At 71.5% G+C, this 56,724-nt stretch carries 52 protein-coding genes (1 of these 52 only partly in view); 22 read left to right on the forward strand and 30 right to left on the reverse strand.

Going from position 1 to position 56,724, the window contains the following annotated elements; all coding sequences use genetic code 11:
• Positions 1-192: 192 nt before the first annotated feature.
• From CP983_RS45055 to CP983_RS04660, 8 genes are all read left to right on the forward strand, one after another.
• Entirely contained in the window at positions 193-681 is a 489-nt protein-coding gene (locus tag CP983_RS45055; RefSeq protein WP_308436541.1) for a right-handed parallel beta-helix repeat-containing protein, read from the forward strand.
• A complete protein-coding gene (locus tag CP983_RS45060) occupies positions 672-920 on the forward strand; it encodes a hypothetical protein (protein ID WP_308436538.1) in 249 nt (82 codons plus the stop codon). Before CP983_RS45055 ends, CP983_RS45060 begins: the two co-directional genes overlap by 10 nt.
• 264 nt (positions 921-1,184) lie before the next feature.
• Positions 1,185-1,631, forward strand: a complete 447-nt coding sequence (locus tag CP983_RS04635; protein ID WP_107908773.1) for a DUF485 domain-containing protein — start codon at positions 1,185-1,187, stop codon at positions 1,629-1,631.
• Positions 1,625-3,229 (forward strand): sodium/solute symporter, encoded by a 1,605-nt coding sequence (locus CP983_RS04640; protein ID WP_150498624.1) that lies wholly within the window; start codon positions 1,625-1,627, stop codon positions 3,227-3,229. Before CP983_RS04635 ends, CP983_RS04640 begins: the two co-directional genes overlap by 7 nt.
• Positions 3,230-3,298: 69 nt before the next feature.
• Positions 3,299-3,469 (forward strand): 50S ribosomal protein L32, encoded by a 171-nt coding sequence (gene rpmF / locus CP983_RS04645; RefSeq protein WP_107908778.1) that lies wholly within the window; start codon positions 3,299-3,301, stop codon positions 3,467-3,469.
• A 105-nt stretch (positions 3,470-3,574) separates the two neighbouring features.
• The gene (locus CP983_RS04650; protein ID WP_150498625.1) at positions 3,575-5,248 is read left to right on the forward strand and encodes a helix-turn-helix domain-containing protein; all 1,674 of its coding nucleotides are present in this window, start codon (positions 3,575-3,577) and stop codon (positions 5,246-5,248) included.
• 218 nt (positions 5,249-5,466) lie between these two features.
• Positions 5,467-6,852, forward strand: coding sequence for an FAD-binding oxidoreductase (locus tag CP983_RS04655; RefSeq protein ID WP_150498626.1), 1,386 nt, complete (start codon positions 5,467-5,469; stop codon positions 6,850-6,852).
• Between the two features lie 57 nt (positions 6,853-6,909).
• Positions 6,910-7,908 carry an LLM class flavin-dependent oxidoreductase gene (locus CP983_RS04660; RefSeq protein WP_150498627.1) on the forward strand — a complete coding sequence of 333 codons (999 nt, stop codon included), beginning with the start codon at positions 6,910-6,912 and terminating at the stop codon, positions 7,906-7,908.
• Between the two features lie 25 nt (positions 7,909-7,933).
• On the opposite strand, the gene CP983_RS04665 is transcribed toward CP983_RS04660, so the two are convergent.
• On the reverse strand, positions 7,934-9,247 hold the full coding sequence (locus tag CP983_RS04665) for a phytase (protein WP_167537645.1): 1,314 nt from the start codon (positions 9,245-9,247) through the stop codon (positions 7,934-7,936).
• Positions 9,248-9,416: 169 nt separating this feature from the next.
• On the opposite strand from CP983_RS04665, the gene CP983_RS04670 reads away from it, so the two are divergent.
• Positions 9,417-11,750, forward strand: a complete 2,334-nt coding sequence (locus CP983_RS04670) for an ATP-binding cassette domain-containing protein (protein WP_150498629.1) — start codon at positions 9,417-9,419, stop codon at positions 11,748-11,750.
• Here CP983_RS04670 and CP983_RS04675 read toward each other — a convergent pair.
• From CP983_RS04675 to CP983_RS04695, 5 genes are all read right to left on the reverse strand, one after another.
• Positions 11,740-12,573 carry a lysophospholipid acyltransferase family protein gene (locus tag CP983_RS04675; protein WP_150506391.1) on the reverse strand — a complete coding sequence of 278 codons (834 nt, stop codon included), beginning with the start codon at positions 12,571-12,573 and terminating at the stop codon, positions 11,740-11,742. The genes CP983_RS04670 and CP983_RS04675 overlap by 11 nt on opposite strands.
• Before the next feature lie 158 nt (positions 12,574-12,731).
• Positions 12,732-13,502: a GNAT family N-acetyltransferase gene (locus tag CP983_RS04680; RefSeq protein WP_125527745.1), complete on the reverse strand. Its 771-nt coding sequence runs from the start codon at positions 13,500-13,502 to the stop codon at positions 12,732-12,734.
• A 395-nt stretch (positions 13,503-13,897) separates the two neighbouring features.
• Positions 13,898-14,644, reverse strand: a complete 747-nt coding sequence (locus tag CP983_RS04685) for a succinate dehydrogenase/fumarate reductase iron-sulfur subunit (RefSeq protein WP_150498630.1) — start codon at positions 14,642-14,644, stop codon at positions 13,898-13,900.
• Positions 14,641-16,590 (reverse strand): fumarate reductase/succinate dehydrogenase flavoprotein subunit, encoded by a 1,950-nt coding sequence (locus CP983_RS04690; RefSeq protein WP_150498631.1) that lies wholly within the window; start codon positions 16,588-16,590, stop codon positions 14,641-14,643. Before CP983_RS04690 ends, CP983_RS04685 begins: the two co-directional genes overlap by 4 nt.
• Before the next feature lies 1 nt (position 16,591).
• Positions 16,592-17,263: a succinate dehydrogenase gene (locus CP983_RS04695; RefSeq protein ID WP_125527742.1), complete on the reverse strand. Its 672-nt coding sequence runs from the start codon at positions 17,261-17,263 to the stop codon at positions 16,592-16,594.
• A gap of 120 nt (positions 17,264-17,383) precedes the next feature.
• On the opposite strand from CP983_RS04695, the gene CP983_RS04700 reads away from it, so the two are divergent.
• Positions 17,384-18,268 (forward strand): LysR family transcriptional regulator, encoded by an 885-nt coding sequence (locus CP983_RS04700; RefSeq protein ID WP_107908505.1) that lies wholly within the window; start codon positions 17,384-17,386, stop codon positions 18,266-18,268.
• Positions 18,269-18,271: 3 nt separating this feature from the next.
• On the opposite strand, the gene CP983_RS04705 is transcribed toward CP983_RS04700, so the two are convergent.
• The 6 genes from CP983_RS04705 to CP983_RS04730 all read right to left on the reverse strand — a co-directional run bounded on the left by CP983_RS04705 (position 18,272) and on the right by CP983_RS04730 (position 25,689).
• Positions 18,272-19,162 carry an SDR family oxidoreductase gene (locus CP983_RS04705; protein ID WP_150498632.1) on the reverse strand — a complete coding sequence of 297 codons (891 nt, stop codon included), beginning with the start codon at positions 19,160-19,162 and terminating at the stop codon, positions 18,272-18,274.
• Between the two features lie 73 nt (positions 19,163-19,235).
• On the reverse strand, positions 19,236-20,246 hold the full coding sequence (locus CP983_RS04710; RefSeq protein WP_107908665.1) for an alcohol dehydrogenase catalytic domain-containing protein: 1,011 nt from the start codon (positions 20,244-20,246) through the stop codon (positions 19,236-19,238).
• A gap of 131 nt (positions 20,247-20,377) precedes the next feature.
• Positions 20,378-21,280, reverse strand: a complete 903-nt coding sequence (locus CP983_RS04715; RefSeq protein WP_125529390.1) for a LysR family transcriptional regulator — start codon at positions 21,278-21,280, stop codon at positions 20,378-20,380.
• A 126-nt stretch (positions 21,281-21,406) separates the two neighbouring features.
• A complete protein-coding gene (locus CP983_RS04720) occupies positions 21,407-23,542 on the reverse strand; it encodes a putative bifunctional diguanylate cyclase/phosphodiesterase (protein WP_150498633.1) in 2,136 nt (711 codons plus the stop codon).
• Positions 23,539-24,351 carry an SAM-dependent methyltransferase gene (locus CP983_RS04725; RefSeq protein WP_107908508.1) on the reverse strand — a complete coding sequence of 271 codons (813 nt, stop codon included), beginning with the start codon at positions 24,349-24,351 and terminating at the stop codon, positions 23,539-23,541. Before CP983_RS04725 ends, CP983_RS04720 begins: the two co-directional genes overlap by 4 nt.
• A 369-nt stretch (positions 24,352-24,720) precedes the next feature.
• Positions 24,721-25,689 carry an SCO0930 family lipoprotein gene (locus tag CP983_RS04730; protein WP_125529393.1) on the reverse strand — a complete coding sequence of 323 codons (969 nt, stop codon included), beginning with the start codon at positions 25,687-25,689 and terminating at the stop codon, positions 24,721-24,723.
• Between the two features lie 369 nt (positions 25,690-26,058).
• On the opposite strand from CP983_RS04730, the gene CP983_RS44405 reads away from it, so the two are divergent.
• From CP983_RS44405 to CP983_RS04745, 3 genes are all read left to right on the forward strand, one after another.
• Entirely contained in the window at positions 26,059-26,634 is a 576-nt protein-coding gene (locus CP983_RS44405; RefSeq protein ID WP_208852869.1) for a hypothetical protein, read from the forward strand.
• Positions 26,635-26,649: 15 nt separating this feature from the next.
• The gene (locus CP983_RS04740; RefSeq protein ID WP_150498634.1) at positions 26,650-27,414 is read left to right on the forward strand and encodes a bestrophin-like domain; all 765 of its coding nucleotides are present in this window, start codon (positions 26,650-26,652) and stop codon (positions 27,412-27,414) included.
• Positions 27,415-27,647: 233 nt separating this feature from the next.
• Entirely contained in the window at positions 27,648-28,196 is a 549-nt protein-coding gene (locus CP983_RS04745) for a hypothetical protein (protein ID WP_150498635.1), read from the forward strand.
• Positions 28,197-28,303: 107 nt separating this feature from the next.
• On the opposite strand, the gene CP983_RS04750 is transcribed toward CP983_RS04745, so the two are convergent.
• On the reverse strand, positions 28,304-28,804 hold the full coding sequence (locus tag CP983_RS04750; RefSeq protein WP_030958977.1) for a hypothetical protein: 501 nt from the start codon (positions 28,802-28,804) through the stop codon (positions 28,304-28,306).
• A 332-nt stretch (positions 28,805-29,136) separates the two neighbouring features.
• Here CP983_RS04750 and CP983_RS04755 point away from each other — a divergent pair, with 332 nt between their 5' ends.
• Complete coding sequence (locus CP983_RS04755; RefSeq protein WP_107908513.1) at positions 29,137-29,799, forward strand: class F sortase; 663 nt, start codon at positions 29,137-29,139, stop codon at positions 29,797-29,799.
• 28 nt (positions 29,800-29,827) lie between these two features.
• On the opposite strand, the gene CP983_RS04760 is transcribed toward CP983_RS04755, so the two are convergent.
• Positions 29,828-30,697 carry a polysaccharide deacetylase family protein gene (locus CP983_RS04760; protein WP_150498636.1) on the reverse strand — a complete coding sequence of 290 codons (870 nt, stop codon included), beginning with the start codon at positions 30,695-30,697 and terminating at the stop codon, positions 29,828-29,830.
• Between the two features lie 105 nt (positions 30,698-30,802).
• A complete protein-coding gene (gene lysX, locus CP983_RS04765; protein WP_107908515.1) occupies positions 30,803-34,081 on the reverse strand; it encodes a bifunctional lysylphosphatidylglycerol synthetase/lysine--tRNA ligase LysX in 3,279 nt (1,092 codons plus the stop codon).
• Positions 34,082-34,168: 87 nt separating this feature from the next.
• Here lysX and CP983_RS04770 point away from each other — a divergent pair, with 87 nt between their 5' ends.
• Positions 34,169-34,630 carry a universal stress protein gene (locus CP983_RS04770; protein ID WP_030952323.1) on the forward strand — a complete coding sequence of 154 codons (462 nt, stop codon included), beginning with the start codon at positions 34,169-34,171 and terminating at the stop codon, positions 34,628-34,630.
• A gap of 30 nt (positions 34,631-34,660) precedes the next feature.
• Here CP983_RS04770 and CP983_RS04775 read toward each other — a convergent pair whose 3' ends face one another.
• Positions 34,661-35,485: an alpha/beta fold hydrolase gene (locus tag CP983_RS04775; protein ID WP_229914641.1), complete on the reverse strand. Its 825-nt coding sequence runs from the start codon at positions 35,483-35,485 to the stop codon at positions 34,661-34,663.
• Between the two features lie 57 nt (positions 35,486-35,542).
• Here CP983_RS04775 and CP983_RS04780 point away from each other — a divergent pair, with 57 nt between their 5' ends.
• Positions 35,543-36,016, forward strand: coding sequence for a MarR family winged helix-turn-helix transcriptional regulator (locus CP983_RS04780; RefSeq protein ID WP_093748111.1), 474 nt, complete (start codon positions 35,543-35,545; stop codon positions 36,014-36,016).
• Position 36,017: 1 nt separating this feature from the next.
• Here CP983_RS04780 and CP983_RS04785 read toward each other — a convergent pair whose 3' ends face one another.
• Positions 36,018-37,163 carry a CapA family protein gene (locus CP983_RS04785; protein WP_150498638.1) on the reverse strand — a complete coding sequence of 382 codons (1,146 nt, stop codon included), beginning with the start codon at positions 37,161-37,163 and terminating at the stop codon, positions 36,018-36,020.
• A 213-nt stretch (positions 37,164-37,376) separates the two neighbouring features.
• Between CP983_RS04785 and CP983_RS04790 the strand changes: the two genes are divergently transcribed.
• From CP983_RS04790 to CP983_RS04800, 3 genes are all read left to right on the forward strand, one after another.
• Positions 37,377-37,922, forward strand: a complete 546-nt coding sequence (locus CP983_RS04790) for a sigma-70 family RNA polymerase sigma factor (protein WP_030952315.1) — start codon at positions 37,377-37,379, stop codon at positions 37,920-37,922.
• A 146-nt stretch (positions 37,923-38,068) separates the two neighbouring features.
• On the forward strand, positions 38,069-38,584 hold the full coding sequence (locus tag CP983_RS04795) for a hypothetical protein (RefSeq protein WP_107908519.1): 516 nt from the start codon (positions 38,069-38,071) through the stop codon (positions 38,582-38,584).
• A 151-nt stretch (positions 38,585-38,735) separates the two neighbouring features.
• The gene (locus tag CP983_RS04800) at positions 38,736-39,389 is read left to right on the forward strand and encodes a zf-HC2 domain-containing protein (protein ID WP_030952311.1); all 654 of its coding nucleotides are present in this window, start codon (positions 38,736-38,738) and stop codon (positions 39,387-39,389) included.
• Between the two features lie 22 nt (positions 39,390-39,411).
• Here CP983_RS04800 and CP983_RS04805 read toward each other — a convergent pair whose 3' ends face one another.
• The 3 genes from CP983_RS04805 to CP983_RS04815 form a co-directional block, all read right to left on the reverse strand.
• Positions 39,412-40,275 (reverse strand): Fpg/Nei family DNA glycosylase, encoded by an 864-nt coding sequence (locus CP983_RS04805; RefSeq protein ID WP_107908520.1) that lies wholly within the window; start codon positions 40,273-40,275, stop codon positions 39,412-39,414.
• A gap of 40 nt (positions 40,276-40,315) precedes the next feature.
• The gene (locus tag CP983_RS04810; protein WP_150498639.1) at positions 40,316-42,391 is read right to left on the reverse strand and encodes a SpoIIE family protein phosphatase; all 2,076 of its coding nucleotides are present in this window, start codon (positions 42,389-42,391) and stop codon (positions 40,316-40,318) included.
• Between the two features lie 88 nt (positions 42,392-42,479).
• Positions 42,480-43,766: a DUF6777 domain-containing protein gene (locus CP983_RS04815; RefSeq protein ID WP_229914642.1), complete on the reverse strand. Its 1,287-nt coding sequence runs from the start codon at positions 43,764-43,766 to the stop codon at positions 42,480-42,482.
• Positions 43,767-43,850: 84 nt separating this feature from the next.
• Here CP983_RS04815 and CP983_RS04820 point away from each other — a divergent pair, with 84 nt between their 5' ends.
• Both CP983_RS04820 and CP983_RS04825 read left to right on the forward strand, forming a co-directional pair.
• Positions 43,851-45,272 carry a lipase maturation factor family protein gene (locus CP983_RS04820; RefSeq protein WP_150498640.1) on the forward strand — a complete coding sequence of 474 codons (1,422 nt, stop codon included), beginning with the start codon at positions 43,851-43,853 and terminating at the stop codon, positions 45,270-45,272.
• Between the two features lie 33 nt (positions 45,273-45,305).
• Positions 45,306-45,695 carry a cupin domain-containing protein gene (locus CP983_RS04825; protein WP_150498641.1) on the forward strand — a complete coding sequence of 130 codons (390 nt, stop codon included), beginning with the start codon at positions 45,306-45,308 and terminating at the stop codon, positions 45,693-45,695.
• Between the two features lie 21 nt (positions 45,696-45,716).
• On the opposite strand, the gene CP983_RS04830 is transcribed toward CP983_RS04825, so the two are convergent.
• From CP983_RS04830 to CP983_RS04865, 8 genes are read right to left on the reverse strand one after another with little or no spacing between them, the layout of a single operon-like run.
• On the reverse strand, positions 45,717-46,559 hold the full coding sequence (locus CP983_RS04830; protein WP_150498642.1) for an amidohydrolase family protein: 843 nt from the start codon (positions 46,557-46,559) through the stop codon (positions 45,717-45,719).
• A complete protein-coding gene (locus CP983_RS04835; protein ID WP_107908524.1) occupies positions 46,556-46,870 on the reverse strand; it encodes an L-rhamnose mutarotase in 315 nt (104 codons plus the stop codon). The genes CP983_RS04830 and CP983_RS04835 overlap by 4 nt, the downstream gene beginning before the upstream one ends.
• A complete protein-coding gene (locus CP983_RS04840; protein ID WP_107908525.1) occupies positions 46,867-47,838 on the reverse strand; it encodes an aldo/keto reductase in 972 nt (323 codons plus the stop codon). Before CP983_RS04840 ends, CP983_RS04835 begins: the two co-directional genes overlap by 4 nt.
• Positions 47,835-48,590 (reverse strand): SDR family NAD(P)-dependent oxidoreductase, encoded by a 756-nt coding sequence (locus tag CP983_RS04845; protein ID WP_150498643.1) that lies wholly within the window; start codon positions 48,588-48,590, stop codon positions 47,835-47,837. Before CP983_RS04845 ends, CP983_RS04840 begins: the two co-directional genes overlap by 4 nt.
• Positions 48,587-49,936: an L-fuconate dehydratase gene (locus tag CP983_RS04850; protein ID WP_125524692.1), complete on the reverse strand. Its 1,350-nt coding sequence runs from the start codon at positions 49,934-49,936 to the stop codon at positions 48,587-48,589. The genes CP983_RS04845 and CP983_RS04850 overlap by 4 nt, the downstream gene beginning before the upstream one ends.
• A 38-nt stretch (positions 49,937-49,974) precedes the next feature.
• Positions 49,975-51,000, reverse strand: coding sequence for an ABC transporter permease (locus tag CP983_RS04855; RefSeq protein WP_030950571.1), 1,026 nt, complete (start codon positions 50,998-51,000; stop codon positions 49,975-49,977).
• On the reverse strand, positions 50,993-52,495 hold the full coding sequence (locus CP983_RS04860; protein ID WP_150498644.1) for a sugar ABC transporter ATP-binding protein: 1,503 nt from the start codon (positions 52,493-52,495) through the stop codon (positions 50,993-50,995). The genes CP983_RS04855 and CP983_RS04860 overlap by 8 nt, the downstream gene beginning before the upstream one ends.
• A complete protein-coding gene (locus CP983_RS04865) occupies positions 52,492-53,562 on the reverse strand; it encodes a sugar ABC transporter substrate-binding protein (RefSeq protein ID WP_107908529.1) in 1,071 nt (356 codons plus the stop codon). The genes CP983_RS04860 and CP983_RS04865 overlap by 4 nt, the downstream gene beginning before the upstream one ends.
• Before the next feature lie 181 nt (positions 53,563-53,743).
• Here CP983_RS04865 and CP983_RS04870 point away from each other — a divergent pair, with 181 nt between their 5' ends.
• Positions 53,744-54,442 carry a FadR/GntR family transcriptional regulator gene (locus tag CP983_RS04870; protein ID WP_107908672.1) on the forward strand — a complete coding sequence of 233 codons (699 nt, stop codon included), beginning with the start codon at positions 53,744-53,746 and terminating at the stop codon, positions 54,440-54,442.
• Positions 54,443-54,513: 71 nt separating this feature from the next.
• Here the strand turns inward: CP983_RS04870 and CP983_RS04875 are convergent, their stop codons facing one another.
• Both CP983_RS04875 and CP983_RS04880 read right to left on the reverse strand, forming a co-directional pair.
• Complete coding sequence (locus CP983_RS04875) at positions 54,514-55,329, reverse strand: N-acetylmuramoyl-L-alanine amidase (protein WP_150498645.1); 816 nt, start codon at positions 55,327-55,329, stop codon at positions 54,514-54,516.
• Positions 55,330-55,430: 101 nt separating this feature from the next.
• A protein-coding gene (locus CP983_RS04880) for an alpha-mannosidase (RefSeq protein ID WP_150498646.1) crosses the window boundary here: on the reverse strand, positions 55,431-56,724 show its final stretch. 1,721 nt of this gene lie beyond the right edge of the window; the window shows 1,294 of its 3,015 coding nt (coding positions 1,722-3,015); the start codon falls outside the window, past its right edge; the stop codon is at positions 55,431-55,433.

Consider the following 56,724-nt stretch of genomic DNA (forward strand, 5'->3'; position numbering starts at 1 on the left):
CGGAGGCGGGAGGGTCCGATGAGTGGAAGTACTCGGCGGCCGGCACGGTGGAGCGGCCCCTGCGGACCATTCAGCGGGCCGTCGATCTGACCGGGCCCCGCCAGTCATACGCCGGTCGGCGGGAGCATTCCGCGGGCCGAGCGCGGGGCGATCCACATCGAGGCGTCGTACTGGCGGATCTCCGGTCTGGAGATCGTCAACGGGCCCTATGGAATCCATTGCGACGGCTGCAACGGCAACGTCTTCTCCCGGATTTCCACACACGACAATTACGAGTCGGGCTTCCAGCTCCAGGGATCCTCCAGCGACAACCGGATCCTGAACCTGGACAGTCACGGCAATCGCGACCCGCGCCAGAACGGCGAGAGTGCCGACGGTCTGGCCGTCAAGGAAGGCAGCGGAACCGGCAACGTGGTGCGTGGCGCCCGGTTGTGGAACAACGTCGACGACGGGTTCGACGCCTGGAAGTTCGCGTCGTCGATTCTGATCGAGAACACGATCTCCTACGGAAACGGCTACAACCGCTGGAACTTTCCGGATTTCGCCGGTGACGGCAACGGTTTCAAGATGGGCGGCGGCAGCCCGGCCCCGCGGTGGGGCACGCCCGGCGCAACTCGATCGCGTTCCGGAACGCGGCGCACGGCGTCACGGACAACGACAATCCCGGCAAGTTGGCCCTGACCCGCGACACTACCTGGGCGAATGCCGGCACCGGCTTCGACGCCGACACCGCGGCCGTCGGCACGGGGACGGTCTCCTCGGGCAACTCCTGGCATCTCGGCGGGACTTGGGACGGCTCTTCGGTCCTCAGCACCGACCCCGCTCCCCTCATCGGCCCTCGTGCCGCCGACGGCACGCTGCCGCCGGCCCCGGCCTTCCTCGTGCCGCGGAACGGCGCGGCCGTCGGCGCCCGCTTCTGATCCGCGCACCGGGTCCTGGGCGCGTTTTCCGCTCAGGGCCCGTTTCGGACAGTCCGATCGAAAGACGCGATTCGCGAGGGGCCGGAATGCGCCACCCGGGGGCGACAATTCACCACGGCGGTTGATTGTTCAAAGAGGCCGCTGACATACTCCGGCTTCCGGCTTTCGCAGCCCCGCCCGTCCCCCACTCTCCCCGTCGAGCGTCCCCCAACAAGCCCGCACTCAGCAGTGCGTTCGGCATGACGCAGCGAAGAAGGTGCGCCTGTGCCCGAGTTTTCACCTTGGCACGACAATTCCCTCACATACGGTTCGCCGAAAAACGAACCGGCGCCGCTCACTCGCATATCCGAAGATCCCGAATTCCACTCCCTGCGCCGCACCCAGCGCAGGTTCGGTGTCCGCGCGACGCTCCTGTCGGTCGGCGGATTCCTGTTGTACGTCCTGCTGTCGCACTCCGTTCCCGGTCTGATGAACCAGCGCCTGACCGGTGACCTCACCCTCGGCCTGGCCATCGGACTCGGGCAGTTCGTCGTGATGGGCCTGACGGCCTGGTGGTACCGGCGCCACATGCGCACCCGGGTCGACCCGATCGCCCGCGGCCTCGGCTCACGCCTGCACCAGCACGAGACGGCGCAGCTCCGCGCACCCGCCGGGCGCGGCGAGCCCGAGCGGACCGTCCGTCCCGGCACCAGGGGGTACCGCACGTGGTGACCGTGTCCCAAGGCATCGTCGACCGATTCAGCCTGCAGCTGACGTTCGTGCTGTTCCTGTCGGTGGTCGTGGTCACGCTGTTCATGGCGCTGCTGACGGCCCCGCAGCGCGACGAGATCAGCGAGTTCTACCTCGGCAACCGCACCATGTCCCCGCTGCGCAACGGCCTCGCGATGTGCGGCGACTACGTGTCGGCCGCGACCCTGCTCGGCAGTACCGGCCTGGTCGCCCTCACCGGTTACGACGGCCTGCTGTACCTCGGCGGCACGGTGGTCGCCTGGATGACGGTGCTGCTGCTGATCGCAGAACCCCTGCGCCGCGCGGGCAAGTTCACGCTCGGCGACACGCTGGCGCTGCGCCTGACCCGGCTGCAGCGGCCGGCGCGGCTCGCCCTCGCCCTGTGCACGCTGGTCATCACGACCCTCTACCTGGTCGCCCAGCTCGTCGGCAGCATCGCCCTGCTGACCCAGTTCACCGGTGAGCCCAGCCCCGCCACCCGCACCCTGTGCGTCATCGTGATCGGCACCGTCGTGATCGTGTACGCGGCCATCGGCGGCATGCCCGGCGCGACGGTCATCCAGATCATCAAGGCCGTCATGCTGCTGGCGGGCGTGACGGTCACCGCCGTCATGGTCCTGCACCGCTACGACTGGAACCCGGGCACCCTGCTGTCCGCGGCCGCCGACCACAGCGGGACCGGCGCCCGTTTCCTCGAACCGGGGCTGCGCTACGGCGCCAGCACCACCAGCAAGCTCGACTTCTTCAGCCTGGAACTGGCGATCGTCCTCGGCCTCGCCGCGCTCCCCCACGTCCTGATGCGTCTGCTCGCCCCGCGCAAGGTCGACGTGCTGCGCTCCTCACTCGTATGGGCGGTGGGACTGGTGGGCCTGGTCTGCCTCGCGGCCGGGATCCTCGGCCTCGGCGCGACCGCCGTCGTCGGCCGGGAGACCATCGCCGAGACCGACCACAAGGGCGACGCGGCCGTCCTGCTGCTCGCCAACGCGCTGGGCGGCGGGATCCTCACGGCCCTGCTGTCCTGCCTGGCCTTCGTCACCCTGCTCGCGGTCGCGGCCGGCCTCACCCTGGCCGCCGCCTCCTCGCTCGCCCACGACGTGTACGGCGAGGTGATCCGCAGGGGACGCGCGAGCGAGACCGAGGAGCTGACGGTGGCCCGGCTGTCCGCGGTCGTCATCGGCGTCCTGGCGATGCTGCTCGCACTCGTCTCCTGGGGCGCCAACACCGCGACGCTCGCGTTCCTCGCGTTCGCCATCGCGGCGTCCGCGATCCTGCCGACGATCGTTTACACGCTCTTCTGGCGCCGCTTCACGGGCGAGGGAGCGCTGCTCAGCCTCTGCGGCGGCCTGGTCTGCTCGGTACTGCTGGTGCTGTTCTCGCCGGTGGTCTCCGCCTCGCCGGGCTCGTTCTACCCGGACTCCGACTTCGCCTGGTTCCCGCTCCAGAACCCGGGCATCGTCTCCATCCCGGCGGGCTTCCTGTTCGGCTGGCTCGGCACGGTCCTCGGCGAACGGCGGCGACCGCGGGACGACACCGCGTACAAGGAGTTCGAGGTGAGGATGCTGGTGGGCGCCAGAGACTAATTGTTAATGGGATCCATTTTCATGTAGCGTCCTCGGTGTTCCTTCACCGAGCTCACCGAGGATGTCCCCATGGCCGTTCCCAAGCGGAAGATGTCCCGCAGCAACACCCGCCACCGCCGCGCCCAGTGGAAGGCCGCCACGCCGTCGCTGGTGCCCGTGACGATCGACGGCGTACGCCATCTCGTGCCGCAGCACCTGGTGAAGGCGTACGAACGCGGACTGCTCCGCCCCGAGGACTGACCGGCGAGGCCGTACGACCGGCCGGATCCCTGACCCCGCCGCGCCCGTCCTGCCTATTCTGGTGGGGGCCGGTTCTGCTCGCCGAGCGCGAGGAGGGAGCCGCGGGTGACCGAACGGACGATCGACAGGGCGGCCGCGGACACCCTGCGGCAGGCCAGGAACGCCGTCGCGCGTGAGGCGTGGGCCGAGGCGTACCGGCTGCTGGACGGCCTGGACACCGCCTGTCTCACCGCTGACGACTGCGCCGCGTTCGCCGACGCCGCCTGGTGGACGAGCCGGATCGAGGAGTCGATCGTCCACCGGATGCGGGCCTACGCCGGTTATGTCGCGGCGGGTACGGCCCGGCGGGCCGGACACATGGCCTGGCTGCTGTTCTACGAGCACCAGATGGCGGGACGCGCCGCCCTGGCCGCCGGCTGGCTGCGCCGGGCGCGGCGGCAGCTGCACGACCAGCCGGAATGTGTCGAGCAGTGCTATCTCGCCTGGGTCGACACGGAGGACGCACAGCGGCGCGGCGCCTACGACGAGGCGATGACGGCGGCCCGCCACATGGCCGCGATCGCCCGGCGGGGCGGCAGCCCGGATCTGCTGGCCATGGGCGTGCAGGCGCAGTCGGGCGTGCTGGTGGCCCAGGGCCGCGTCGGTGAGGGGCTCGATCTGCTGGACGAGGCGATGTGCGCGGCCATGGCGGGCGAGCTCAGCTCCTTCTTCACCGGCTGGGTCTACTGCCTGGGCCTCCAGCAGTCCATGGCCTGCGTCGATCTGGAACGCGCCGCGGAGTGGACCGACGCGGCCATGCGGTGGTGCGCGGCGATGCCGGCCGAGAACAACTTCCGCGGACTGTGCCGGGTGCACCGCGTGCAGGTGCTGGAGCTGCGTGGCAGTTGGTCCGAGGCGCTGGCCGAGGCCGAGCGGACCTGCGCGGAACTGCTGCCGTACGAGCGGCGTACGGCCGCCGAGGCGGTCTATCTGGTCGGCCAGATCCAGCGGCGGCGCGGTGAGCTCACGGCGGCCGAGGAGTCGTACGACCGGGCCCATGAGCTCGGCCGTGACCCGCAGCCGGGACTCGCGCTGCTGCGGCTGGCCCAGGGGAAGGCCGACGCGTCGGCGGCGGCCCTGCGGCTCGCGCTCGCCGACGCGGCCGAGGCCGGCGGACTCGACCGGTGCTGTCTGCTCGCGGCCCAGGTGGAGGTCGGTCTCGCGCTCGGCCGCACGCCCGAGGCGCGCACGGCCGCCGAGCGGCTGCGGGTCCTGGCCGGGGACTGGCAGCGCCGGTGCGGCTCGCAGGCGACCCCTCTGCACGCGAGCGCCGCGGCGGCCGCAGGGGCGGTGGCGTTCGCCGCCCGTGACCTCGACCGTGCGCTGCCCCGGCTGCGCCGCGCACTGGCTCTGTGGCTGGAGCTCCGGGTGCCGTACGAGGCGGCCCAGGTGCGGATGACCCTGGCCGCCGCCGACCGGGCCGCCGGGGACACCGAAGGGGCGCGGATGGAACTGCGGGCCGCCGAGCAGGAGTTCCGCCGGCTCGGTGCCGCGCCGGACGCCCGACGGGCCGCGGCCCTGCTCGCCGACGTGCGCCGACGGCGGCCCGGCGGGCTGACCGAGCGGGAGATCCAGGTGCTGCGGCTGGTCGCGGCGGGCGGTACGAACCGGGCCGTCGCCGCTGAGCTGGTGATCAGCGAGCACACCGTGGCCCGGCATCTGAACAACATCTTCGCCAAGCTCGACGTGTCCTCGCGGGCGGCGGCGACGGCGTACGCCTTCCGGCACGGGCTCGCCTGACACCGTCAACCGGCCTGCCCGAGCCTGACACCGTCGACCGGCACGGCTTCGCCCGACACCGACCACACCGGCACGGCCTCACCCGACTCCCGCCGATGGGCCGTTCTGCCCATGTCTGTCCGTCGGCGATGGGCGATTCCGGCGATGAGGCCGGTGCCGCCGCGGCGTAGACCGGAGAGGTACCCCTTCCCTACCAGGAGCGGAAAGCAGGTGGGGTCATGGCCACCTACACACCCACGCTCGACGAACGGCTGCTGGACCGGCTGCGCGGCGCGGTGCGCGGGACCGTCGTGGAGCCCGGCGATCCGGTCTACGACGAGGCCCGCAAGGTCTACAACGCCATGCACGACAGGCGGCCGGCGATCGTCGTGCGGGCCGCCGACACCGGCGACGTCATGGCCACCGTCGACTTCGCCCGCGAACAGGGCGTGCCGCTCGCCGTGCGCGGCGGCAGCCACAGCGTGCCCGGCTACGGCACCTGCGACGGCGGCGTCGTACTCGATCTCGGCCTGATGCGCGGCATCCGCGTCGATCCCGACACCCGCACGGCGTGGGTGGAGGGCGGCTGCACCTGGGCGGACGTCAACCACGCCACGCACGCGTTCGGGCTGGCCACCACCGGCGGGATCGTCTCCACCACCGGCGTGGGCGGTCTGACGACCGGCGGCGGCCTCGGCCATCTGGCCCGGCGCTGCGGCCTGGCCTGCGACAACCTCGTCTCGGCCGACCTGGTGACGGCCGACGGATCCTTCATGACCTGCACGGACGAGCAGCACGGCGACCTGATGTGGGCCGTGCGCGGGGGCGGCGGCAACTTCGGCGTCGTGACGTCCTTCGCCTACCGGCTGCACCCGATCGCCGACATCCTCGGCGGGCCGACCTTCTTCCCGCTCGACGCCGACGTCATCCGCAGGTACCGGGAGCTGGTCGCCGAGGCGGACGAGCGGCTCGGGGCCGTCTTCGTCGTGGGCCTCGGACCGCCGGTGCCGTTCCTGCCGGAGCGCTGGCACGGGCGTCCGGTGTGCGGCATGGTCACCTGCTGGACCGGCCCGCCGGACGAGGACGACCGCATCCGGGAGCGGGTCGCGGCGCTCGGACCGGTCCTGGGCCGGTATCTGGAACGCATGCCCTACCCCGTGATCAACACCCTCTTCGACGACCTGGTGCCGGCCGGGCTGTACCACTACTGGAAGGGCTCCTTCACCCAGAGCCTGCCCGACGGAGTCGTCGGCACCCTGGTCGAGTACGGCGCGAGCACTCCGTCCATCCAGAGCGTGACGGTGATCTTCCCGATCGACGGCGCCTGCCACCGGGTCGGACCGGAGGAGACCGCCTTCTCCTACCGGGACGCCGACTACGCGATCGCGCTCAGCCCGACGCTCACCACCCGGGAGGACTGCGAGGCCCAGAAGGACTGGGTGCGCGCCTTCCACCGGGGGCTGGAACCGCACTCCCTGGAGGGCGGCTACGTGAACTTCATGGACGCCGACGACCAGGACCGCGTACGGGCCAACTACCGCACGAACTACGACCGTCTGCGCGACCTCAAACGGCGCTACGACCCGGGCAACCTGTTCCGTCTGAACCACAACATCGCGCCCTGAGAACCGCTCGGAACCGCCGCCGAGGAATCCTGGCGGCTCCCGGGTGTTGAAGCCTGTATGAGCTCCGTGATCGCCGCGACCCGCTTCTCCGTCCTCGACCGCTCCCGCACCCGCGAGGGCCACACGAACGCGGAGGCGCTGCGCGACAGCGTGGACCTGGCGCGGGAGGTCGAGGCGCTCGGGTACCACCGCTTCTGGGTCTCGGAGCACCACGGCGTGCCCGGCGTCGCCGGTTCCGCGCCGACGGTGCTGGCCGCCGCCGTGGCCGGTGCCACGCACACCATCCGGGTCGACACCGGCGGGGTGATGCTGCCCAACCACCGACCGCTGATCGTGGCCGAGCAGTTCGGGGTGCTGGAGTCCCTCTTCCCCGGCCGCGTCGACATGGGGCTCGGGCGGTCCGTGGGCTTCACCGACGGCGTGCGCAAGGCGCTGGGCCGGGACAAGGGGGACGCCGACGACTTCGCGGCGCAGCTCCAGGAGCTGCTCGGCTGGTTCCGCGGCACCTCGCCGACGGGGGTGCACGCGCGGCCCGCCGAGGGGCTGACCGTGCCGCCGTTCGTGCTGGCCATGGGCGAGGGCGCGGACATCGCGGCGCGCGCGGGCCTGCCGATGGTGATCGGTGATCTGCGCAACCGGGAGAAGATGCGGCGCGGCATCGACCACTACCGCGACCACTTCCGGCCCTCCGCGTGGGCGACCGAGCCGTACGTCGTGATCTCCGGCACGATCGCGGTGGCCGGCACGCCCGAGGAGGCCCGGCGGCTGCTCGTGCCGGAGGCCTGGTCGATGGCCCACTCGCGCACCCACGGCACCTTCCCGCCGCTGCCGCCCGCGGAGCGCGTCGGGACGCTCACCATGACCGGCAAGGAACGCGACTTCTACGAGGGCGGCCTCACCGGCCATATCGCCGGCACGGAGGAGCAGGTCGCGCACGAGCTCGAGACGGTGCTGAAGGAGACCGGGGCGCAGGAGGTGCTGGTCACGACGAGTACGTACGACCGTGCGGCGCTGCTGGACTCCTACCGGCGGCTCGCCCGGATCGCCGAGGGGTGATCCGGGCGGGTCGCATGACGGTGCGTCAGTCCGAGTCGCGCGGGTCGAAGGACCTGGTGTCGATCGCCAGCGGCTTCGGGAACGCGCCCGCCACCGAATCCCAGCGCGTGAACTTGAAGTTCGTGCCCTCCCGGTCGCCGTCAGCCGGTGTGGCCTCTCCGTCGTGGGTGACCAGCAGGCCCTTGGGGAAGGACCGGCCGAGCGGAACGTTGACCACGGTCGCGCCGTCGGAGTGCTGCACACCGTCGGTGGCGGCGCCGTCCGTGACGGCGAAGGAGCCGAGGTAGGCGTTGCGGCCCTGCCGCTCGTACACGGCGAAGGTGTTGTCGCCCTGGCTGGAGGCGAGCAGGTATCCCTTGCCGTCGGCGGCGTGGTAGATCGCGGCGCCCTCGGCGTCGGCACTGAGGTGGTCACCGCCGAAGCCGGGGTCGTGGGCGGTGTCGATGACGCACTCCTCCTCCGCGTCATAGGTCCACGGCGTCCCGTACTCCCGTACCCGGTCGATGAGCCGGGGCCGCTCGAACTCCTCGTCGTCGAGCTCGACCCGCCACAGCCCGACGTCCTCCTGGGCGGCGTACAGGACGTGCTTCTCCTGGTCGACGACCATGCCCTCGACCTGTGCGTGATCGCCGGGGTCGGCGCACGGCGTCCAGCTCTCGCCGTTCGGCAGGGTGAAGGAGCCGGGCAGGTCGAGGGTGTCCTCGGTGCGGTAGCCGACGCGCCCGCCGCGGTCCTGAAGGCGCAGCAGCCGTACGCGGGTCTCCGAGCGGCGCGACACGACGGCGTAGGCGTTGCCGTCGTCGCTGAAGGCGGCCAGGCCGTAGGCGGTGCGCTGGTCGTCCACCTCGGTCTCGCTCGCGGAGAAGACCGGCGCGGCGTTGGCCGCCGTGACGTCCCTCAGCGGGGGCCGGCCCGCGGCCACGGCCGCCGGGTCGATGGCGAAGGCCCGCACGCGGTCCCGGCCGCGGTCGCTGACCAGGGCCAGGTCGGTCTTCTTGCCGCCCAGTTCGAAGCCGTACACGACGTCGACGTTGTTGAAGCGGCCCGGCGCGGCGTCCTCGCCCGGCGCGGCCGGGGCGGCTATGTGCTGCAGGCGCCTGCCGGCCAGGTCGTAGACGTCGAGGCCGGCCTCCTTCAGGGTGCCGATCACGAGGCTGCGCCCCGGGTCCCGGGGGTCGACCCAGACGGCCGGGTCGTCGGCGTCGGCGTTGCCGCCCGCCTCGTCGTCGTACACGGCGGGGGTCTCCACGCGCGCGGAGACGGAGACCGGCTGCGGGGCGGAGGCGCCCGTGACCATCAGCAGCGCGGCGGTGAGAGTGCTCAGAGCGGAAGCGCTCACGATACTCCTCGGTAGGAAGAGAGACTGGCGAGACGCTAAGGGCGACCGGTGTGGGTGAGCCGACGCCGTCGTGAACAACAGGTGGCTCATGCCGGCTCCGCGTCTGGTTCGCATACAATCGCGGGGTTTGCCCGACCCCTGACGGCCCACCCTCCGGAGCGTCTGCCCCATGCATTCCCCGCACGACCCGAACGTCCGTGTCCGTGGCGCCCGCGAGCACAACCTCAAGGGCGTGGACGTCGACATTCCGCGGGATGTGCTGGCCGTGTTCACGGGGGTGTCCGGGTCGGGGAAGTCCTCGCTCGCCTTCGGCACGATCTACGCCGAGGCCCAGCGCCGCTACTTCGAGTCGGTCGCGCCGTACGCCCGCCGGCTGATCCACCAGGTCGGCGCGCCGAAGGTCGGCGAGATCACCGGCCTGCCGCCCGCGGTGTCCCTCCAGCAGCGCCGCTCGGCGCCGATGTCGCGCTCCTCCGTCGGCACGGTCACCAACCTCTCCAACTCCCTGCGGATGCTGTACTCGCGGGCCGGTGACTATCCGCCGGGCGCGGAGCGGCTCGACTCGGACTCGTTCTCGCCGAACACGGCGGCCGGGGCGTGCCCGCAGTGCCACGGGCTCGGGCAGGTGCACCGTACGACCGAGGAGTTGCTGGTCCCCGATCCCGCGCTGTCGATCCGGGAGGGCGCGATCGCCGCCTGGCCGGGCGCCTGGCAGGGCAAGAACCTGCGCGACATCCTCGACGCGCTCGGCCACGACGTCGACCGGCCCTGGCGTGAGCTGCCCGACGAGGCGCGGGAGTGGATCCTGTTCACCGACGAGCAGCCGGTCGTCACCGTGCACCCGGTGCGCGACGCGGACCGTATCCAACGGCCGTACCAGGGCACGTACATGAGTGCCCGGCGGTATGTGATGAAGACGTTCTCGGACTCCAGGAGCGCGACCCTGCGGGCGAAGGCGGAGCGGTTCCTGGCGGCCGCGCCCTGTCCGGCGTGCGGCGGCAGCAGGCTGCGGCCCGAGGCGCTGGCGGTGACCTTCGCGGGGCGCACGATCGCCGAGCTGGCGGCGCTGCCGCTGACCGATCTGGCGGGTTCGCTGGAGGGCGGCGCCTCCGAGACGGCGCGTGTCCTCACCGAGGACCTCAAGTCCCGTATCGGGCCGGTCGTCGAGCTCGGCCTCGGCTACCTCAGCCTGGACCGGGCCACGCCCACCCTGTCGGCGGGCGAGCTCCAGCGCCTGCGGCTCGCGACCCAGCTCAGGTCCGGGCTGTTCGGTGTGGTGTACGTCCTCGACGAGCCGTCCGCGGGACTGCACCCGGCGGACACGGAGGCCCTGCTGCGGGTGCTGGCGCGGCTGAAGGCTGCCGGGAACACGGTGTTCGTGGTCGAGCACCACCTCGACGTCATGCGGGGCGCCGACTGGCTGGTCGACGTGGGTCCGCGAGCCGGTGAGCACGGCGGGCGGGTGCTGCACAGCGGTCCGGTGGCGGAGCTGGCGAGGGTGGCGGAGTCGGCGACGGCACGTTTCCTGTTCGACGACTCCCCCGCCGCCGCACGCCAGGTGCGCACCCCGCACGGCCAGTTGAAGGTGGGCCCGGTGACCCGGCACAACCTGCGCGGGGTGACCGCCGAGTTCCCGCTCGGCGTGTTCACCGCCGTCACGGGGGTCTCCGGCTCGGGGAAGTCGACGCTCATCGGCGAGATCACCGAGGACCTGGTGGGTGTGGGGCGCCTGGTCTCGGTCGACCAGAAGCCGATCGGCCGCACCCCGCGCTCCAATCTCGCCACCTACACCGGCCTCTTCGACGTGGTGCGCAAGGTGTTCGCGGCCACCGACGAGGCGCGGGCGCGCGGTTACGGCGTCGGACGGTTCTCGTTCAATGTCGCGGGAGGGCGCTGCGAGACCTGTCAGGGCGAGGGGTTCGTCAGCGTCGAGCTGCTGTTCCTGCCGAGCACGTACGCGCCGTGCCCGGACTGCGGCGGGGCCCGCTACAACCCGGAGACGCTGCAAGTGGCGTACCGGGGACGGAACATCGCGCAGGTGCTGGATCTGACGGTGGAGAGCGCGGCGGAGTTCTTCGCGGACACCTCGACGGTGGCCCGCAGCCTTGCCACCCTCCTCGACGTGGGCCTCGGCTACCTCCGGCTGGGGCAGCCCGCCACCGAGCTGTCGGGCGGCGAGGCCCAGCGGATCAAGCTGGCCAGCGAATTGCAGCGCGGCCGGCGCGGCCACACCCTGTACCTCCTCGACGAGCCGACGACCGGGCTGCACCCGGCCGACGTCGAGGTGCTGATGCGCCAGCTGCACGGCTTGGTCGACGCCGGGCACACGGTCGTCGTGGTCGAGCACGACATGTCCGTGGTCGCGGGCGCGGACTGGGTGATCGACCTGGGGCCGGGCGGCGGTGACGCGGGCGGACACATCGTGGCGGCGGGTCCGCCCGCTCGGGTGGCACAGGAGACGGGGAGCGCGACGGCTCCCTATCTCGCCCGGGTCATGCCGTGAGGGGCTCGCGCGACGGGGCCGGCGACACCGGCTGATCCGTCCCGGTGACGGGCACGGCGCGCTGCTGCCGTGGAACCCGGACCAGGCGCTCCCGCGGCAGCGCGGACGCCTCTGCCGCCTCGGCCAGGGAGCGGCGGTCGAATCGGCCGCCCGGCACGATCGGCTCCATCACCTCAGCCTCCGCGACCAGTTCGCGTGCCCTGACCACCCGCCACACCGACGCCAGCAGCGAGTCGTCGCCGACGAAGGCGGCGGCCGTGCCGGACCCGCCGCCCGCGAGGCCGTAGTGCAGGCGCACCGGCTGCACGGGGACGCCCGCGTCGAGGGCGGCCTGGAAGGCGGCGCGGCGGAAGCTGCCCTGGGCCCGGCCGCACCAGGTGCTGCCCTCGGGGAAGACGGTCACCGCCTGGCCGGCCCGCAACGCGTCCGCGATCCGGGCCACCGTCTCCGGCAGGGCGCGGATCCGGTCCCGGTCGATGAACAGGGCCCCGCTGCGCGCGGTCAGCCAGCCCGCGACCGGCCAGCCACGGATCTCCGACTTGGCGAGCATCCGGGCCGGGCGCACGGCGGCGAGCAGCGGGATGTCCAGCCAGGAGACGTGGTTGGCGACCAGCAGCAACCCGCCCTCGGGTGCCGCGGGACCCGCGATCCGTACCCGGACCCCCGCGGCCCGTACGACCGACCGGCACCAGCGGCGGACCCATCCGGCGGGGATCCGCCCGCCGAACGGCATCGCCGCGCAGCCGACGACCAGCAGCAACAGGACCGCCACGATCCGCAGGCCGGCCAGGGGCACGGCCCTGGCCGGCCCCGTCGCGTCCATGCAGATCCGCGGGGTGCAGGGAGCACTGGGCCGCCAGAGGGTTCCCGCGTCGGCCGCGTGGCTCGTGCTGCCCGCGGCCGGGGTGCCGGCCGCGGGGGCGATCGCCGCGGGCAGACCCACGGCACCGAGGGAGGTGGTGCTCATGGCCGCCACGTCCGTCACGCCGGCACGAGGGAGAGGAAGTGCCGCAGATAGCGCGAGTTGACCCGGCGCATCGACAGCAGCACGTACAGGTCGGCGACCCCGAACTCCGGGTCGTGCGCGGGCTCGCCGCAGACCCAGGCGCCGAGGCGGACGTAGCCGCGCAGCAGGGCGGGCAGTTCGATCCGGGTGGCCGGCACGGGGGCGGTCGGCTCCCAGGGCCGCAGCGGCCGTACGCGGTACTCCTCCGGGGCCAGGTGCTTGGCCTGCACACGGTCCCAGGTCGCGGCGGCGAGGGTGCCGCCGTCCGCGAGCGGGATCGAGCAGCAGCCGGCGAGCCACTCGTGGCCGCGGTCGACCATGTAGCGGGCGATGCCGGCCCAGATGAGGCTGATCACGGCGCCGTCGCGGTGGTCGGGGTGGACGCAGGAGCGGCCGACCTCGACCAGATTCGGACGGAGGGAGTCGATCCGGGTGAGGTCGAACTCGCCCTCGGAGTAGAGTCGGCCCGCGACCGCGGCCCGCTCCGGCGGGAGCAGCCGGTAGGTGCCGACGACCTGTCCGGACACCTCCTCACGGACGAGCAGGTGGTCGCAGTACGCGTCGAAGGCATCGATGTCGTGACCCGGCTGCGGGGTGGTCAGCAGGGCTCCCATCTCGCCGGCGAAGACGTCGTGCCGCAGCCGCTGGGCGGCGCGCACGTCATCCTCGTTGCGGGCGAGTCCCACGGTGTAGCGGGTGGGTGCCGTGGGCTGCGGGGGACGGTCGACGGTCAGTACGCCGGTCATGGCTTACTCCTGGTCACGGGCCGGGGACGGCGAGCGGCGGGCAGATGCGAGCGGTGCTGTGTGCCGCCCCTGTTCTTCCTATGCCGGTTGGCGTACGCGTGACCTGTGCCAGGAGCGCGGATGTGCGGATGTTGAACGGCGTGGGCCGGTACCGGTCGTCCACATTCCGGTGCCCGTCCGGTCAGCCGGAGGGTCCGGCGCCGTTCACCTGACGGGTGCGGGAACGGCGAAACGGGGCCGGAGAGCACCACTCCGGCCCCGCCCGTCCGCACTTGACGGCGAACGACTGCAACGCCCCGAGGGGCGCGGGACTGTATCGATGTTCGGCTCCGCCGCGCGGGCGCGACAGGCCACGACGAGCCCGCACCCGCCGAACCGCCGTCCCCGCTACGGCGCTACCGCTGCACCTTCCGCGTGGCCCGCAGCCACTCCTTGTTCATGCTGGTGATGGACATGAGCGGGATGCCCTTGGGGCAGGCGGTGGCGCACTCGCCGGTGAGCGTGCATCCCCCGAATCCCTCGTCGTCCATCTGCGCCACCATGTCCAGTACCCGTGTCTCCCGCTCGGGCGCGCCCTGCGGCAGCACGTTCAGGTGGTTGATCTTGGCGGAGGTGAACAGCATCGCCGCCCCGTTGGGGCAGGCCGCCACACACGCCCCGCACCCGATGCACTCGGCGTGCTCGAAGGCGAGGTCGGCGTCCGGCTTCGGCACGGGCGTGGCGTGCGCCTCGGGCGCCGCGCCGGTCGGCGCCGTGATGTAGCCGCCCGCCTGGATGATCCGGTCGAACGCGGACCGGTCCACGACCAGGTCCTTGATCACCGGGAACGCCGACGCCCGCCACGGCTCGATGTCGATCGTGTCGCCGTCCTCGAAGGACCGCATGTGCAACTGGCAGGTCGTCGTCCGCTCGGGCCCGTGCGCGTCGCCGTTGATGACGAGCGAGCAGGCGCCGCAGATGCCCTCGCGGCAGTCGTGGTCGAAGGCGACCGGGCCCTCGCCCTTGAGGATGAGCTCCTCGTTGAGCGTGTCGAGCATCTCCAGGAAGGACATGTCGGAGGAGATGCCGTCCACCTCGTAGGTGGACATGGCGCCGTCGGCGTCGGCGTTCTTCTGCCGCCAGACGCGCAGGGTGAGCTTCATGCGTAGCTCCGCTGGGTGGGGTGGACGTACTCGAAGACCAGGTCTTCCTTGTGCAGCACGGGAGCGGCGCCCGTGTCGGTGAACTCCCAGGCCGCCGCGTAGGCGAACTCGTCGTCCTTGCGGGCCGCCTCGCCGTCCGGCGTCTGCGACTCCTCGCGGAAGTGGCCGCCGCAGGACTCGTCGCGGTGCAGCGCGTCGAGGCACATCAGCTCGGCGAGCTCCAGGTAGTCGACGACGCGGTTGGCCTTCTCCAGCGACTGGTTGAACTCCTCGCCGGTGCCGGGGACCTTGATCCGGCGCCAGAACTCCTCGCGGATCTGCGGGATGCGCTCCAGGGCCTTGCGCAGCCCGGTCTCCGTGCGGGCCATGCCGCAGAACTCCCACATCAGCTCGCCGACCTCGCGGTGGAAGGAGTCCGGGGTGCGGTCCCCGTCGACGGCGAGCAGGAGGTTCAGCCGGTCCTGGGTATCGGCCAGCACCTCCTGGACGACGGGGTGTTCGTCGGTGACCTGCTCGTGGTGCGGGTTGCGGGCGAGGTAGTCGTTGATGGTGGCCGGCAGCACGAAGTAGCCGTCGGCCAGGCCCTGCATCAGGGCGGACGCGCCGAGCCGGTTCGCGCCGTGGTCGGAGAAGTTGGCCTCCCCGATCGCGAACAGGCCGGGGACGGTGGTCTGGAGGTCGTAGTCCACCCAGAGACCGCCCATCGTGTAGTGCACGGCCGGGTAGATGCGCATCGGCACCTCGTACGGATCCTCGTCGGTGATCCGCTGGTACATGTCGAAGAGGTTGCCGTACTTCGCCTCGACGGCCTTGCGGCCCATGCGCTCGATGGCATCGGCGAAGTCGAGGTAGACACCCTGACCGCCGGGGCCCACTCCCCTGCCCTCGTCGCAGACGTTCTTCGCGGCGCGGGAGGCGATGTCGCGGGGCACCAGGTTGCCGAAGGACGGGTAGATGCGCTCCAGGTAGTAGTCGCGCTCGTCCTCGGGGATCTTGTTCGCGGGCCGGTCGTCGCCTTTCGCCTTCGGCACCCAGATCCGGCCGTCGTTGCGCAGCGACTCGCTCATCAGCGTCAGCTTGGACTGGTGGTCCCCGGTGCGCGGGATGCACGTCGGGTGGATCTGCGTGAAACAGGGGTTGGCGAAGTAGGCGCCGCGCCGGTGCGCCCGCCACACGGCGGTGGCGTTGGAGTTCATGGCGTTCGTCGACAGGTAGAAGACGTTGCCGTAGCCGCCGCTGGCGAGGACCACGGCGTCCGCGAAGTACGTGTCGATACGGCCCGTGATCAGGTCGCGCGCCACGATCCCGCGCGCCTTGCCGTCGACGACGATCAGGTCGAGCATCTCGGTACGCGGGTGCATCTCGATGTTGCCCGCCGCGATCTGCCGGCTCAGCGCCTGGTAGGCGCCCAGGAGGAGTTGCTGGCCCGTCTGACCGCGGGCGTAGAAGGTACGGGAGACCTGCACACCGCCGAAGGAGCGGGTGTCGAGCAGACCACCGTACTCGCGGGCGAACGGCACGCCCTGCGCCACGCACTGGTCGATGATCTCCACGGAGATCTGCGCGAGGCGGTGGACGTTGGACTCACGGGCCCGGAAGTCGCCGCCCTTGACCGTGTCGTAGAACAGCCGGTGGATCGAGTCGCCGTCGTTGCGGTAGTTCTTCGCCGCGTTGATGCCGCCCTGCGCGGCGATGGAGTGGGCTCGGCGCGGGGAGTCCTGGTAGCAGAACTGGACGACGTGGTAGCCCTGTTCGGCGAGGGTGGCCCCGGCGGAACCACCGGCCAGGCCCGTGCCGACCACGATCACCGTGTGCTTGCGCCGGTTGGCGGGGTTGACCAGCTTGGCCTCGAAGCGGCGGGTGTCCCAGCGCTCGTTGACGGGACCGGCGGGGGCTTTCGCGTCGAGGACCGGTTCGCCGGTCGTGTGGTCGGCGTAGGTAGACATGTCAGCTCACCAATCCGGTCATGACGCCCACGGGTACGGCGATGAAACCGACCGTGAGCAGCAGCGCGAGGATGTCGGCCGTGGCCTTCAGGGCGCGGTCGCGGGTGCGGCTGCCGGCGCCGAGGGTCTGGGCGGCGCTCCAGAAGCCGTGCCGGATGTGCAGGCCGAGCGCGAGCATCGCGACGATGTAGATGACGTTGCCGTACCACGTGGAGAAGGTGTCCACGACGTTCTGGTACGGGTGGCCCTCCTGGAAGCCGCCGGAGTGCACGGTGCCGGTCGTCAGGTCCAGGATGTGCCAGACGATGAACAGGCCGAGGATGATGCCGCCCCAGCGCATGGTGCGCGTGGCGTAGCTCGCCCGCGGCTTCTTGTGCACGTACTTGGCGGGGCGGGCCCTGATGTCGCGGCGGCTGAGCTGGTACGCGGAGGTGGCGTGCGCGACGACGGCGACGACCAGCACGATCCGGACCAGCCAGAGCGTCCACTCGTAGTGCATGAACGGCTCGCCGACCGTGCGCAGCCAGTGCGCGTAGTGGTTGAACTCGCCCGCCCCGAAGAAGATCTTCAGGTTTCCGATCATGTGGACGACCAGGTACAGCAGCATGATGAGCCCGCTGACCGCCATCACGGTCTTCTTGCCGACGGTGGAGTCCCACACCGTGCGTGCCATGGACGGCCGTCGATCCGTCCGCGTTGCCAGAGCCATGGAACACGACGCTAGGGCCGAACGGCCCCATCGGTCCAAGACATGGTCCAGCTCGTTTCAATAGCCGGCGCCTATGATGCCTGTATGCAGTTCCAGCAGCTCCAGTACTTCGTGGCGGTCGCCGAGACCCGGCACTTCACCCGGGCCGCCGACCTGGTGCATGTCGCGCAGCCCTCGCTGTCGCAGCAGATCAAGGCGCTGGAGCGGGAGTTGGGCGCGGACCTGTTCCTGCGGGCACGCGGCAACATCTCCCTCACGGATGCCGGGGAGGCCCTGCTGCCGCTGGCCCGGCGCATCCTGGCCGACGCGGACACCGCCCGGCACGAGGTGCAGGAGCTGGTGCAGCTGCGCCGCGGCCGGGTCCGCCTCGGCGCGACGCCGAGCCTGTGCACGGGCCTGCTCCCGGACGTGCTGCGCGCCTTCCACGACCGCTATCCCGGCATCCAGCTGCTGATCGAGGAGGGCGGCTCGCACGATCTCGTACGGCAGCTCGCCCGCGGCGCCCTCGATCTGGCCCTGGTCGTGCTGCCCCTGCCCACTCCGTCCCCGGCGCTGACCACGGTGGAGCTGCTGCGCGAGGACCTCGTGGTCGTGTCCTCCCCCGAGGCCCCTCGCCCGGGCGGCAGCCGGCGCACCGTGCGCATCGCCGATCTGGAGGGCGAGCGTCTTGTGATGTTCCGGCACGGCTACGACCTGCGGGAACTGACCGTCGCCGCGTGCCGTGCCGAGGGCTTCGAGCCGGACTTCGCGGTCGAGGGCGGGGAGATGGACGCGGTGCTGGGGTTCGTGCGGGCGGGCCTCGGCCTCGCCGTCGTTCCGCGCATGGTGGCGGCGCGGTCGGGCCGGGGACTGCGGGTCACCCCGCTGGCCCGGCCCGGTCTGAACCGGACGATCGCGCTGGCCCACCGCAGCGATGTGGCGCCGCCGCGGGCCGCGCGGGAGTTGCAGCGGATGCTGCTGGAGCGGTGAGCGTCAGGAGCGCGGGGCCAAGAGGTCCGGCATGCCGATGCGCTCGTAGAAGTCGGCGCGCACGTCGTCGGCGACGTCGCTGACCCGCTCCGAGCCGTCGTCGGCCGGGTCGATGGTGGTACGGAAGGGCCGCTCGCCCTTCGGGGTGCCGACGATGCGGACGATGGCGCGGGCCACCTCCCGGACGTCGGCGTCCGCCGGCGACAGGGCGGCCAGGGCCTTGCCGACGTCGTCCATCAGACCGGCGTAGAAGGCGTCGTACGCCTCTGCCGTGGCCGTGTCGGCGGGGTGCATCGCGTGGGCGAAGTGATTGGTGCCGGAGGTGAAGGAGCCGGGGACCACGATGGCCGTGTCGATGCCGAAGCGGCTCAGTTCGACCGCGTAGCTCTTGGCCAGGTGGTCCATCGCGGCCTTGGCGCCGAAGTACGGGCCGAGGTAGGGCGGGGTGCCGCCGTAGGTGCTGGAGGAGCCCACCCACAGCAGCAGGCCGTCACGCCGCTCGCGCATCCCGGGCAGGACCGCGCGGTTGACGCGCTGCGTGGACAGCACGTTGGTGTCGTAGATCTCGGCGATCTGCTCGGGCGTGAAGGACTCGGTCGGGCCGAGCACCATGTGCCCGGCGTTGTGCACGACGACGTCGATGCGGCCCGCCTCGGCCACGACCCGCGCGACACCGGCGTCCACGGATTCCTGGCTGGAGACGTCGAGTTCGACGGTGCGCAGCGCGACACCGTGCTCGTCGGCGTAGGACCGGGCGTCGGCGACCGCCGGGGCGTTGCGGCCGGTGGTCTGGCGTATGCCGCCGTAGACGGTGTGTCCGGCGTCGGCGAGGGCTCGGGCGGTCAGGGCGCCGAAGCCGCTGGAGGCACCCGTGACGAGGACGACGGAGGGCATGGCGTTACTCCTTGCTGGGTGTGCGGGCGGGTTTGCGGGCCTTCGAGCAGGTGCGGACCGGTGATCCGGCGGGTCAGCCGAACGTGATCACGCTGCGGCCGCGGGCGGTTCCGTCGGCCATGGCGTCGAGCGCGGCCGGGGCCTGCTCCAGGGTGATCGGGGTGACCTCGGGCAGGATGCCGTGGGCCGCCGAGAAGGCGAGGGTGTCGCGCAGGTCGTGCGGGGAGCCGGACGGGGAGGCGGCCACGTGCAGCCGGTTGAGGATCATGGGCGGGGTGGGCAGGGTGAGCGGCTCGTTGCCGTAGCCGAGGAGCAGCAGGGTGCCGTCGGGGGCGAGGCCGCCCAGGGTGGCTGCGGCCGCCGCGGTGGACGGGGCGGCGTTCAGGACCACGTCCGCGCCGCCGTCCCAGCCCTTCAGGGCGTCGGCCGGGTCGGACTCCTCGGTGGCGACGAACAGCTCCGCGCCCAGGGCCTTGGCCTGGTCCTCGCCGCGCCTGGAGCGGCCCACCACGGCGAGGCGGGCGCCCATGGCGACGGCGTAGCGCGCGGCCAGGGTGCCGACTCCGCCGAGGCCGACGACGGCGACCCTGGAGCCGGCCGTCGCGCCGGCCTGCCGCAGGCCGTTGAAGGAGGTGAGGCCGGCGCACATCAGGGGAGCGGCCGCCACGGGGTCGAGTCCGTCCGGCAGCGGGGTGACGAAGCCGGCCTTGAACAGGGCGTACTCGGCGTAGCCGCCGTCGGCCACGATGCCGGTGATCCGCTTGCGGGGGCACAGGATCTGGTCGCCGCGCACGCAGTAGTCGCAGTGCCCGCAGGAGTCGTACAGGAACTGGGCGCCCACCGCCGTACCGACCTCCGGGAACGTCACGCCCTCGCCGACGGCGGTCACCACGCCGGTGATCTCGTGGCCGGGGACGACGGGGTACCGGGCGAAGGGGTAGTGGCCGCGCAGCAGGTTCAGGTCGGAGAAGCACACTCCGCAGGCGGTGACCTTGACGAGGACCTCTCCGGCGGCGGGCTGGGGGACGTCGAGGTTGTCGAGGGCCAGCGGGAGGTTCGGGCCGGTGGCGACAGCAGCACGCATCGCGGGCTCCAAAGGGGGGATCGGGAAGGTACTCCGGTGAGTTCCTGGTACTTCCGAGTCTGTGAGCCCTCTTCGGCCCCGTCCAATGCCGGTTGCGGCCCGATTGATGCCCGGGCGGCATCGGCGCAGGTCTAGGCGGTGCCGCGCACCCGGGCGGCGGCGTGCACGGTCTCGACGAAGCTGGTGACGAGGTGCGAGGGGCGCGCGGCGTTCCAGGCCAGCGACACCTGCCCCGGCGCCGCGTCGGCGACCGGGACGTAGGCGATGTCGGACCGGGGGAACGCGGCCGCGACGGAGCTCGGCACGAAGGCCATGCCGCGTCCGCCGCGGACGTAGCCCAGCAGTTCCTCCATGTCGTGGAAGGCCGGGCCGTGGCCGGGCCGGGTGCCGTCGGGGCGCGGATCGGCGTTCCAGACCGCCGACCAGGCCTCGGTGGCCTCCGCGTACTCCAGGACGGGTTCGTCGGTGAGGGCGGCCAGCGCGACCTTCGCGTCCTGCGCCCGGGGATGGTCGACGGGCAGGACGGCGGCGATGTGCTCGAGGTACAGCGGCAGGAGGTCGATTCCCTCGGCCTCCAGGGGCGGCCGTACGAACCCGACGTCGACGCTGCCGTCCAGCAGGGCCCGTGCCTGGCTCCACCAGCGCAGCCGGACCAGCTCGATCGACACGCGGGGGAAGCGCGCCGAGAACGCGTTCAGGGCGAGGCCGACGTCCGTGCCCAGCATGAACCCGACGATCAGGGCGTTGTCGCCCGCGCCGATGCGCCGGGCCCGCTCCTGGGCGGCCTCCGACGCGGCGAGCAGTGCCTTGGCGTCGCGCAGGAACTGTTCACCGGCCGGGGTGAGCGTGACTTCGCGGGTGCTGCGGGTGAACAGCTCCACCCGCAGCTCGTGCTCCAGCTGCCGCACCTGCCGGGACAGCGCGGGCTGGGTGACGTGCAGAGCGACGGCCGCCTGGCCGAAGTGCCGGCGCTCGGCCACGGCGACGAAGTAGCGCAGCTTGCGCAGATCCAGATCGACCGGCTTTTCGGCCATGGCGGGCCCTGCCTTTCCGCTCACCGACCGGGCGTGCCGTACCGCCGTCGATGCTTCTCACGCTATACGACCGGCGGGAAGCCGCACGGGACGGGAACCGCTCGCCCCGTACGGCTGCCGGTGGCCTCAGCCGGTCGCGTCCACCAGCGCCAGCTCGTGCAGGCGCTCCGGCGGGCCGGGACGGGCGTAGTACCAGCCCTGGGCCGTGTCGCAGCCCAGTATCCGCAGCTGCTCGGCCTGGGCGCCGGTCTCCACGCCCTCCACCGTCACCGCGAGGTTCAGGCTGTGCGCCAGGGAGACGATGCCCTCGACGATCTTGAGGTCGACGGGGTCCGCCGGGAAGCGCTGCATGCTCTGGGTGAAGGAGCGGTCCAGCTTGAGGATGCTGACCGGCAGCCGGCGCAGGTTGGCGAGGTTGGAGTAGCCGGTGCCGAAGTCGTCCAGGGCGATGTCGACGCCCATGTCGGCCAGCCTCCGCAGGGGCTTGAGCAGGGCGTCGTCGGCGCCGATGAGGGCCGACTCGGTGACCTCCAGGCAGAGCGCGTCGGGTGCCATGCCCGCGCGCTCCAGGATGTCGACGGTGTCCTGGACGAGCCCGGGGTGGGTGAGCTGGCACGGCGAGAGGTTGACGTTGATGCGGAACGGCCCGGCGTCGTCGTGGCGTTCGCGCCAGGCGCGGGCCTGGCGCACCGACTGCTCCAGGACCCAGCGGCCGAGCGGCACGATGAGCCCGGTGTGTTCGGCGAGCGGGATGAACCGGTCCGGGCCGAGGACGCCGTGCTGCGGATGCAGCCAGCGCACCAGGGCCTCGGCGCCGCGCACGCTGCCGTCGCCGAGGTGGACCAGCGGCTGGTACTCGATGAAGAACTCGCCGCGGTCCAGGGCCATCGGCAGCGCCGTGGTCAGCCCGTGCCGGGTGATGGCGCGGGCGTCGGCCTCCTCGTCGGCCAGCTCGAAGCGGTTGCCGCCCGCCGACTTGGCCCGGTACATCGTGATGTCGGCGCTGCGCAGCACCTCCGCCGGGCTGCGTTCGCCCGCCGGGCCCTCGACGATGCCGATGCTGCCGCGCACGGTCAGCTCGCGGCCGTCGACGCTGATCGGGGCGACCAGTACGTTCATGATCCGGGCGGCGAGCTCGTCGACCTCGCGCTCGGTGTCGGGGCCGGTGGTCAGTGCCACGAACTCGTCGCCGCCGAGCCGCGCGACCATCTCGCCGGGCGCGGTGGCGCAGGACTGGAGGCGGTCGGCGACCTCGACGAGCAGCCGGTCGCCGGCCGCGTGGCCGAGGCTGTCGTTGACGGTCTTGAAGCCGTCCAGGTCGAGGTAGCAGAGCCCGAACCGCTGGCCTTCCCCGGCGCCCAGTGCCTTCTCCAGGCGCTCGAAGAAGAAGGTGCGGTTGGGCAGGCCGGTGAGCGCGTCGTGGGTGGCCTCGTAGCGCAGCCGCAGGTTGAGCAGCCGCCGCTCGGTGGTGTCCTCCATCAGGGCCAGCTGGTACTGGGGTTCACCGTCGGCGTCGCGCAGCAGGGAGACCGTGAGGTTGGTCCACAGGACCGTTCCGTCGGGCCGGTAGAAGGCCTTTTCGACGTGGTAGTGCTCGCGCTCGCCGCGGACGAGTTCGTCGTAGAGCTTCCAGGTCTGCGGCGCGTCCTCGGGGTGGGTCCACTCCTTGACGTTGCGGCTGCGGATGGCCTGCTCGGAGACGCCGAACATGCGCAGCAGGGCGCCGTTGACCTGCAGTATGTTGCCCGTCAGGTCGGCGATGCCGATTCCTATGGCCGCGCCTTCGAAGACCGCGCGGAAGCGGGCCTCGGTGTCGTGCAGCGCCTGTGCGACGACGCCCTGCGCCTTGAGCGCGGCCGCGGAGATCGCCTCCTGCTCGGCGAGGGTCCGCTCGCGCAGCGCCTGGGCGAACCCGGCGGCCATGGCGTGCTGGAGCCGTCCGGAGCGGGCCCGCAGGTCCTCCTGGTCACCGCCGTCGCCGCAGTACAGCACGAGGTAGGCGTCGACGCAGTCCAGCGAGCGGCTGAGCGCCTCGGGGTCTGTGCAGTGCGAGGCGATCAACGCGGCGCCGACGGCCCTGCCCTCGTCCGCGTCGAACGCCCTGGCTCTGAGTGCCTCGCTCAACCGCCGGGCGAGCGGCAGCAGTTGTTCCTCGAACTCCGGCCGGGTCGACGACGTCGAGGTCACCGGGAAGACCGCCCGGCTCCAGATCGTCGCGAACCGGCGCAGTCTGTCCTCCGGCCCGTCCGGCCCCGCGCTCACGCGGTACGCCCCACGCCGGCGAACCCGGAGAAGGCCCACGGATCCTCGTCGTCCGGTGTGGTGTCGGACCGCCAGCTCGGCATCGGCACCAGTCCGGGTTCCACCATGTCGTACCCCTCGAAGAACCGCGCGATCTGCTCGCGCGAACGCATGATCAGCGGGTTGCGAATGTCCTTGTACACGTCGACCGTGCCCTTGGCCCGCTCCTCGGGCAGCGGGATCCCCTCGTAGGAGGCGTGCGTGAGCACCAGCATGCTGCCGGGCGCGAGCGCGTCGCGCAGCTGGGCCACCGCCTCGTACGGTTCGTCCTCGTCCTCCACGAAGTGCAGTATGGCAACGAGAAGCAGCGCCACTGGCCGGTTCAGGTCGATCAGCCGCTCCACCTCGGAACTGGACAGGATCTCCTGGGGCTTGCGCAGATCCGCGGCAACGATGTCCGCGTCGTCGTTGCCCGCGAGGACCGCCTGGCTGTGCGCGACGGCGACCGGGTCGTGGTCGACGTACACCACGCGTGCACCGGGACGTTGGGCCTGGGCCACCTCGTGGACATTGCCGAACGTCGGGATGCCGGAGCCGATGTCCAGGAACTGGGTGATGCCCTCGTCGAGGGCGAAGCGCACCGCGCGGCGCATGAACGCCCGGTTGGCCTGCATGATCTTGGGGAGGCCCGGCATGAAGTCCATGGCCTTGCGGGCCGCTTCCCGGTCGACCTCGAAGTTGTGCGAACCGCCCAGATAGTAGTCGTAGATCCGCGAGACGCTGGGCACCGAGATGTCGATGCTCCGGGGAGCCCAGGCGGGACGCTCCATCTATCTCTCCAAGGCGTAGGCGATCCGGTGTTCGAGCTGAGGCTACTGATCGCCCGCCAAAGGAGCGAGCGGAAACGGAAATTGACCATCCGTTCCCGGTCACTGCCAGCGGCACGTGCCGAATTGACGTCCCTCGCACCTTCTACGAAAAGTATCCGAAGCATTCCACAGAGTTCCGAAGCATGGTGAAAGAAGGCGAAGAACTCCGGTGAATGCAGGCAAACCGGTCCGCCCCCTGCGTGTGGAGCTCAGGGGGCGGACCGGTGAGTCGGCGCGCCGGCCGTTCGTCCGGCACTCTCGCGTCCTCGTGACTCCCTTCCATGGACTTCTCGACCGGGTGAGGCGATCAACCCTGGGGAGGTGTGATCCTTACTGTCCCGGCGCGCCGACCGGCTTGCCGTCCGGGCGGATGGCGAACCAGGTGCCGCCCACGCCCTGACCGTTGGTGTCGCCGGGCTTCTTGTCACCGGCGAAGGTGTAGATCGGTACGCAGTCGATGGTCTGCTGCTTGATGCCGTCGGGGCGGTCGAAGACCACGTAGCCCTGGCCCCGGGGGCCGGAGCCCTTCAGGTCGATGCCCTCGGTGTCCTCGGCGTCGACCGGTGCGATGACGGGCCACTTGTCCAGGCACTCGCCGGTGCAGGCCGTCTTCATCGGCCAGGGCGAGTCCTTCATGAAGCGGTAGACCGTGTGACCGTTCTTGTCGATCACGATCTCACCGAGCTTGGAGTCCTTGCGCGTGGACAGGCCGGGCAGCTCGGCGCCCTCACCCTCCGCCTTCTTGCCGGTGGGCGCGAGTGCGTACCAAGTGCCGCCCACGCCCTGGCCGTTGACGTCACCGGCCTTGGTGTCCTTGGCGTAGCGGTACGCGGGCCAGCCGTCGATCGTCAGCTGCTTGGTGCCGTCGGTCCGGGTGACCGAGCCGAGCAGGTTCTTGTCGATGCCCACGCCGGCCTTGGCGTCGTTCGCGGGGACCGGCGGCCACTTGGTGGCGCAGTCGCCGTCGCAGTTCGACTTGGCCGGGTCGGCGACGTCCTTGTCGAAGCGGTACAGGGTCATTCCGTCGCTGTCGGTCAGCAACTCGCCCAGTTCCGCGTTGGTGGCCACGGTGAGTTCACCGGCCGAGGCGGCCTGGGTGGCGGAGCCCTCCTGGCCCGCCGCGCCCGCGTCGTAACCGGATCCGAGGCCGGTGCCGCTTCCGTAGTCACCGGCCGCGGCCGTGGCACCCACGTTCTGGCTGCTCGCCGGCGGGGCGGTTTCCGAGCCGCATGCCGTCGTCAGCGCCGCCACCGCCACGGCGCTCACCACGAGCGAGGCGCTCCGCCACGAGGTCTTCATCTTCAACTCCCCATAATCACAAGGGTGTTGCAGCGCCCTGCTGCGCCGCCGCACGACAAGAGGTACGCACGAAAGCCACTCTCGTGTTCAACCGGCGCACAAATTTCTTTACGGAACCTGTGACGGCACCCTCGTCACAGCCGTGAACCGCCGCATCACCGCGCCGCCTCCGCGCGCCTCCCGTCGCACACGCGTGCGCCCCGGCGGTCACGTCCGCGCCCCCTGATCAAACCTTTCGAGGGGCGCATGTCGCCCGTTCGGGGCATTCCATCCGTTCTCCGGCACGTCGGCGGGCGTGGTGCCCTGAAGATCTTCGTCGTGCATGCACTCGAACCGACCCAATCCACCCTGACGACAAGGGTGTTGACGGTGGTCACGCTGACCTGGCTCCTGGTGTCGGCACCGTCCGGGGCGGCCGTGGCCACGTCCTGCGCGTACGTCGGCACAGGGCCGGACGGCGCACAGGTCGTCGCCGTCACCGACACCGGGCCGGACGGCGCACGGGCGGTCGCGGTGGCCGGCCCCGACACCTGGCCGACTCCCCCGCAGTGCCCGACGCCGACTCCGACACCCAGCCCCACACCGACCCCGACGCCCTCGCCACCACCGCCGCCGAAGACGACGCCGGCACCTGAACCCACGCCCACACCGCCGCCGAAGCCCACGCCCACCCCGAAACCGAAGCCTCCGCCCCCGGCGAAACCGGCTCCCCCGCCCGCGCCACCCCGTGCGCGGCCGGCTCCCGAACCGCCGCCCACTCCGACTCCGACGCCGAAACCGTCGGTCAAGCCCACCCCGACTCCGTCCGCGACGCCGGTGCGCTACCCGCCGTACCGCGCGACCCCGCACAAGCGGGCCGTGCACCGCGCCCAGTCGCCCCTCACCTTCGTCCTGCTCATCGCGGTGCCCGCCATCGCCGCCGTCGCCGCGCTCCGACCGCGCTGACCCTGGAGGCCCCTCTTGCCGGAATGGCTTGTTCTCACCCTCGCGATGCTGGCCGCGTGTTCCGTGGTGGTCGTCATCACCCTCGTCCGGCACCGCACGGCACCGGACGACGAGGACCCCTCCGAGACCCCGGACGTCATCGAGTACATGACGATGTGGATCGGCGTGGTGTACGCCATCGTGCTGGGCCTGGCCATCGCCGGGGTGTGGGAGGCCCGCAGCGCCGCCCAGGACCATGTCCAGGCGGAGGCCATGGCGCTGCACGAGGTCTCCGAGCGGGTCCGGGTGTATCCGGCCGATGTGCGCGACCGCATTCGGGACGATGTCAACGCCTATGTCGGACACGTCGTCACCAAGGAGTGGAAGCACATGACGGAGCACGGCGAGGTCACCGACCGCGGCACCGAGCTCCTCCAGCGGATCCGCCGGGACGTCACCGACTACGAGCCCAAGTCGGACTTCGAGGCGCAGGCCTATCAGCCGCTCCTCGATCAGGTGACGGCGGCGGACCAGGCGCGCAACGCACGCTCGAACTCCACCGGCGACACCATGCCGGGCGTGGTCTGGTTCGGACTGCTGGCCGGTGGTGTCGTCACCATCGGGATGGTGTTCGCCCTCCAGATCCGGCGCACGGCCCGTGAGCTGATCCTCGCCGGGCTGTTCTCCGCGCTGATCGCCTTCCTGCTCTTCCTCATCTGGGACTTCGACGATCCCTACAGCCGCGGGGTGACCGCGTCGACGGAGCCGTTCCTCGCGCTCTTCCCGCAGTTCATGCGCTGACCGGCCCGCACCGGGCGACGGCGGCGACCCGTGGCACTCGATGTGAAGCAGTCATGCCGCCGCCGTCACCCGCTCGCCGGAACGCCGTCCCCTGAGCGGCCCACACGCGTGCCCCATTCGTACGACACCGATCGCGCGGCTGCGCGCACGTTCCTAGCGTTTCGCTCACCGAGGTGCATTTCTGGCGCAAGCGGAAAGAGTCCGCGACTGCTCCTCGGGGACCGGAGGACACCATGCGTGCGATACGCGTCGCTTCTGCCGCGCTGCTCGGGGTCAGCGCCCTCGCCATGACCGCCCCCGCCGCGCAGGCGCAGGGCGACAACTCCGGTTTCTGGGCCACCGTCCGGCCCACCACCGTCGAACCCGGCGAGCACGTCCGGCTGCGGGCGACGGGCTGCGAGCAGAGCGTGACCGTCTCCTCGGGGGTCTTCGACACGGTCACCATTCCCCGGTGGCGGACGACGGCCTGGGCCCGGGTGGACAGGGACGCCCGCCGGGGCGCCGTCTACGAAGTGTCCTTCTACTGCGGCACCTTCTGGCAGAGCGTCGACCTCACCATCGCCGGCGGCAGACCGGACCGGCCCGACAGGCCCGACAGGCCCGACCGACCCGACCGGCCCGATCGCCCCGAACACCCGGAGCACGGTGTTCGCGCGGGCGAGGGCGGCACGCTCGCCGGACTGGATCTGAAGGAGATCGGCCTGGGCGCCGCGCTCATCACGGCCGCGCTCGGCACCGCGTACCACCTCTCCCGGCGCCGCACCGACGAGGACGGCTCCTGACGCGGCATCCACAGACTCAGACCTTCGCCCCGGTTCCCCACCAGGGGGGCCGGGGCGAAGGTCTGTGCTCGTGCGACCTGTCACGACCGTTGCGGGCCGACAGCGGATCAGATCCGCTTCTCCGCCCGGCGCCGCATCCAGAACACCGCACCGCCGACGACCGCCACGGCGATGAGCCCGCCGCCGATGGCCATGTCGGTCGGCGTCGCGCCCGTGGAGGTGCTGCCGCCGAGACCGCCGCGGACGCCGCCGATGACGGTGAAGGCGTTGGGGTGGGTCAGGGGCCGGCCGGCGCCCGTGCAGTGCACCGTGATGCTGTGCGCACCCGGCCGCGCGTTGTTGTCGATCGTCGCGGTGCCCTTTGACGTGTTGCCGCCGACCGGGCTCAGGGTCGTGGGCCGGAACGCGTCCGAGGTCGCGGTGCCGCCGCGCGGGCAGCCGTCGACGGTGATGGTCAGCTGCCCGCCGCGGGCGATGACGCTGGGCAGGGCGACGATGTTGCTCGGGCCGACGGGCGGCATGCCGTCGCGTGCCGCGGCCACCGGGGCGGCCAGACCGAGGGCGGCGACCGCGGTGGCGGTGGCCGCCAGGGTACGAGTGGTTCGCATGTGATCCTCCGCGGAAGACGCCCCGGGAACCGTCCCCGGTATCGATCGGCGAGAAAGCGCCTCCCAGAAAGACCCTCAGTTGCCGTGCCCGAGGCCGCATTTCGGCAATGGTCCGTCCTGGTGAGGAGACACGCCGGGGGACAACCCCACAATCGGAATTGCCGCAGGTCACGGACCGTCAGAATTTTCCGGCCCCTGGCAACTCGGATGGCGCACCGAAGGAGTTCGCACCACCCGTTCGTATCTGCCCCGTCGCCGGTTTCGCGTGCGGGACTTAGCGTTTTCGTATGCGCGAATGACGTGGCGACGGCCGCGTCGAGAGGGGAAGTCGAATGTCCGGTTTCGAGGTGGCCGAAGAGGAGGAGCGGCGGAGGAAGCGTGCTCCCTGGGGCGTGATAGCGCTGGTGCTGCTGACCGGTCTCGCGCTCGTCCGCAACGGCTCCGGCGAGTTCGACGTGGGCCCGCCGCAGCCCGCCTCGGCGGCCGCGGCCGACCGGCAGCTGCCCGGCCGGGTGCTGGCCCGGGCCGCTCAGCCGCTGTCCTTCGCCCTGCCGGACCGGGTGCGGATCCCCGCGATCAACGTCGACGCGCCGACGATCCCGGTCGGCCTGGACCTCGACGGGTGGGTCGGCGCGCCCCCGCCGGAGGACCCCAATCTGTCGGGCTGGTTCACCGGCTCCGTCTCGCCCGGCGAGAAGGGCACCGCGGTGGTCGTCGGCCACGTCGACAATTTGCAGGGGCCCGCCGTTTTCTACGGCCTCGGCTCACTCGCGAAGGGAAATCGCGTCGAGGTCCTCCGCAAGGACGGAAAGACGGCCGTATTCGAGATCTACGGCGTCGAGGTGTTCCAGAAGGACAACTTCCCCGGAGACCGGGTCTACGCGTCGAAGGGGACCGCCGAATTGCGGGTCATCACCTGTGGCGGCGGTTTCTCCAAGCAGACCGGTTACGACGGGAACGTCGTCGTTTTCGCCAGCCTGGTCGAGGTCCGCTGAGCGTTCCCCGACCGGGCGGCGGAAGCCGTCAGGAGTAATGCCGTTCCGGGACGGTGAGGTGGTATCCGGCGTCCAGCAGCCGCGGCAGATAGAAGCGCAGCGCGGTCACGCTCTGGGAGCGGTCGCCCCCGGCGTCGTGCGAGAGCACCACGACGCCGGGGGCGGCGCCGTTCTCGACCCGGTCGACGATCCTGCGGGTGCCGGGTGTGGTCCAGTCGAGGGTGTCGACGGTCCAGGCCAGCGGGTCCATGCCCAGTTCGGCGCCGAGTTGGAACGCGGCGCGGTTCCAGGCGCCGTAGGGGGCGCGGAACCAGACGGGGCGTTCGCCGCAGGAGTCCTCGATGACGTCGCTGGTGCGCTCCATCTCGCTGCGGATCGCGCGCCGGCTGAGCCGGGTGAGCAGCGGGTGGGACCAGGTGTGGTTGCCGACGACGTGGCCCTCGTCGGCCATCCTGGCGACGAGGTCACCGTTCTCGGCGACCATCTCGCCGCACACGAAGAACATCGCGCGGATGTCGTAGTCGCGCAGGGTGTCCAGGATGTGCGGCGTGTAGCGGGCGTCGGGGCCGTCGTCGAAGGTCAGCACCATCCGGCGGCCCCGCCCGTTCACCTGGAGCATGGGCGCGTGGCGCACGAGGGTGCGGCGCGGGGCGGCCCTGGGCGGGCCGAATCCCGTGAGCGGCTGGAGACGGTACGAGGAGGGCTTGAGCGCGGAGCGCGCCTGCGGGCCCGCGGCCGGGGTGGGGGCCGAGGTCGGGGCGGCGGCGCGCCGGACCGGCTCGTCGCCCGCGAATGTCGTGAACAGCCCGGCGGTGCCGGCGGTTCCGACGGCGGCGGCGCCGGCGAGCAACGCGCGGCGTCGGGTGAGCAGACGCGGGGGCAGCTGATCCTTCGTCATGACTCATGGGTCGCCCGGTGAGAGACCGACGCACCAGTACGACACCGGTACGGCCGTACGAAAGCACTCGCACGGCCGTGCACCGTAGGCCGCTCGCGGCACCGCTCAGCGGCGGCGGACCAGCGGGAACGGCAGCGTCTCGCGGATGGTCAGGCCGGTGAGGAACATGACCAGCCGGTCGACGCCGATGCCGAGCCCGCCGGTGGGCGGCATGGCGTATTCGAGGGCGTCGAGGAAGTCCTCGTCGAGTTCCATGGCCTCGGGGTCTCCCCCGGCGGCGAGCAGCGACTGGGCGGTGAGACGGCGGCGCTGTTCGACGGGGTCGGTGAGCTCGGAGTAGGCCGTGCCCAGTTCGGTGCCGAAGGCGACCAGGTCCCACCGCTCGGCGAGCCGGGGGTCCCCCCGGTGCTGGCGGGTGAGCGGGGAGACGTCGGTGGGGAAGTCCTTGTAGAAGGTGGGCAGGTGGGTCTTCTCCTCGACGAGCCGCTCGTACATCTCCAGGACCACGTCGCCGTGGCCGTCGTCGGCGACGTACGGCACGCCCACGCGGTCGCAGTGGCGGTGCAGTCTGAGCAGCTCGGTGTCGGGGTCGATCTCCTCGCCCAGCACCTCGGAGATCGCGCCGTACACCGTCTTGACGGGCCACTGCCCGGAGATGTCGTACTCCTTGCCGTCCTTGTGGGCGACCGGCGTCCCGAAGGCGGCCCGTGCGCAGCCCTGGATCAGCTCGCGGACCAGGTCGAGCATGACGTCGTAGTCGGCGTACGCCTGGTAGGCCTCCAGGATCGTGAACTCGGGGTTGTGCTTGTAGTCGACGCCCTCGTTGCGGAAGGTGCGGCCCATCTCGAAGACCTTCTCCACACCGCCGACGCACAGCCGCTTGAGGTACAGCTCGGGGGCGATGCGCAGATAGAGGTCGAGGTCGTAGGCGTTGATGTGGGTGGTGAAGGGGCGGGCGTTGGCGCCGCCGTGGATCTGCTGGAGCACCGGCGTCTCGACCTCCAGGTAGCCGCGTTCCAGCAGGCCCTGGCGCAGGGCCTGGACGGCGGTGGAGCGGGCGCGGACCACGTCGCGGGCGGCGGGGCTGGAGACCAGGTCGAGGTAGCGCATGCGGACCTTGGCCTCGGGGTCGGCGAGGCCGCGGCGCTTGTCGGGCAGCGGGCGCAGGCATTTGCCGATGAGCTGCCAGGAGGTGACGAAGACGGTGGGTTCGCCCTTGTCGCTGGTGCCGGCCAGACCGGTGGCGCTGATGAGGTCGCCGATGTCGGTGTCGGCGGTGAAGCGGTCGAGGGCGGCGCCGGAGTCCTTGCGGGTGAGGGCGAGTTGGTGGTCGCCGGACCAGTCGCGCAGCACGGCGAAGACGAGGCCGCCGAAGTCGCGGACCAGCATGACCCGGCCGGCGACGGTGACCTGTTCGCCCGTGCGGACCTCGGCGAGGGCGTGGGTGCGGGCCGGGATGCCGACGGGGTAGGGGTCGACGCCCTCGGTGCGCAGCCGGTCCAGGGTGCGGTGCCGGATGCGGACCTGTTCGGGCAGGCCCGCATCCGGCCCGGCCGCCCCGGCCTCGTCCCCTCCTTCGAGGCCGAGTGCCGCCAGCGAGGGCAGTCCCTCGGTGGTCGCGGGGCGGGGCTGGTTCCTCGGGTGCCCCTTTCTGCGGAGTTTGTGCAGCGACGGTACGGAGACGAAGCCTTCGGCGATGCCGGACGCCATGCCGATGCGGGCGAGGGAGGCGGCCTCGCCGTAGCAGATGAAGCGGGGGTACCACTCGGGCTGGTACTTCGCGTTGGAGCGGTAGAGGGCCTCCAGCTGCCACCACTTGGAGAAGAACAGCAGCAGGCGCCGCCACAGCCGCAGCACGGGCCCGGCGCCGATGCGGGCGCCCTCCTCGAAGACCGAGCGGAAGACGGCGAAGTTCAGGGAGATCCGGCGGATGCCGAGCTTGGGTGCCGCGTCGCACAGTTCGGCGACCATGAACTCCATGACGCCGTTGGGGGCGCCGCGGTCACGGCGCATCAGGTCCAGGGAGACGCCTTCGCGGCCCCAGGGCACGAAGGACTGCAGGGCGAGCAGCTCGCCGTCCCCGCCGAGGGCCTCCAGGAGGAGGCAGTCGCCGTCGGCGGGGTCGCCGAGGCGGTCCAGGGCCATGGAGAAGCCGCGTTCGGTCTCGGTGTCGCGCCAGGCGTCGGCCTTACGGATGATCTCCTCCATCTCCGCCTCGCCGAGGGTGGAGTGGCGGCGGATACGGCAGTGGGCCCCGGTGCGGCGGACGCGGTGGACGGCCTGCCGGGTGACCCGCATGTCGCGGCCGTCGAGGTCGAAGTCCTGCGGCCGCAGGATCGCCTCGTCGCCTAGCTGGAGGGCACCGAGTCCGGCACGGGCGTAGGCGGTGGCGCCGTCCTCGGAGGCGCCCATCGCGGCCGGCACCCAGGCGTGCCGGCGGGCGGCGGCCAGCCAGGCGGCGATGGCGTGCGGCCATGCCTCCCGGTCGCCGACCGGGTCGCCACTGGCGAGGCACACGCCGGCCTCGACGCGGTAGGTGACGGCGGCCTTGCCGCTGGGCGAGAAGACGACGGCCTTGTCCCGCCGGGTGGCGAAGTAGCCGAGGGAGTCCTTGTCGCCGTAGGCCTTGAGGAGGGCGCGGATGCGGGCCTCCTCGTCGTCGTGCAGGGCGGCCTCCATGCGCTGCGAGCGGAACAGCGTGGCGGCGGCGTTGAGGAGGGCGAGCGCACCGAACAGGCCGAGCAGGAAGTACAGGGGGCGCGGCGGCCGTCCGTCGTAGGTGGTGCCGGAGACGAGGCCGCCGCAGACCCGGTCGGCGGCCCACGCCAGCCGCTGGCTCTGCGGCAGCGTGCCGGGGAACAGTTCGACGAGCCCCCAGCCGACCAGGATGCCGATGACGAGTCCGACGAGCAGGACACCGAGGGCTCTTCGTACGGCCGCTCTGCGGGAGGCGGCGTAGAACTCCTTGCGGGCGACGATCAGCAGGGCGAGGGCGAGGCCGCACACGATGAGGGACGGGACGGAGTCGGCGTAGTCGCCGAAGACGGTGCCGACGATGTCGGAGAGGACGAGCAGGCCCAGATAGACGACGACCAGCCACCAGGCGATCTTCTTGCGGGCGGCCGTCGCGGCGGCGAGCAGGAAGAGGAAGACAGCGTAGGCGAGGTTGGCGCTGACGGGGACGATGACCTGGTCGAGGGCGCGCACGACGGGGCGCAGCGCGACCCGGAGCGGCGGGATGAGGGCGAGCAGGACGCAGAGCAGTCCGAGGGCGCCGAAGAAGGTCGCGAAGCCTTCCGGCACCCTGCTCATCAGCCCGTGTCCCGGCGGCCGCGCCGGCCCCGTGACGTCCTTGTCCCGCGCGGCCTCCACGGTGGCACTCATGTTCCGACTGTAGGAAGCCCCGCGTCTCTTCGCCCGTCGAGCGTCCCGGCCGGCGGCGGGACCTGGGCCTTCCGATAGCCTCCTGCCGTGACGGAACAGCACTCGCACCGGTTCGAGCGGGGCACGGACGGGCCCAAGGTCATCGTGGTCGGGGTGGACGGCTCCGACTCATCGCTGCGCGCGGCGGCCTACGCCGGTGGCCTGGCCCGACGGCAGAACGCTCTGCTCGCCGTCGTGTACGTGCAGCCGGTGATGACGGCGGGCGCGGCGCTCGGGGCGCCGGTCGCGGAGACGACCAATGAGATCGCCGAGTCCCTGATCTCCTACATCCGGGAGGCCACGGAGCGGCTCAAGGGGATATTCGACGTCCGCTGGGAGTTCCACACCTTCCAGGGCGACCCCTACAACGGGCTGGTGAAGGCGGCGGACGACCTCAAGGCGGACGCCGTGGTGGTGGGCGCCTCGGAGCAGGCCGGGCACCGGATCGTGGGTTCCGTCGCGATCCGGCTGGTGAAGGCGGGGCGCTGGCCGGTGACGGTCGTCCCGTAGCCGCCCCGGCCCACCGGGCGGCGCCGTGCCTCAGAGGGTCCGCAGGAAGTCGAGCACGATCTTGTTGAAGATCTCCGGCTTCTCCAGGTTGGGGTAGTGGCCTACGCCGTCGACGACCTCGGTGCGGCCGTCGTGGACGGTGCCGGCGAGGCGCTCGGCCGCGGCGAGCATGTCGGCGGGCTCCAGGCCGCCGTTGAGGGCGAGCAGCGGGACGGTGATCCCCGCCGCGCGGGCGAAGGTGTCCGGCACGGGCACGAACCAGTCCTTCTCGCCGGGTGTGTGCTTGGCGAGGGTGCCGCGGGCCATGTCCCGGATCAGGCGCAGGCTGTCCTGGTCGACGTCGGCGACGGTGCGCTCCGGGCCGGGCAGTACCCGTACGAACGCGTCGAGCCAGGCGTCGATGTCCGCGGCTTCCAGGGCGCGGGCCATCTCGGCCTGGAGGCCGCGGGTCCAGTCGTCCGTGTACTGGAACTCCCCTGTCGCGGCACCGCAGGTGACGACGGCGCGGACGAGTTCGGGGTGCTCCAGCACGGTGTTGGTGGCGATCAGCCCGCCCATGGACAGGCCGACGAGGACCGCGGGGCCCGCGTCGAGGTGGCACAGCAGGGCGGCGATGTCGTCGGCCCAGCGGAAGGGCCTGCTCGCGTTGGCGGAGGAGCCGTGGCCGCGTACGTCCAGGGCGATCACGCGGTGGCCGGCGGCGAGGGCCGGTATCTGGGCGTGCCAGACGCGGTGGTCGACGTATCCGGAGTGGAGGAGGACCACGAGGTCCCCGGAGCCGGTGTCGAGGTAGGCGAGGTCGCCGTCGGCTGAGGCGAAGGTGCGCAGGTCCGAAGCTTTCGTCGCTGTCGTCATGACAACCAAGGTGTCATCCTTGGAGCAATTTGGCAACCCAGGTGTCATGATGGCCCGGTGAACGACTCCGCCAAGCCCCTCTCCCCCGACGACCTCGGCCACCGGGTCAGCGAGGTCTTCGATCTGATCGGCGCGCTCTACCGGCGCGGCCTGCGCAAGCTCGAACAGGGCGAGGAGGTCGAGGGGGTGTCCGTCGGCGTGCGCTCCGTGCTGGTGCTGCTGCACAGGTACGGGCCCATGACGGTGCCTCAGATGGGCCGCCTCATGACGCTGACCCGGCAGTTCGTGCAGCGCATGGTCAACGACGCGCTGGCCAGGGGCTGGGCCGAGACCACGCCCAACCCCGCGCACCAGCGCTCCTCGCTGATCCGGATCACGGACGAGGGCGAGGCCGTCATCACCGCGATCCTCGCGCGCGAGCACGCCCTGAACCGGCAGGTCGGCGGCGAGCTGACCGAGGCCGAGCTCCAGGCGTGCGTGCGCGTGCTGAAGGAGATGTTGAAGACCTTCGACCACGTCGAGGCGGACTGACCTACTCCCCCATCGACAGCCCGTCGTCCCCGGCACCCCGGCTGAGCACGACCTCGCGGATCCGGTCCCGCACACCGCTCAGTTCGGCGCCCTTGGCGATGGCCTGGTTGAGGTTGAGCACCCGGCCGGCGTCGATGTCGAACAACTGCGGGACGAACTCGGCCTTCGACACCTCCCAGCGCCCGCCGGCCCGGACCGGCGGATCGAATCGGAAGCGGGCGAGCGTGGACTGGTTGCCGCGCGGGTCCTGCACGCCCTGCGAGTTGTACATCGCGCCGGCGACCTGATCACCCATGCCGTAGACCACCCAGGTGCCGTTCACCTTCTCGTACGCCTGTGGGACATGGGCGTGGGTGCCGAGGATCAGGTCGATGTCGGGGCGGTCGCCGGTCCGGGCCGCGGTGAGCTCCTGGGCCAGGTTCAGCTGGTCCTCGTCGGGCGCGTCCTGCCATTCAGTGCCCCAGTGCATCGACACGACCACCACATCCGCACCACCCTTCCGGGCGGCCCGGGCGTCCGCGACGATCTTCTCCCGGTCGATCAGATTGACCGCCCAGGGCTGGCCCGGCGGGAGCGGGAAGTCGTTGACGCCGTAGGTGTACGCGAGATGCGCGACCTTGGCGCGGCCCGCGCGCATGACGGTCACACTGCGTGCCTCGCCCGAGGTGCGGGCCGTGCCCGCGTGCCGCACCTTCGCCTGATCGAGGGCGTTCAGCGTGCGCAGGATGCCGGCGGCCCCGTCGTCGAGGCTGTGGTTGGAGGCCGTCGAGCAGCCGTCGTAGCCGGCGGAGGCGATGCCCCTGGCCACCTCCGGCGGGGACTTGAAGAGGGGGTAGCCGGTGTACTGGCCGTCCTCGCCGTAGACGGTCTCCATATGACACAGCGCCAGATCGGCGCGGGAGACGACGGGTCGTACGCCGGCGAACATCGGGCGGAAGTCGTACCCCTTGCCGCCCGCGTCGAAGCGGGCGCGATCGATGATCGGGGTGTGCGGGAGGACGTCCCCGGAGGCGACGAGGGTGAAGCCGCGGGTGCCGGCGGACGGTGCCGGACGTCCTGCGACCTCGCGGTTGTGGGCCTGGCAGGCGGCACCTGCGACAAGCACGGCCGTGACAGCGATGGCCACAAGCCGACTGCGTGCGATCATCAGCTCACCCCTTGTGGTCGTATATACGCACCAAAATAGGTACGAAATAGAGCACGCTCGCAAACAATCCGGCCGCTTCCATTAGGCCGTCCGGCCCGCCCCGGCTTGCGGAAGGGACCGTTCACCGAACCGTTCGCCGACGCGATCGACCGTCCGCCGCAGATCCGTGCGAGCGCCCTGTCCCAGAACTGCCGCCTGCGATGCCATACGGCCATGACGGCCGGAACCACCCTCACGAACGGGACGACCGCCGAGCACGAGCTCGCCGCACTGCAGCGGGAGCACGGCCGGCCCCTCTTCGCGCTCCTGCTCCGGCTCTGTGACGGCGACCGGCAGCGCGCCGAGGACCTGGTGCAGGAGACGCTGGTGCGCGCCTGGCAGCATCCCGAGGCCCTGCGCGCCGACGACTTCGACTCGGTGCGGCCCTGGCTGCTGACCGTCGGGCGACGCCTGGCGATCGACGCGCGGCGGGCCCGGCAGGCACGCCCGCCGGAGGTCGGCGACGCGATCCTGGAGAACGCGCGCGTGATCTCCGACCACGCCGAGCGGGCCGCCGAGATGCTCGACGTCCGCGAGGCTGTGAAGACACTCACTCCCGAGCACCGTGAAGTCCTGGTGCTCGTGTACTTCCAAGGGGCGAGTGTTGCGGAGGCCGCGGAAACCCTTGGTATTCCGCCCGGTACGGTGAAGTCCCGCGCGTACTACGCACTGCGCGCACTGCGTCGGGTGCTTCCCGGATACGCGGCCGACCTGCGGTGAAACCGAAGGCTTAGTCAAACCTCCGTAAAGCGCCTTGCTGAACACCCCGGTTGAGTAATCGGCTGTCCTCATCCGTGTTCCGGATTGGGCAAGGGCCCACGGCCCCGGGGTAGGGCGACGCACTCACCGGAGGAAGGCAGGAAGGGATGCTGCACAGAGGTCAGGAGAGCACGGACGGCACCGGTGGCGGTGAACTCACCGTCCCCATGGCGTGGTTGTACGCCGAGTACATCGCCGACGAGCTGCTGCGCACCGGCGATCTGATGCCGCCGACGTCCTTCGAGTTCCGCGCCGGGCGTGACGCCCTGGCGCTGACCATCTTCCTGTCCGACACCGACGGCGAGCTGTCCGGCATCCGGGTGGTGACCCAGCTGGAGACCTGGCTGTCGCTGACGGCCTACGACCAGCCGTGGCAGGACTGGGTGCGCGAGCGCATCGCGGGCCTCGCGGCCGAGGCGACCGACTCCGGCGGGCCCGCGCCCGACCTGGAACTCGCCGAGGCGGCCTGGCGCTGGCTCCAGGAGACCGAGCTGCTCGCGCCCGATCTGAACGCCGTGCCGGGCGGTGGTGCGCCGGTCGGAGAGGACGAGGGACCCAAGGTGTGGACACCGGCGTGGCAGCTCGGACTGCCGCTCGGGCACCTCGCCATCCACCTTTTTTAAGTTCTTTTCCCCTCGGACCAATCCTCGACGCCGACCGCTCCGAATCCCTTGGTTGCGATTCTCCGAGTGGCTTGAGTGATTCGACTGTCTGGTGCGTACCAGTGGGCGCAAGGAGTAACACACCCCACACCCAACGGCACGAGGATTCGGCATGAGGTCCCTGGAGAGGCATCGCGACGTCGCCGCGTACGCGCTCGGCGTGCTGAACGAGGCGGAGGCGTTCCGCTTCGAGGACCACCTCATGGAGTGCCCCCGCTGTGCGGCACACGTGACCGAGTTCGGGCCCGTCGCCCGCCAGTTGATGTTGTACCGGCGCTCCACCCCCCGCTTCGTGAGCCCCATGACCAAGCCGGGCCCCCAGATGCTGAACCGGCTGCTCGAAGCGGTGGCGGTCCGCCATCGCGCCCGGCGCCGGCGCACCCTGTACGCCGTGGCCGCCTCCGTGGTGATCGCCCTCGCCGCCCCCGGCGTCGCGATCATGGCCGGCGGCGACGACAGATCCGTACAGGTGGTCGAGGCGACCGACGAGCGGTCAGGGGTGTGGGCGCAGGTCACGACCGAGAACGAGATGTACGGCAGCCAGGTGGAGCTGAAGGTGAAGGACGGCGCGGGTCCGCGCCCCTGCCACCTGATCGCCATCGGCCGGGACGGCTCGGAGGAGACCGTGACCAGCTGGTCCGCGGCCCATCACGACGCCCGCGAGAACACCATGATGGGCGCGTCGGCGATGCACAGCGACGAGATCATGCGCTACGAGGTGCGTACGTCGGACGGCGAGCACCTGGTCACGCTCAACCCCCGTTAGCGCTCCCCCACTCCGGTCCCGGCTACTTCAGCAGCCGCGACATCCGCCGGTCCGCCAGTGGCTTCCCGCCCGTCTGGCAGGTCGGGCAGTACTGCAACGAGGAGTCGCTGAAGGAGACCTCGCGGATGGTGTCACCGCAGACCGGGCAGGGCTCGCCGGTGCGGCCGTGGACACGCAGGCCGCTCTTCTTCTCGGCCTTGAGACGGCCGGCCGCCAGCCCCCGCGAACGCTCGACCGCCTCGGTGAGGGTCGTCCGCAGGGCCTCGTACAGCAGTGCCGTCTCCTGCGGGGTCAGTGCCGCCGCCAGCTTGAACGGCGACATCTTGGCCGCGTGCAGGATCTCGTCGCTGTAGGCGTTCCCGACCCCGGCGATGAGGCTCTGGTCGCGCAGGGCGCCCTTGATCTGGCGGCGCTCGTCCTTCAGCAGTGCCGCGAACCGGGTCTCGTCGAAGTCGTCGGCGAGCGGGTCCGGGCCCAGCCGGGCCACGCCCGGGACGTCCTGCGGGTCCTGCACGACGTACACCGCGAGACGCTTCTGCGTGCCGGCCTCCGTCAGGTCGAAGCCGGCGCCGGTCTCCAGGGCGACGCGCAGCGCGAGCGGGCCCTTGCCGGGGCGGGGCATGCCGCTCGGGAGCCGGTCCTTCCACTGGAGCCAGCCCGCGCGGGCGAGGTGGGTCACCAGATGCGGGCCCTCGGCCGTCACCAGGTCCAGGAACTTGCCGTACCGGCGTACGGCGGTGACCTCGTGGCCCTCGACGGAGGTGACCGGCGGGTCGTACGTCTTGAGGACACTGATCGCGACGGGCAGCACCCGCACGATCTCGTGCCCGACCAGGTTCTCGGTCAGGAAGTCCTTGAGCGCTTCCACCTCGGGGAGTTCCGGCATACGTCCAGAGTGCCATCCGCCACCGCCGGCGCCACGTGCCTCAGGGCCGCTCCGGCACGATGAACTCGCACCACACCGCCTTGCCGCCGCCCCGGGCCTCCACGCCCCACACGTCCGTGAGCAGATCGACGAGGAGCAGCCCGCGGCCCGAGACACCCGACTCCCCCGCCTCGCGGCGGCGCGGCAGGGCGCTGGAGGAGTCCTCGACCTCGACGCGCAGCCGGCGTTCGGAGCCGGCCAGGACCCGCAGGGTCACCACGGCCGAGCCCTCGGTGTGCATCAGGGCGTTGGTGATGAGTTCGTCGGCGACCAGCTCGATCTCGTCCGCCCGGTCGGCGGCGCCCCAGGCGCGCACGGCGGCGCGGATCATGTGCCGGGCCGCGGTGAGGGCCTCCGGGTCGCCGGGCGCGACGTGCTGCTGGAGCCGGCCGCCGGGCTGGGGGGCGTCCAGGACACGGCGGCGCAGCAGGAGCAGGGCCACGTCGTCGTCGCCACCGCGTTCCTCGGCCACGTCGATCAGGCGGTCCGCGAGATCACGGACGTCCTTCGGGCCGGTGGCGATGAGCGCGGTGAGGGTCTGCATGCCGTCGTCCAGGTCGGTACCGGGCTGTTCGACCAGGCCGTCGGTGCACAGCAGCAGGGTGTGGTCGGAGTCCAGCTCGATCGTGCCGACCGGGTATTCGAGCTGCCCGAACTCCGCGGACAGGCCGAGCGGCAGCCCGCCCTCGACGGAGACCCGGCGGCAGGCGCCACCGGGCTCGCGGACCAGCGGGTCGATATGACCGGCCCGCACCACCTGCACGACGCCGGTGGAGAGGTCCGCCTCGGCGTACAGGCAGGTCGCGAAGCGGTCGGTGTCCAGCTCGTGCAGGAACACCGAGGCGCGGGCCATCACCGTGGCCGGGGTGTGTCCCTCGGCGGCGTAGGCCCGCAGGACGATGCGCAGCTGGCCCATCACGGCGGCGGCGTGGGTGTCGTGGCCCTGGACGTCGCCGATGACGGCGCCGACCCGGCCGCCCGGCAGCGGGATCAGGTCGTACCAGTCGCCGCCGATGTCCCGGCCGAGGGACGCGGAGCGGTAGCGCACGGCGACGTCGGCACCGGGCACGCTGGGGATGGTGCGCGGCAGCATGGCCTGCTGGAGGCCGGAGGCGAGGTCCTTCTCCTGCTCGTAGAACATGGCCCGCTGAAGGCTCTGCGCGATGCTGCTGCCGAGGGCGACGAGGACGTTGCGCTCGTCCGAGGTGAAGCCTCGCCGGTCGTTGTAGAGCAGGCCGATGGCGCCGATGGGCCGGGCCTGGGCGATCAGCGGCATGTAGGCGGCGGACGTGATGTGCAGGTCGGTGATGTGCGGCCAGAGGACCGGGTAGCTGTCCGCGAACTCCTCCGGCGACTCGATGAACCGCGGGCTGAGGGTCCGTACGACCTCGCTCATCGGGTACTGCTCGTCTATTCGGGTGATCAGGGTGCCGGGCACGAAGCTGCCCGAGGGGCCCTCGGCGACCAGCCGGATGCGGCCGGCCTCGACCAGGCCCATGACGAGGCTGGTGGCGCCGAGATGGGTGAGGCCGTGGGTGTCCTTGAGGACGTCGATGACGTCCTGGATGGTGCGGGCGTGGGCGAGGGCGGCCGTGGTGAGCTGGACGACGCTGGTCTGCTGGCGCCTGGCCTCGTCGTCGGCGGCCTGCTGATGCCGCTGCTCGAGCTCGGCGAGTTCCTCGGTGGCCACGCGGACGATGCCGACGATGCGGCGCGGGCGGCCCGTCTCGTCGCGGCGGATGTAGCCCTGGGTGTGGGTCCAGCGCATGGTGCCGTCGCGGCAGCGGATGCGGAAGTAGGTGCCGTAGTTCTCGCTGCCGTCCTTCATCGCCTGGGAGACCAGGCCGTCCAGCCGGTAGCCCTCCGGCGGCGGCACCCGGACCGCCAGGGTCGCCGGGTTGCCGTCGTATTCGTCGGGGCGCAGGTCGAAGACCTCGTGGGCCTGGGCGTCCATGTGGAAGACGCCGTTGTCCAGGTCCCAGTCGAAGGTGCCCATGCGGTTGAGCGCCAGGATCGGGTCCGGGTGGGCGGGCCAGTCGTCCGGGAGTGACAGGGCGCTCGCTCCCCGATCAACCATGGGCCCACCTTGCCAGGGTTTGCCGGATTCTTCGACTGGGGCGACGGAACCTTTCTCGCTCGTCGTGCGGTCCGTGCCCCGGTGGCGGTCAGCCGTCGAACACGTCGGTGGGGCTGCCGAAGATGCTGCCGGTCGCGCCGGGATCGTCGGGGATCAGCCCGCCGCCGTCGGGCGTGTCAGGGCCGTCCGGGACCGCCTCTGGACCGACCTCCTCCGAGGAGCCGGGGGAGGTCTCGGGCTCGGTGCGGGAGGCGGGGGCGCTGGGCTCTTCGGGCGAGGCGTGGGTGCTGCGGCCGGGGTCGGCCGAGGAGGGCGGGGCCGTCGGAGCGACGGTGGCCGTGGGGCAGTCGTCGGGCCGTCGGCCCGCGTCCGAGGGGGCGTCGGCCTGGATGTCCGTGGCACCGGGGGTGACGGTGGCGTCCGGGGTCACGCAGTCGGCCGGTGTCCGCTCCGGGGGCGAGGCGGGCTCGCTCTCGTGGGAGGGCGTGGGCGTCGGCGTGCCGCTGTCGTGTCCGGGCCGGTCGTGCCGGGGCTCGTCCCGGTCGGGAGGCATCGGCTTCGCCGGCGGTACGACATGGTCGTGGTCGTGACCCCGATGGCCGACCGGCCGCTCGATCCAGGTGTTGTCGACGACGTTGATGATCGTGATGTCGGCGATCACCTGGGGCGCCGGCGCCACCACGACCACCCGGCCCGGCTCGTACCCGGACCAGCCCCGGCCGCCGACGCCGCTCTCACCCCGGGTCCCGCCGGGCGGGGCGAGCGGGTTGCCGCAGGCGCAGCGGACGCGGGGCACTCCGTGGGCGTCGACGAGGACGGCGGTGCCCGCCTGGAGGACGGACTGGTAGCCGGTGCCCATCCCGTCGCGGAACCCGTGGTTGGTGACCCGGGTGTCCACCCGCAGCACGACCGAGGTCAGGCTGCGCAGATAGCCGGGTATCGACGTCCGGGAGACGCCTGCGGCCTGGGCGAAGACGCGGGCCCTGGTCCGGTCGGCGGCGAGGGCGTCGATCTGCCGCTGGACGTCGCAGCTCCCGGCTCCGCGGGTGCCGCCGTACAGCCCGGGTGTCTCACCGGACAGGGACTGGGGGCCGGTGCGCCCCGACTGCACCGGCTGCGGCGTTCGGGTGAGCGGCGCGGCGGCGGCCTCTGCGGTCGTCGTGGAGGCCGTGAAGGGATCGGGTCCACCGTCCGCCGCGGGCTGGAGGAAGAGGTCCTCGCCGGATGGCGTGTTCGTGTCGCTGCCGCCGACGCAGCCGGCGACGAGGAGTGCCGCCGAGAGCGCGCAGGCCGTGAGGATGGTTCGGGTGGGTGTCCGCACCACGTCCTCCCGCCGGTCGTCGGGAAATTCGTCACCATTGTCTGCTTCACTCACATGGGTTACGCAAGCGGAGAAGTGGTATACGGAGAGTCACCCGGGGCGAGGTGGCGCGACAATGAGGAGAGGAGGCGTACGGCCGTGGACTGGTTCGTCGCACCGGACTACTGGACGAGCCGGCTGGTCTTCCAGCGGGCTCTGGCCGGCGTGTACCTCGTCGCGTTCCTGACGGCGGCCCTTCAGTTCCGGGCGCTGATGGGCGAGCGGGGGATGCTGCCCGTGCCGCGCTTCGTCGCGCAGGTGCGCTTCAGGGCGGCCCCGAGCCTGTTCCAACTCCACTATTCGGACCGGTTCTTCGCCGGCTGTGCCTGGTCGGGCTGCGCGGTGTCGGCGGCGCTGCTGGCGGGAGTGGACTCTTTGGTGCCCCTGTGGGCCGCAATGCTGCTGTGGCTCGTCCCGTGGGCGCTGTATCTCTCGATCGTGAACGTCGGCCAGACCTGGTACTCGTTCGGCTGGGAGTCGCTGCTCCTCGAGGTGGGCTTCCTCGCCGTGCTGCTGGGCAACGACGAGGTGGCGCCACCGGTCGTGGTGCTGTTCCTGCTGCGCTGGATCCTGTTCCGCGTCGAGTTCGGCGCTGGCCTGATCAAGATGCGCGGCGACGCCTGCTGGCGGAAGCTGACCTGCCTCGACCACCATCACGAGACCCAGCCGATGCCGGGGCCGCTGAGCTGGTTCTTCCACCATCTGCCGAAGCCGCTGCACCGCGTCGAGGTGGCCGCCAACCACTTCACCCAACTCGTCGTGCCCCTCCTCCTCTTCACCCCGCAGCCCGTCGCGACGGCCGCCGCAGCCCTGATGATCGTCACCCAGCTGTGGCTGGTGCTGTCGGGCAACTTCTCCTGGCTGAACTGGATCACCATCGTCCTGGCCCTGTCGGCGCTGGCCTTCCCGAGCGATCCGCCGTCCGTGCCGGAGGCGCCGCTCTGGTACGAGGTGGTGGTCCTGGCGGTCGCCGCCCTGCTGCTGTTCCTCAGCTACCGCCCGGTCGCGAACATGGTCTCCCGCCGCCAGGTCATGAACCGCTCCTTCGACCCGCTCCATCTGGTCAACACCTACGGCGCGTTCGGCAGCGTCAGCCGGATCCGCTACGAGGTGGTCGTCGAGGGGACGGCCGACGACGTGCCGCGCGAGGACTCGGACTGGCGGGAGTACGAGTTCAAGGGCAAGCCGGGCGACCCCCGCCGCTGGCCGCGCCAGTTCGCGCCGTACCACCTGCGGCTCGACTGGCTGATGTGGTTCGCCGCCCTGTCCCCCGCCTACGCGGGCCCATGGTTCGGCGCTCTGGTGGAACGGCTCCTGGAGAACGACCGCGACACCCTCGGACTTCTGCGCCGCTCCCCGTTCCCGCCCGACGCCCCGCCCCGCCACATCCGCGCCCGCCTGTTCCGCTACCGCTACACGACCTGGCGTGAGCTCCGGGAGACGGGCGCTTGCTGGGAACGGACTTATGTTCGGGAGTATCTGCCGCCCACCCGGCTGGCGGGGATGGCCCAGAAGTCATGAGGTTCGAGAAGGCTCGCCCAGAAAGGGATCGTCATGGCCAGTCAGCAGGACCCGGTCAGGGTCGTCACGCCCGATGGCCGAAGGCCGGGGCCCCGTACCCCGGGGATGGACCGGCAGGAGGCGTTCGCCACCGAGGGGACCTGGTCGGGGTTCGTCCGCACCGAGGCCGGCATGGTCTCCGGCTGGCACCACCACGGGAACTGGGAATCGGTGATCTACGTCCTCACCGGCGCGCTGCGCATGGAGTTCGGCCCGGACGGCGCGAACGCGGTGGAGGCAGGCCCAGGTGACTTCATCCACGTTCCCAAGGGCGCCGTCCACCGGGAGAGCAACCCTTCGGCCGGGCCCGCCGACATCATCGTCGTGCGAGCCGGCGCCGGAGGTGAGTCGACCTTCAACGTCGACGGGCCGGAGCGGACCTGAGAAGTCTCGCGCAGGGCGCCGTCAAAGACCGTAGACGCCGGCGGCGGTGCCCTGGAAGACCTGGGTGCGCTCGGCACCGGAGAGCGCGGCGGTCAACTCCGCGGCGGCGTCGAGCACTTCGGCGTACGTCGCCGCGAGCGTGCACACCGGCCAGTCCGAGCCGAACATCAGGCGCCCGGGGCCGAAGGCCTCCAGTACCGCGTCGGCGTACGGGCGCAGGTCGGTCACCGTCCAGTCGGCGAGGTCGGCCTCGGTGACGAGGCCGGAGAGTTTGCAGACGGTGTTGGGGAGTGCGGCGAGGGCACGGACGTCACGGGTCCAGGGTTCGCGGGCGCCGGAGGCGATCGGCGGTTTGCCCGAGTGGTCCAGGACGAAGGTGAGTCCGGGGAGGTCGGCGGCCGCTTCGACGCAGGCGGGGAGCTGGTGGGGCAGCACCACGAGGTCGTAGACCAGGCCGGCCTCCGCCACGGCCGCCAGTCCGCGTCGTACGTCCGCGCGCAGCAGCCATTGCGGGTCCGCCTCGCCCTGGACCTGGTGGCGGATGCCCTTGAGGTACCGGCCGCCGGGCAGCTCACGCAGCCGGGACAGCTCGTCGGCGATGTCGGGGCGGGTGAGGTCGGTCCAGCCGACGACTCCCGCGATCAGCTCGTGCCCGGCGGCGAGCGCCAGGAACTCCGGGGTCTCCTCCGGGACGGTGATCGTCTGGACGAGGACGGTACGGCCGACTCCGGCCGCCCGCGCCTCGGGGGCGAGGTCGCCGACACCGAAGTTCCTTCTCAGCGGCTGGAATTCGGGTCCCCTGATCCAGTCCTGGTCGCGCACCGACAGGTCCCACACATGGTGGTGGGCGTCGACGATCGTCACGGCAGCTCCCACACGACGGGCAGGCCGGCCTCGGCGCCCTCGTCGGAGTAGTCGTGCACCACGTCGAGCAGCTCGACCATGCGGGCCTGCCAGGCCACGTTGACCGGCAGCTCCTTCAGCTCGGCGAGGAGGCGGCCGTAGTCCTCGCAGTCCAGGACGTGGAAGAGGTCGGTGCCGCTGCGCCAGATCGTCCAGGAGGTGGCGCCGGCGGCCCGGATCGCGTCCGTGAGCTCGACCGGCACCTCCCGGTGGGCCGCCTCGTAGCGGTCGATCCGGTCCGCGCGGACCTTGGTGTGCAGGGCGACCCTCATCGCGGCTCCTTGTCGGACAGCAGGCCGGACTCCAGCAGTTCCTGCCAGAACGCCATCGGCACCTCCGTCGCGAACTGCTCGGCGCAGTCCCGGACCTCGTCGGCCGACCGGGCGCCCACGAGCACGCTCGCGACGGCGGGGTGCGCGGCGCAGAACGCGAGGGCGGCGGCCCGCAGGGTGATGCCGTGGCGGTCGGCGAGGGACTTCATGCGCAGCGCGCGGTCCAGCAACTCCGGCGGGGCTTGCGTGTAGTTGTACGTCGAGTCCGGTCCCGGATCCGCCAGGAGGCCGGAGTTGAAGGCTCCGCCGACGACGACGGAGGTGTGGCACTCGACCGCCACGGGCAGCAGATCGTCGAGCGCGCTCTGGTCGAGCAGCGTGTAGCGGCCGGCGCACAGCACCACGTCGACGTCCGTGTCGGCGACGAACCTGGTCAGCATCCCGGCCTGGTTCATCCCGGCGCCGATCGCGCCCACCACGCCCTCGGAGCGCAGCTTCTCCAGCGCCGGATAGCCCTCGCGGAAGGCCACTTCGGCGTGGTCGTCGGGGTCGTGGAGGTAGACCACGTCGACACGGTCGAGGCCGAGCCGTTCCAGACTGGCGTCGAGGGTGCGTCGTACGCCGTCCGCGCCGAAGTCCCAGACGCGGCGCCGGTCGGCGGGTACGGCGAAGCCGTTGGCCAGGTCGTCGCCCGTGGCGTCCGGCACCGGTTCCAGTCGGCGGCCGACCTTGGTCGAGATGGTGTACGCCTCGCGCGGATACTCCCGCAGGGCCGCGCCGAGGCGGCGTTCGGACAGGCCGAGGCCGTAGTGCGGGGCGGTGTCGAAGTGGCGGATGCCCGCGTCCCAGGCGGCGGCCACGGCCTCGTGCGCCTGTTCCTCGCCGACCTCGGTGTACAGGTTGCCGATGGCGGCCCCGCCGAAGGACAGCGGGCTGACCTCGACGTCGGTGCGACCGAGCCGGTTCACCGGCCCACCGGCCTCAGGCGCAGGCCCTGCATGCCGCCGTCGACGGCGAGGGAGGTGCCGGTGGTGGCGCCGGAGAGCGGGCTCGCGAGGTAGGCGACGGCGCCGGCGACCTCGTCCGCCGACACCAGGCGCCCGGTGGGCTGGCGGGCCTCCAGCGCGGCTCGTTCGACGGCCGGGTCGGCTGCGGAGTCGAGGAGGCGGCCGACCCAGGGGGTGTCCACCGTGCCCGGGTTGACGCAGTTGACGCGGATGCCCTCACGGACGTGGTCGGCGGCCATGGCGAGGGTGAGGGAGTACACGGCGCCCTTGGTCGCGCTGTACAGCGCCCGCTGCGGAAGCCCGGCCGTGGCGGCGATGGAGCAGGTGTTGACGATCGTCGCGTGCGAGGACTCCCGCAGGTGCGGTAGCGCGGCCCGGGACATCCGGACCATGCCGACGACGTTGACGTCGTAGACCCGGTGCCACTCGGCGTCGTCGTTGTCCTCGACGGTGCCCTGGGCGCCGATGCCGGCGTTGTTGATCAGCACGTCCAGACCGCCGAGCTCGGCCGCGGCGGCCGCCACGGCCTCGCGTACGGAGGCGTCGTCGGTGACGTCGGCGCGGAAGGCGAGCAGGGGCTTGTCGACGGAGGACGGATCCAGGTCGAGGACGGCGACCCGGGCACCGCGTGCGGCGAGGAGTTCGGCCGTGGCCCGGCCGATGCCGGAGGCGCCTCCTGTCACCAGCGCCTTGAGACCGTCGAAGTCGCTCATGCCGCGTGCCCCTTCTTCTCATCGCGGTCGGCGGCCCAGAAGGCGCCGTCCGGGAACGTGTACCGCGCGATCGACTCGGGCCGCATGGCGGCCGAGAAGCCCGGCGCGGTGGGTGCCGTGTAGTGACCTTCCCTGATCACCACCGGGTCGAGGAAGTGGTCGTGCAGATGGTCGACGTACTCGATGACCCGGTCCTCGGTGGTGCCGGTGACCGCCACGTAGTCGAACATCGACAGGTGCTGGACGAGTTCGCACAGCCCGACGCCGCCCGCGTGCGGGCAGACCGGTACGCCGAACTTGGCGGCCAGCAGCAGGATGGCGAGGTTCTCGTTGACGCCGCCGACGCGGGCCGCGTCGATCTGGAGGACGTCGAGGGCGCCGGCCTGGAGGAGCTGCTTGAAGACGACCCGGTTCTGCACATGCTCGCCGGTGGCCACCTTGACCGGGGCGACGGCCTCACGGATGGCGGCGTGGCCGAGGACGTCGTCGGGGCTGGTGGGCTCCTCGATCCAGTACGGGTCGAACTCTGCGAGGGCCTTGGTCCAGCGGATCGCCTCGGCCACGTCCCAGCGCTGGTTGGCGTCGATCGCCATGCGGATGTCCGGCCCGACGACCTCGCGGGCGACACGGCAGCGCCGTACGTCGTCCTCCAGGTCGGCGCCGACCTTCAGCTTGATCTGGCGGAAGCCGTCGGCGACGGCCTCGGCGGCGAGCCGGCCGAGCTTGTCGTCGTCGTAGCCGAGCCAGCCGGCGGAGGTGGTGTAGGCGGGGTAGCCACGCTCCAGCAGCCGGGCCGTGCGTTCCGGCGCGCCCTCGCGGCCCCGGCGCAGCAGGGCGAGGGCCTCCTCGGGCGTGAGCGCGTCGGTGATGTACCGGAAGTCGATCTGCCGAACGATCCACTCCGGGTCGGCGTCGGCGAGGAGCCGCCACACGGGCTTGCCCGCGCGCTTGGCGGCCAGGTCCCACACGGCGTTCATGACCGCGCCGATCGCCATGTGCATCACGCCCTTCTCGGGGCCGAGCCAGCGCAGCTGGCTGTCGCCGATCAGGTCGCGGTTGAGGATCCCCGGGTCCCCGCACAGCTCCTCGACGGGCCGGCCCACGACATGGCCGCGCAGCGCCTCGATCGCGGCGACCTGGATCTCGTTCCCCCGCCCGATGGTGAAGGTGAATCCGTGCCCCTCGTGGCCGTCCGCCGCGTCGGTGCGCAGCACGACGTACGCGGCCGAGTAGTCGGGGTCCGGGTTCATCGCGTCGGAGCCGTCGAGCTCGCGCGAGGTGGGGAAGCGGATGTCATAGGTGTCGACCGCGGTGACGCGGGTGGGGGTGCCGGGGGCCTGGGACACTGAAGTCCTTTCCGTCGAGGGGCGGTTGGCAGCCGTGGTCAGTCCTGGGCCCGGCCCGTGGTGACACGGGCGATCATGAGGGCGATCAGGATGATTCCGCCGTAGATGGCCTGGATCCAGAACGACGGGACCTGGGCGAGGGTGAGCAGGTTCTGGACCACGCCCAGAAGGAGTACGCCCGTCAGGGCGCCGAACATGGTGCCCTTGCCGCCGTCGAGGCTGATGCCGCCGATCACCGCGGCCGCGAACACGGTGAAGATCATGTTGTTGCCCTGGTTGGCGCTGATCGCGCCGACGTAGCCGGTCTGGATGATCCCGCCGACGGCCGCGAGGGTGCCCGCGACGACGAACACGCCGAGCATCACGCGCTCGACCCGGATGCCGGCCGCGCGGGCGGCGTCCGCGTTGCCGCCGATGGCGTACAGGGCGCGTCCGATGCGGTGGTACTTGAGGACGAACCCGGCGATCGCGAAGGCGGCGGCCGCGAGCCACACCGACATCGGGATGCCGATGAAGGTGGTGGTGGCCAGGGAGTAGAAGCTCTCGGGCATCCCGAACAGGGTCTTGCCCTTGGTCGCGCCGACCAGCAGCCCTCGCAGGACGATCAGCATCGCGAGCGTCACGATGAACGCGTTGAGCTTGAACTTCACGACCAGGATGCCGTTGAAGGCACCCACGGCCGCGCCCACCAGGAGGATCGCCAGCAGGGACAGGGCGGCGGGGAGTTCGGTGCCCCAGCCGGACTGCGCGGCGGGCAGCACGAGCAGCGCGCCGACGGCGGGCGCGATGCCGACGACGGATTCGAGGGACAGGTCGAACTTGCCGGTGATCAGGACCAGCGACTCGGCCAGCACGACCATCGCGAGCGCGGCGGACGCGCCGAGGATCGAGATCAGGTTCCGCTCGGTGAGGAACGAGTCGTTGACCACCGCGCCGAGCACCAGGAGCAGCAGCAGCGCCGGGACGAGGGCGAGTTCGCGGGCGCGGCGGAGCAGGACGGTCCTGGCGGCACGGGCGTCCGGCACCTTCAGGGGCAGGGCCGGTGGGGCCTTGGTGTCAGCCATGGTGGTCCACTCCTTCGATGGAGGCGATCAGCTCGTGGTCGCGCCAGCCGGCCGGGTGCTCGGCGACGACACGGCCGTGGAACAGGACGAGGACGCGGTCGCAGCGGCGCAGGTCGTCGAGTTCGTCGGAGACGACGAGCACGGCGATGCCGTCCTCGCGGGCGCTGTCCACCCGGGCCAGCAGGGATTCCTTGGACTTCACGTCGACGCCCGCGGTGGGGTTGATCAGCACGAGCAGCCGGGGGTCGGAGGCCAGCGCGCGGGCCATGACGACCTTCTGCGCGTTGCCGCCGGACAGGTCGGATACGGGCTGGTCGGGGCCCTCGGTGTGGATGTCGAGGCGTTCGATGAGGGCGGTGGCGAGACCGCGCTTGCGTTCGGTGCCGACGAACCCGAAGCGGCCGAGCCGTTCCAGGACGCTCATGGTGGCGTTGTCGCCGATGGTCATGCCGGCGACGAGGCCCTGGTCGTGCCGGTCGCGGGGCACACAGGCGACGCCCGCCTTCAGGGCGGCTCCCACATTCCCGAACGGCAGCCGCTCGCCGCCCAGTTGTGCCGTCCCGCCGGTCGGGGTGTGCAGCCCCGCGAAGGACTCGGCGAGTTCCACCTTGCCGCTGCCGCTGATCCCGGCGAGCCCGACGACCTCGCCGCGGCGGACGGTGAGGTCGATGTCCTCGTACGCCGGTGAGGTGAGCCCGCGGGCTTCGAGCAGGACGGGGGCGTCGCGGTCGACGTCTCTCGGGTCCACGGCCTGTTCGGCGATGGCCTCCAGGGACTCCCCCGCCATGGCCTCCACCAGGGCCCGGCGCGGAAGTTCGGCGACCGGCGCGGTGGTGATCCAGCGGGCGTCACGCAGGACCGTGACGGCCTGGCACACCTCGTACACCTCCTGGAGGTGGTGCGAGATGAACAGGAACGTCACGCCGGAGTCCTGGAGCGCCCGCATCCGTGTGAACAGCCGCTCGATCTCGCGGTTGTCGAGCTGCGCGGTGGGCTCGTCGAGGATGATGAAGCGGGCGCCGAAGCTCAACGCCCGTGCGATCTCCACCATTTGCCGGTCCTCGACCTTGAGGTCGGCGGTGCGGGCCTCCGGGTCGACGTGCACGTCCCAGGTGGCGAGGAGTTCGGCGGCCTCCGAGCGCAGCTTGCGCCAGCTGATGAAGCCGCGGTTGAGCGGCTGGCGGTTGATGTACAGGTTCTCGGCGACCGTCAGCTCGGGGACGACGGTGGGCTTCTGGTAGACGCAGGCCACCTTGCGGCGCCAGGCGTCGCGGTCGGCGAGCGGGGGTGCGGGCTCGCCGTCGAAGCGGACCTCGCCCTCGTCGGCGGCCTGGAGTCCGGTGAGGATCTGGACCAGGGTCGACTTGCCGGCGCCGTTGCGGCCGACGAGGGCGTGCGACTCGCCGGGCAGGACGGTGAGCCGTCCGTCGGCGAGGGCGGTGGTGGGACCGTAGCGCTTGACGATGTCCCGCGCCTGTACGAGTGGCGTCGTCATTTGACCGTGTTGCCCCAGAGCTTCGGGTCGTCGACGTTGTCCTTGGTGACCAGCGGCGCGGGCAGCTGGTCCTCCAGGATGCCGCTGGGCAGCTTCACGATGGTGGAGTCGTGGTCCGTCGGGCCGGGCTGGAACTTCTTCCCCTCCATCGCCGCCTTGATGTAGTACATGCCGTACTTGGCGTACAGGTCGGCGGGCTGGGAGACGGTCGCGTCGATCTCGCCCTTGCGGATGGCGTCGTACTCCTGCGGGATGCCGTCGTTGGAGACGATCGTGATGTGCCCGTCCTGTCCGGCCTTCTTCAGCATCCCCTTGGACTTCAGGGTCTGCAGGGTCGGGGCGAGGTAGACGCCGCCGGCCTGCATGTAGATGCCCTTGATGTCGGGGTTGGCGTTCAGGAGGGTGTCCAGCTTGGAGGCCGCGGTGTCGGACTCCCACTTGGCCGGTATCTCCAGGACCTTGAGATCGGGGAAGTTCTTCTTCACGCAGGCCCGGAAGGCCTCGGAGCGGTCGCGGCCGTTGACCGAGGCGAGGTCGCCCATGATCTGCACGACCTTGCCGGAGGGGATCTGCTCGCCGAGGTACTGGCAGGCCTTCTCGCCGTAGGCCACGTTGTCGGCGCGCACCACCATCGCGACCTTGCCCTTGTCTGGCGCCACGTCGACGGCGACGACCGGCACACCCTTGCGCTCGGCCTGGTCGAGGCCGGCCTCGATGGCGGCGCTGTCCAGCGGGGCCACGACGAGGCCCTTCACGTTCTGGTTGAGCTGGTTGTTGATGTCGGTGATCTGCTGGGACGGGTCACTGTTGGAGTTGACCGTCTTGAGCGCGTCGACGCCCTCGGAGTCGGCCATCTTCGGCACGTAGTCGTTGTACGACTGCCAGAACGGCGAGGTCAGCAGGGGCAGAATCACCCCGACCTTGCCGCTGCCGCCGCCTTCGGCGCTCGACGCGCCGGTGTCCTTGGTGCTGCCGCAGGCGGCGAGCACGAGCGAGGCGCCGGCGATCGCGCACACCGCCCCGACCTTCCGTGACCTGTTCTGCTTCCGCGCTGTAGTGCCGGGCATCTGGCGGCTCCTCGTTGAGCGTGTTCGAGCACATGGTTCGAGCAGGTGCCCGCATATTTATCAGACCACTTCCAGGGAAGAACACCCTCCAGCGGCAGATTTTCCGGCATCGAGACTGTATTGGTCGGACCACCTCGCTGGTTAGACTGCGCGCACCGGTGACAGGAGGAACGGCGTGAACGTGGACGAGACGGCCCCGCAGAAGGGCACCGTGACGCAGCGCGCCATCGAGCGGATCAAGGCGATGATCGCGGAGGGGCGGCTGGAGCCCGGGCAGCGGCTGCCGACCGAGCGCGATCTGGCGGCGCAGCTCGGCATGTCCCGCAGCTCGATGCGGGAGGCGATCCGCGCGCTGACGGTGCTGGGCGTGCTGGAGGCCCGGCACGGATCGGGCATCTACGTGACGCAGCTGGAGGCCGGCGATCTGCTGGAGACGTTCGGTGTGGTCGCCGATCTGTCCCGGGGACCGCGGCTGGTGGAGCTGCTGGAGGTGCGCCGCATCCTGGAGTCCACGGCGACGGCATTGGCGGCGGCGCGGATCACGCCGGACCAGCTGGCGGAGGTGGAGAAGCACCTCGCGGCGATGAACGCCACGGACGACCCGGAGGAGATCCTCGCGCACGACCTGGCGTTCCACCGCGAGATCGCGGTGGCCGCGGGCAACGACACCATGGCGGCGATCCTGGAGGGCCTCTCCTCCCGCACCTTCCGCGCCCGCGTCTGGCGCGGTTACCAGGAGGAGGGCGCCTTCGAGCGCACCCGCCGCGAACACGCCGCGATCCACCGGGCCTTGGTGGCCCGCGATCCGGAGGCGGCGCGGGCCGCGGCGGCCGCGCATGTGGGCGAGGTGGAGGAGTGGCTGCGGGCACAGCTCGGCTGACCGGGGCGGTTCCCTTCACCTGCCGGTGAGTCACCCACCGGTGAGTGGAACCGCCCCGCTCCCCGGCCGCGCTAGGCCTTCACGTCGAAGCCGTGCTCCCGCCCGAGCTTCTCCAGTGACGTGAAGCCCGGGATGCCGTTGGCGTCGTCGCCCGAGAACCCGCAGCGGATCTGCCACGCGGCGTACGCCTCGACGGTCGCGGTGCCGAAGTGGCCGTCCGCGAGGTGCGCGGCGAGGAGGCCCTCCGCGACGAGGGCCTTCTCCACGGTCTTGACCCCGGCGTACGACACGGGCGTTCCGGCCTCGGCCGGGTCGTGCAGGGCGGCCGCGACCACCTTGGACACGTCGATCACCGGTCGCGGACCGGGCTCGGGCGTCGGGCCGCCGGGACGTGGGGCGCCCTTCTGCACCCAGGCGTACAGGTGCTTGCCGGGGCACTCCGTGGCGAGACCGTCCCGGTGTCCCTTGATCTCTTTGCCTGCGCCATGGCCGCGCAGCAGCTCGATGCCGTCGCGGATCGCCCCGAGCATCGCGTCCGTCGGCTTGGTCAGCCCTTCCGAGCCGACCAGGCCCATGATCGCGTAGTGGCCGCGGTTGAGGTCCTGGTTGCCGTTCGCCCCGGTGCGCCTGCCGAGGCCGCGGCCCTCCAGGAGAAAGCCGTGCGGGCAGGCGCCGTAGTTGTAGGCGATGTCCGAGTAGTTCTCCTTCTTGTTCGCCAGATGGTCGACGCGGATCTTCTTCCACTTGGCGATGCACAGGTCGTGGTCGTCGAGAAGTTGGACACTGACCGGTGCGCCCTCGTAGTGGACCTTCACGCCCTTGGTCGAGCTCTGGGTGGGTGCTGCGGATGTCGGCCAGCCGAGCTGAGCTCGTGTGACAAGCTTCAAATGTGCCTCCAGGGGCGTGAGTGTGACACCAACCCCCCTGAGTGTGGGCACAGTTGCATGATCACCTCAGGCCGACGCGCCACCGCTACCCGTCCGTGCGTCTACGAGCGGCGCAACCGCAGCGTGACCAGCTCGAAGGGGCGCAACCGCAGCGCGACGCGCGCCCCTTCTCGCGACGGCGGCTCCGGCAGCGGACGTTCCAGCAGATCCGTCGCCGAGACGTCCGCGACCTCGAAGTCCGCCGTCAGCGTGGCCCGTGTCCGGCCGCCGTGCGCCTCGTGGAGGCGGACCACCACGTCCCCGCTGCCGTCGTCGGCCAGCTTCACCGCGGTGATCACGACGGCGTCCCGGTCCACCGTCACCAGCGGCGACACCTCTCCCCCGCCGGTGATCCGCCGCTCCGGGAGATTGATCCGCCAGCCCTCACGCACCGCGTCCGCGATGCCCGCGCCGGGCACCAGGGCGTGCCGGAAGCGGTGAACGCCCTGGTCGGTCTCGGGGTCCGGGAAGCGCGGGGCGCGCAGCAGCGAGACCCGGACCGTGGTGGTCGTGCCCCGGTCGGCGTCGGTGCGGACCGTGCGGGTCACGTCGTGGCCGTACGTCGAGTCGTTGACGACGGCGGCGCCCCAGCCAGGCTCCTCGACGTGGACGAAGCGGTGGTTGCAGGCCTCGAACTTGGCGGCCTCCCAGCTGGTGTTGGTGTGGGTGGGCCGGTGGAAGTGCCCGAACTGGGTCTCCGAGGCGTACCGTTCCGCGTGCACGTCGAGCGGGAAGGCCAGCTTCAGGAACTTCTCCGTCTCGTGCCAGTCGACCTCCGTGTCGAGCAGCAGCCGCTTGTCGCCCGGTGCGAGCGACAGGTGCTGGGTGACGCGGGAGTCGCCGAAGGTCCGGGTGACCCGCACGGACGCCCCGTCCGCACCGGGCGCGAGTTCGTCCACGCCGGTCAGGTCGGTGACGGTGTGGCGGTAGAACGCGTCGACGTCCCAGGCGTCCCACATGTTCGGGAAGTCGGGGTGCAGCTGGAGGAGACCTGCGGCGCCGCCCGGCGCGATCGTCTCGCGGTCGCCCTCGATGTCGTACGCCGACACGACCAGGCCCCGGGCGTCGATCTCGACGCGCAGGAGGCCGTTGTCGAGGACGAAGCCGCCGTCGGGGCGCGGTGCGAGCGACGTCCGGCCCTCGGTCGCCGGGAGTCGTGCCCCGCCCGCCGGGACGCCCTCGCGTGCGTGCGGGGCGGAGTTGAAGACGAGCTCGGCCGTGCCCTCGCCCGCCAGGGCGCGCTGGGCCGAGTCGATGATGGCGTTCAGCTCGCCCGCGAGGCGCTCGTACGTGGCGCGAGCCTCACGGTGCACCCACGCGATGGACGAGCCGGGCAGGATGTCGTGGAACTGGTGC

The sequence above is a fragment of the Streptomyces chartreusis genome (assembly GCF_008704715.1).
Lineage (GTDB): Bacteria > Actinomycetota > Actinomycetes > Streptomycetales > Streptomycetaceae > Streptomyces > Streptomyces chartreusis.

Coding starts and splice junctions, on each gene's coding strand:
- CP983_RS04855 (WP_030950571.1), bottom strand. CDS start 51,000: ATGGCTGACACCAAGGCCCCACCGGCCCTGCCCCTGAAGGTGCCGGAC.
- CP983_RS04660 (WP_150498627.1), top strand. CDS start 6,910: ATGAGCTCCGTGATCGCCGCGACCCGCTTCTCCGTCCTCGACCGCTCC.
- CP983_RS04745 (WP_150498635.1), top strand. CDS start 27,648: ATGCGTGCGATACGCGTCGCTTCTGCCGCGCTGCTCGGGGTCAGCGCC.
- CP983_RS04825 (WP_150498641.1), top strand. CDS start 45,306: ATGGCCAGTCAGCAGGACCCGGTCAGGGTCGTCACGCCCGATGGCCGA.
- lysX (WP_107908515.1), bottom strand. CDS start 34,081: ATGAGTGCCACCGTGGAGGCCGCGCGGGACAAGGACGTCACGGGGCCG.
- CP983_RS04845 (WP_150498643.1), bottom strand. CDS start 48,590: ATGAGCGACTTCGACGGTCTCAAGGCGCTGGTGACAGGAGGCGCCTCC.
- CP983_RS04675 (WP_150506391.1), bottom strand. CDS start 12,573: ATGGACGCGACGGGGCCGGCCAGGGCCGTGCCCCTGGCCGGCCTGCGG.
- CP983_RS04865 (WP_107908529.1), bottom strand. CDS start 53,562: ATGCCCGGCACTACAGCGCGGAAGCAGAACAGGTCACGGAAGGTCGGG.
- CP983_RS04805 (WP_107908520.1), bottom strand. CDS start 40,275: ATGCCGGAACTCCCCGAGGTGGAAGCGCTCAAGGACTTCCTGACCGAG.
- CP983_RS04795 (WP_107908519.1), top strand. CDS start 38,069: ATGCTGCACAGAGGTCAGGAGAGCACGGACGGCACCGGTGGCGGTGAA.
- CP983_RS04860 (WP_150498644.1), bottom strand. CDS start 52,495: ATGACGACGCCACTCGTACAGGCGCGGGACATCGTCAAGCGCTACGGT.
- CP983_RS04730 (WP_125529393.1), bottom strand. CDS start 25,689: ATGAAGACCTCGTGGCGGAGCGCCTCGCTCGTGGTGAGCGCCGTGGCG.
- CP983_RS04725 (WP_107908508.1), bottom strand. CDS start 24,351: ATGGAGCGTCCCGCCTGGGCTCCCCGGAGCATCGACATCTCGGTGCCC.
- CP983_RS04695 (WP_125527742.1), bottom strand. CDS start 17,263: ATGGCACGCACGGTGTGGGACTCCACCGTCGGCAAGAAGACCGTGATG.
- CP983_RS04835 (WP_107908524.1), bottom strand. CDS start 46,870: ATGAGGGTCGCCCTGCACACCAAGGTCCGCGCGGACCGGATCGACCGC.
- CP983_RS04800 (WP_030952311.1), top strand. CDS start 38,736: ATGAGGTCCCTGGAGAGGCATCGCGACGTCGCCGCGTACGCGCTCGGC.
- CP983_RS04670 (WP_150498629.1), top strand. CDS start 9,417: ATGCATTCCCCGCACGACCCGAACGTCCGTGTCCGTGGCGCCCGCGAG.
- CP983_RS04715 (WP_125529390.1), bottom strand. CDS start 21,280: ATGGCCGAAAAGCCGGTCGATCTGGATCTGCGCAAGCTGCGCTACTTC.
- CP983_RS04775 (WP_229914641.1), bottom strand. CDS start 35,485: ATGACGACAGCGACGAAAGCTTCGGACCTGCGCACCTTCGCCTCAGCC.
- CP983_RS04785 (WP_150498638.1), bottom strand. CDS start 37,163: ATGATCGCACGCAGTCGGCTTGTGGCCATCGCTGTCACGGCCGTGCTT.
- CP983_RS04685 (WP_150498630.1), bottom strand. CDS start 14,644: ATGAAGCTCACCCTGCGCGTCTGGCGGCAGAAGAACGCCGACGCCGAC.
- rpmF (WP_107908778.1), top strand. CDS start 3,299: ATGGCCGTTCCCAAGCGGAAGATGTCCCGCAGCAACACCCGCCACCGC.
- CP983_RS04755 (WP_107908513.1), top strand. CDS start 29,137: ATGTCCGGTTTCGAGGTGGCCGAAGAGGAGGAGCGGCGGAGGAAGCGT.
- CP983_RS04790 (WP_030952315.1), top strand. CDS start 37,377: ATGACGGCCGGAACCACCCTCACGAACGGGACGACCGCCGAGCACGAG.
- CP983_RS04705 (WP_150498632.1), bottom strand. CDS start 19,162: ATGCCCTCCGTCGTCCTCGTCACGGGTGCCTCCAGCGGCTTCGGCGCC.
- CP983_RS04810 (WP_150498639.1), bottom strand. CDS start 42,391: ATGGTTGATCGGGGAGCGAGCGCCCTGTCACTCCCGGACGACTGGCCC.
- CP983_RS04680 (WP_125527745.1), bottom strand. CDS start 13,502: ATGACCGGCGTACTGACCGTCGACCGTCCCCCGCAGCCCACGGCACCC.
- CP983_RS04655 (WP_150498626.1), top strand. CDS start 5,467: ATGGCCACCTACACACCCACGCTCGACGAACGGCTGCTGGACCGGCTG.
- CP983_RS04690 (WP_150498631.1), bottom strand. CDS start 16,590: ATGTCTACCTACGCCGACCACACGACCGGCGAACCGGTCCTCGACGCG.
- CP983_RS04710 (WP_107908665.1), bottom strand. CDS start 20,246: ATGCGTGCTGCTGTCGCCACCGGCCCGAACCTCCCGCTGGCCCTCGAC.
- CP983_RS04750 (WP_030958977.1), bottom strand. CDS start 28,804: ATGCGAACCACTCGTACCCTGGCGGCCACCGCCACCGCGGTCGCCGCC.
- CP983_RS04700 (WP_107908505.1), top strand. CDS start 17,384: ATGCAGTTCCAGCAGCTCCAGTACTTCGTGGCGGTCGCCGAGACCCGG.
- CP983_RS04760 (WP_150498636.1), bottom strand. CDS start 30,697: ATGACGAAGGATCAGCTGCCCCCGCGTCTGCTCACCCGACGCCGCGCG.